Source organism: Kribbella sp. VKM Ac-2569 (assembly GCF_004216905.1).
In the GTDB taxonomy this organism is placed as follows: Bacteria; Actinomycetota; Actinomycetes; order Propionibacteriales; family Kribbellaceae; genus Kribbella.
Genome location: NZ_SGXJ01000001.1, coordinates 802,534 through 860,204 on the forward strand (window position 1 = coordinate 802,534; position 57,671 = coordinate 860,204).

Here is a 57,671-nt window from a genome sequence, read left to right on the forward strand (position 1 = left end):
AACGGGTCGGTCGGGCGATCGCGTCGTCCTTTGCAGAGGACGCCGAGGAAAGTCCGGACTCCACAGGGCAGCGTGGTGGGTAACGCCCACCCGGGGTAACCCGCGGGACAGTGCCACAGAGAACAGACCGCCAGCGGCTCCGATGAACCCCGTGGTTCGTCGGAGTGCGGGTGAGGGTGAAACGGTGGTGTAAGAGACCACCAGCTCCGCAGGTGACTGCGGAGGCTAGGTAAACCCCACGTGGAGCAAGGCCAAGAAGGGCGGTGGGCAACCACCACCCGCGCGAGCGTCCGAGGGCGGCCCGCCCGAGCTCGCGGGTAGGCCGCTAGAGGTGTCCGGCAACGGCCACCGTAGATGGATGATCGCCACCACAGAATCCGGCTTACAGACCGGCCCGTTCCCCCACCCGGCGATTCCTCCCCCGCGAGTTGAGTGGGGTCGAGGCCTGGCGACGGCCGGGGTTTGGTGCGAATGTGCTCCCAGGGGTCACAGGCAGGTCACGGGTAACGCTTGTGTGGGGTTCATGGGATGGGGGATCGGACAATGCTGTCTTGGATCAGGAAGCTCGGTGTCATCGGGATCGCGGGGGCGGTTGCGGTCGCGATGGTCGGGGTGGCGCCGGCCGCCGCCGACCCACCACCACAGCACAAGAAGGAACTTGGCTACGCCGCCAAGGCGCTGTTGCAGAAGGCAAGGTCGAAGGGCCAGACGTCGGTCACGCTGCTCGTCGCCGCCGACAAGGGACAGAGCGGCAATGTGGCGCAGCGGCTCGTCAAGCTCGGCGGCACCATCGAGAAGCGCACCGACTCGGTCGGGTACCTGCGCGTGAAGATCAACATCGACAAGGCCCAGGACGTCGCGAGCCTCGCAGGCGTGACCGCCGCGGACGTCGACGACGTGATCCCACTCGAGGATCCGCGCCCGCACGGCAGCACGGACCCGAGTCCACAGCCGGCGCCGAACGCGTCGACCCCTCGGGTCAACCCGTATATGCCGACGGGTGACACCGGTGCCGCACAGTTCGTCAACGCCAATCCGGCGTGGGACGGCCGCGGCGTCACGGTCGGCATCCTCGACACCGGTGTCGACCTCGGGCACCCGTCGCTGAACACGACCTCGACCGGCGAGCGGAAGATCACCGACTGGGTCACCTACACCGACCCGGCGTTCGTCGGCACTACCAACGCCGACAACGACCCGACGTGGATCCACATGACCGCGCAGGCCGCCGGCTACCCCGCGCAGTTCCGTCAGGGCACGTTCAACGAGCGCGACGCACGCCTCGGCGGCGAGGTCGGCAACGACGTCAACCGCGACGGCAACCCGGCGGGATCGTCAGGGCTGTTCGGTGTCCTCTGGGACACGGCCGCCAACACCGTCTGGGTGGACACCAACCAGAACGGCACGTTCGCCGACGACCAGCCGATGACCGACTACAAGGTCCACTACGACGTCAACCACTTCGGTACGGACAACCCGGCCACGCCGATCAGCGAGTCGATGCCGTTCGTCGTCCAGACCGACCCGGCGAACCAGGCCGTGAACATCGGCATCGTCTCCGGCGCGCACGGTTCGCACGTCGCCGGCATCGTGGCCGGTAACAAGCTCTTCGGTGGGAACATGAGCGGCGCGGCGCCGGGCGCGAAGCTGGTGTCGGTGCGGGTGTGCCTGTTCATCGCCGGATGCACGAACCACGCGCTGCTCGAGGGCATGATCTACGCGGTGACCGTCGCGCACGTCGACGTGGTCAACATGTCGATCGGCGGCCTGCCGGCACTGAACGACGGCAACAACGCCCGCGCGGTGGTCTACAACCGGCTGATCAACGAGAACGGCGTACAGCTGTTCATCTCGGCCGGTAACAGCGGCCCGGGGATGAACACCGTCGGCGACCCGTCGGTGGCGTCCCAGGTCGTCAGCGCCGGTTCGTACATCACCCGCGCCACCTGGCTGTCGAACTACGGCTCGACGACCGGCCCCGCCGAGAACTTGCACCCGTTCTCGTCGCGTGGTCCCGCCGAGGACGGCGCACTCAAACCGGAGATCGTCGCACCGGGCGCCGCGGTCTCGGCCGTGCCGACCTGGCAGGCGGGTCAGCCGGTCGCCGGCACGTACACCCTGCCGCCGGGCTACGGCATGTTCAACGGCACGTCGATGGCCTCGCCGCAGATGGCAGGGGCCGGCGCGTTGCTGCTCAGTGCCGCGAAGGCCAACGGGCAGGCGGTCACACCGGCGCAGCTGCGCAAGTCGCTGTTCTCGACGGCACGGTTCCTGACGAACTACAGCGCGTACCAGCAGGGCAACGGTCTCGCCAGCGTCGGCGACGCGTGGAACCTGCTGAAGAAGAACTCACGGACCGACACCGTTAGTGCCAAGGTTCCGGTCAGCACCGCGCTGTCCGGCTTCCTGGCGACGCCTGGCGTCGGTATCGGCATCAACGACCGCGAGGGCGTCGTCCTGGGTACGGAGTACACCCGCACGTACACGCTGCGTCGTACCTCCGGCCCGGCCGGCATCGTGAAGTACAAGCTGTCCTGGCTCGGCAGCGACGGCACCTTCGTCACCGCCGGCAACGTGATGCTGCCGCTGAACACGGACGTCCCGCTGCCGGTCCTGGTCAAGGCCAAGTCCGTCGGCGCGCATTCGGCGCTGCTGCAGTTCGACGACACCAGTACACCGGGGATCGAGTTCCAGACCCTGAACACGATCGTGGTGCCGTACACCCTGGCGCAGGCCACGCCGTCGCGGACGGTCAGCGGCTCCATCGGCCGCAACCAGACGACGAGCTACTTCTTCCGGGTTCCCGCGGGTGTCGCCGCGTTGAAGGTGGACCTGTCCGGCCCGAACGGCACGGCCGGTACCGGTCAGGCACGATTCCTTCGGTTCAGCCCGTACGGCTTGCCGAGCGAGTCCGCCGAGACCAACAGCCTGTACTGCTACAGCCCGCCGGTCGCCGGTGGGACCTGTGGGGGCGATCCGCTCAGCCGGACCGTCATCAACCCACTGCCCGGGGTCTGGGAGATCACCGTCGAGGCCCGGCGTACGTCGGACGTCTTGAACACTCCCTTCACCCTGACGGCATCGCTGCTCGGCGTATCGGTATCGCCGAACCCGGACATCATCCCCTCGGCAACTCTCGGGACGCCGCAGTCCCGCTCGTACACCCTGACGAACCAGCAGGGACCGTTCACGGGCAGGGCTGTAGGGACCGCACTGGGCAGCGCGAAGCTGTCGACGCCCTCGATCGCGGACGGCGCGGGGCAGCAGTTCCAGGTCAGCGTCACGCCAGGAACGACGCAGCTCCGGGCGTCGATCGGGGGCGCGAGTGACATCAACGCGGACCTCGACCTGTTCCTGTACAACTGCACTACCGGAAGCTGCGTCCTGGCGGCGCAGAGCGCGGGCAGTACCGCCGAGGAGGCGGTCACCGTGAACAACCCCGCGGTCGGCGTGTGGGTCGCGCTCGTCGACGGGTACGCCGTGCCTTCGGGAACGACGACGTACAACTACCGCGACGTACTCGTCAATCCCGTCTACGGCTCGATCGCGGTGGCAGACGCCAACGCGCTGAGAGCGACGGGCGCACAGTGGACCGTCTCGGCTGCGGTGACCGCCACCGCGGTACCCGCCGCAGGGCGGGTGCTCCTCGGCAACGTAGAGGCCCGGACCGACGCGAACGTCCTCATCGGCCAAGGAGACGTGATCATCCAATCCGTGAGCTAGTGGCAGTGGTCGTCAGGTGACTCCAGGCTGCGGCCTTCGGGCTTCTCCCAGGGCTCCTGGCGACCCAACGCGGTGAGGTCCAGGGCGGTGGCGGTGAACGTCATCGCGTCTGGGCCTCGGCCGTACGTCGAGTAGGTGTGGTAGACGTTCTCGTCGACGCGGAGGAAGCAGCTCAGGCCGTGGAGGTCGAAGGGCTGCTGCGTCTGGGTGTGCTCGTTGTTCAGCAGCACGTCCCACTCGGCCTTGGTGCGGTAGTTGTACTCGAACGGTACGACGGACTCGTCCAGCGTGACGTGGTAGTCGTAGTTGAAGTCGCTCCCGTACGACGAGAACCACGGGTACTCCCACCCACGCGTCTCCCGGTACGCGGCGAGCTTCTCGTACGGCGCCCGCGAGACCAGCGCGAACGTGGTGTTCGCTTCGTTGAGCAGCCGCGTCGACCCGATGTCGTCGACGAACCCGGTGCAGTTCGGGCACCCGGCATCCCACTCCGGCTGAAACATGAAGTGGTACACAACCAGCTGGTCCCGCCCCTCGAACAGCTCGATCAGCCCCACCGGACCGTCGACCCCGTTGAACGCATACCCCTTCTCAACCAACACCATCGGCAGTTCACGCCGACGCGTGTTCAACGCATCCCGCTCCTTGGTAAACGCCTTCTCCGCAGCCAACAGCTCCCGCCGAGCCCCCAACCACTCATCCCGCGACACCACATCCGGCAAGCTCATCCCAACTCCTTCCTCAACCAACAGAACACCCGAAACGTCGGAACCACCTCGCCCACTTCGACATCCTGCCGCCAACAATCGCCGTACGATCGAACCCGTGGCCGACAACTCGAACCACACGCCGTACCTGACTGTCCAGGAACGGCCGGCGCGCAACATGGCGGCGCGACTCGAAGGAACACTCATGGTCGACGAGCGCACGAACTGCGTGGTCGTCCGGAAGAGCGATTACCTCATCGAGGTGGCGTGGCCGCCAGGATGCTCGGTCGTCGCGCGTGGTGTCTCGTTCGCAGTACTCGACGCCGACGGCCGCACAATCGCCGCGCTCGGCGACACTGTGGTCCTGGGAGGCGGCTACGTGCTGCCCTCGGCCGCGCACACAACTTCCCGCACCGGCAGCACAAAGGTGTTCGCCGTCGGCGGAGGCTACGGGCTCCCGAACTGATCCTGCCGCCGAGTCGTGGGGATTGGTTGGCGGGGTGTTTCTCGAGTCGTGGATTGTGGTGGGTTTTCGGCGCCGATTCTCACGACTCGGCGGTGGTACGGCGGGGTGTTGGCCGCGCGGGGTGAGAAAGTGGGGGTATGCGGAGGCGAGTGCGGACTGGGGTCGTGTTTTTCCTCCTGGTTGTGCTTGTTGGTGGGGCTGGGTATGTGGGGTGGGTGTTGGTGCAGCGGTCGGAGCCGGTGGCGTTGCCGGAGACGACCGGGAGTTTTCAGGTCGGGCGGCGGACGTACGAGTGGACCGACACGCCCCGCCGCGACCCGTACTCGAACGGCCCGCGCCGCCTCGCCGTCTGGCTCTGGTATCCGGTCGCCAAGGAGACGACCGGCCGCCGCGTGCAGTACGCGCCAGGTGACTGGAGCGGGCTGCACCTGAAAGCCCCGATCTCCTTGTTCCAAGGACCGTTCGACACTCTCCAGGATCGCGCTCTCGACCGCGTCGCCGTCGCACCCGGGCGGTTCCCGGTCGTCGTCCTGATGCCCGGTATGGGCCTGTCGGCTCCGATGTACGCCGCGCTCGCGGAGGATCTCGCCAGTCACGGATACCTGGTCGCCGGCGTCACCCCGACGTACAGCGCGAACCTCACCGTCCTCGGCGGGCAGACCGTCGAGAGCAAACCGGACGCGAACCCGCCGAACCTCGGCGAGAGCACCGAGAGCGCGAAGCAGGTCGGCGATCACCTCGTCGGCGTCTGGGCCGCCGACGCAAGGTTCGCGGCCGGCATGGTCGCCAAGGAGCTCCCGAACTCGGTCGAGCCCACGATCGGACCGTCGTACGTCGGCCACTCGTTCGGCGGCGCGGCCTCACTCGAGGCCTGCCGTCTGGACGCACGTTGCGCGGCCGCGGTCGACCTCGACGGGATCCAGTTCGGTGACGTCGTGACGAAGGGAGTGACGGCGCCGATCATGCTGCTCGGCGCCGACGACTCCTGCATCACCAGCGTCTGCGGCCCGGACGCGAAGAACGACCACGACCGGGACCGCGCCCTCTCGTTGCTCAAGGCAAGCACCGGTACGTCGTGGTGCGCCACGGTCCCCGGCACGCGGCACTTCAACTTCACCGACTACGGCGCCTACTACCTGGCGTACCCGCTGCGCAGATTCCTGCCACTCGGCAAGGTCGGCCCGCGCCACGCGCTGACCCTCACGAACGGGTACGTCAACACGTTCCTCTCGCACGCGATCTACAAGACCGCCGCGCCCGGCGCACCGGCCTGTAAAAGCTAAAGGTCCAACTCGTACGTCTGCCCGACGAGGTTGTCGCCCCACATCTCGTGTACTTCGGAACCGGTGAGGCGGAACCCGCGCGCCAGGTAGATGTGCCGCGCCGCGACCAGCGGATCGTTGGTCCACAACACCATCCGCTTGTAACCGACAGACCGCGCGAACGCCAGACACGTGTCAACCAACTCGCCGCCGAGCCGGAGGCCTCGCGCCGCCGGAGTCACGAGCAGCAGCCGCAACTGCGCGGTCGTCTCGTCCGGCCCGCGCACGCAGAAGATGCTGCCGGCCCGTTCTCCGTCCACCTCGGCGATCCACGCGGCCTCGCGCTCGTCGTCGTGGTCGGACGCGTACGCCGACACGATCTGCGCGATCAGCGTCTCGTACGCCGGGCCCCAGCCGTACTCCGCCGCATAGACCTCCGCATGCGACTGCACGACCCAGCCGAGGTCTCCAGGCTGCCCCAGCTTCCTGATCAGTTTCGTCATCTACCTACCCGATCTACTGACACGACTGTTTCAGTAAGCAATACTAGCCCCGTGCCGACAACCAAGGAAGCCCCGTCCGCGCGCGAGCAAGAACTGCTCGAGCGCGCGTACGCCTACTCGCTCACCCACGGGCTCGGCGACCTGTCGCTGCGCCCGCTGGCGACCGCGATCGGCTCGAGCCCGCGCGTGCTGCTGTTCCTGTTCGGCAGCAAGGACGGCCTGATCCGCGCCCTGCTCGCCCGCGGCCGCGCCGACCAGCTCGAACTGCTCCGCCAGACCGAGCAGCGGTACGACGAGCCGCCCGGCCTGACCGTGATCGCGCGCGAACTGTGGACCTGGCTCGCGGCGCCGGAACGCCGGCCGCTGATGACGTTCTGGGTCGAGGCGTACGGGCGCTCGCTCGTCGCACCAGACGGGCCGTGGTCGGACTTCGCCCGCTCGACCGTCGACGACTGGCTCGAGCTGCTCAAGACGAGCGCGCCCGAGCAAACGGAGGCACGACGTACCGCCGTACTGGCAATGCTCCGCGGCGCCCTGCTCGACCTGCTCGCGACCGGCGACCTGCAGCGCACCACCGCCGCGGTCGAGGACTACCTGACGAGGCGCTGAGGCAGGTTCCAGCCTGTCGGTGGGTGAAGTAGGGACCTGGAGGTGGCTCGGCTGTTCCCATTACGCACGAAGCCCTATACGGTGACGCACAGTAGACGGTCTAGACCGTCTCGGTGTGCGGGGATGGGCCGGGTTCGAATCCTGGCGGCACCGCAATTCCGCCCGTTCGGGGTGGAAGCAAGGGGAATCATGTCCAACACGAAGAACCGCCTCGCGGCGGCAGGATCCGCATTCACGCTGGCTGTCACAGCTGTCGGCATCTCGGTGCTCGGTGGTGGCGCGGCCGACGCCGGCGTCACCGGCCAGACCGCGACGGCGATCACTTATCCGCTGGTCCGCAACTCGGTGGCCGAGAGCCAGGTTGTCAACTACAGCCTCGGCCAGAACGACCTGCAGAAGGCGTTCGTCGCCCAGTTGTTCGCGGTCCCGGCGAACGGGGTCGACACGTCGGCCAAGCTGAAGGACGGCGTGGTGGCAGAGGTCGACCTCGCCCCGGCCGTCCAGACCAAGCTGAACAAGACCGGGCCGACGTACCTGAAGCACTGGGGCACGGTGCACCGCAACGTGATCGGCGCGGCCGATGCCGAACTCGCCACGACCTCCACCCAGTCGCCGCTCGGTGACGGCGCCCTCAGCCTGCACACCGCGTCCGCGGCCGACAAGGTGGCTTTCGGCAACGAGGTGGACTTCGCCGGCCAGAACGTGAAGGACCTCGGTACCGTCGGCTTCTCGGTCTACACGACCGGCGAGAACAATGCCCTGGGCAACAACATGCCGAGCATCGCCTTCGAGATCGACCCGAATGTGGCCGCGGTGGCATCGAACTACTCGTCGCTGGTGTACGCACCGGCCAACGGCACCGCCAACCAGTGGACGGCCTTCAACGCCAGCACTGACGCGGACAAGCACTGGGGCCTGACCGGTACCGCCTTCAACGGAACGGCGTGCTCGATCAACGGCGCCCGGTGCACCTGGACCGAGATGCTCGCCTACCTGGGCGACGGCGGCGATGACGCCAAGCTCCTCACGGCGACGCTCAGCAAGGGCCGGGACTACGCGTTCTCCGGCGCGGTCGACGCACTGAAGTTCGGTGGCAAGACCTACGACTTCGAAGCCGCCGGAGTCTCCGTCAGCTAGCCGTCGGTTCGCCAAACGCCGGCGCCCACGAACCTGGTGTCGTCAGCCTTGAACCAGTTCGAAGGCGACTGTGCGTTTGGCGATGTCCGCTTCGACGAGCTTCACCCGGACCTGCTGACCGAGCGGGAGCGCCGCACCGGTGACCCGGCCCTCGATCGCGAACTTGGTCAGCGCGACGATGCCGCGGGTGTTCTCCTTGTCGTCCACGTCGGTGATCACGCCGTCGAACTCGGAACCGACCTGATCCGCGACCAGGCCCGCCTCGACCATGCTGACGATCGACCGCTCGTACGCGTGCGCCCGCCGGTCTGCTTCGTCCATGATCTTCGGGATCTCGTCCATCGACTCGCGCACCCAGGCCGGTACCTCGACGCCCGCCGACAGCGCGACGCAGATCTCCCCCGTCCACCGGTCCACCAACCGCCGCAGCGGCGCGGTGACATGTGCGTACTCCGCCTTCATCGCGGCATGCTGCGGCCGCTCCGGCACGCTGCCGTCGAACGCCGTGTACCCGGCGCCGCGGAACAGCACCGTGCACGCCGCGAGCATCGCCGCGTGTGCCGGCACCTTCGGGTCGAGCCCGTGGATGAATTCGGCGTACGTCGCCTCGGCCGCCCACACGATCCCGAGCGCCTTGGCGGTGTTGCCGAGCTTGCGCCGCAGGTCGTCGTGCGACTCGGGCAGCGTGCGCAGGATGCCGATCTTGCCCTTCGTCATCAGGTACGCGGCCGCCATGCCGGTGAGCAATGAGATCTGCGCGTTCCAGCCCTCGACCGGCAGCGGCGCGCGGAACTCTAGGCCCCAGCCGTGGTTCGAGGTGACGATCTCCTGGTCCGGGATCGGGAGGTTCACGCCGCCGCGTTCCAGTTCGCGCTGCTCGCGGAGCTTCCCGACCTCACGCAACAGCTGCAACGACTCCGACGCCGTACCCGCATCCAGATCCTTCTGTACGCCGGCATAGTTGAGCTTCGCGCGCGACTTCACCAGGGCTCGCTCGCACGTGACGCCCGTACTCTCACCAGTCGCATCAACCGTGATCGTCCACAGCAGCGCGGGACGAACCTGGTCGGGCAGCAGCGAGGCCGCGCCCTCGGACAGCTCCGGCGGATGCAGCGGGGTGCGCTTGTCCGGGGCGTACAGCGTCTCGCCGCGGCGCCGGGCCTCGGCGTCGATCGGATCACCGGCCTGCACGAACGCGGCCACGTCAGCGATCGCGTAGTACACGGTGTACCCGTCACCGGTCCGCTCGATGTGCAACGCCTGGTCCAGGTCCATCGAGTCCGGCGGATCGATCGTCACGAACTCGAGGTCGGTCCGATCGAGTTCCGGCAGGCGCGCGTTCTGGGCCGCCTCGAGAGCCGCAGCGGTCACCTCAGGCGGGAACTCCGCGGGCACCTCCTGCTCCCGGCGGATCTCCTGCAACGATGCCCGGAAGACCTCCGGAACGGCCTCGGCGAAACGAACCCTCTGCAACGGCATAGGGGTCAGACTAGGGCAGGCTGCACATTGAAGGAGCGTAGGGACGCGAGGCCGTCGGCGTACCAGTGGATCTCGGTCAGCGTTGCCGGGCGCAACTCCATCCGGAACAGCGCGGACATCGGGGCCTGCAGCACCGACCGGACCATCAGCTTGATCGGCGTTACGTGAGTGACCACGACGACCGTCTTACCCGGGTACCGCGCGAGTAGGCCGTCACGCGCCGAGCGGGCCCGCCGGGCGCACAGGTCGAACGATTCGCCACCGGGCGGCGCGACCGCGGTCGACTCCAGCCAGGCGTTCATCGCGTCCGGCCACTTCTGCTGGATCTCCGCGAACGTGTGCCCGTCCCAGTCCCCGAACGCGACCTCCCGCCAGTTCTCGTCGACGACCGGGTCGAGCCCTAGCTTGGCCGCGACCGCCGCCGCAGTCTCCTGGGTGCGGCGCATCGGCGACACGACCAGTGCGTCGACCCCACCGATCCGCGACAGGTAGTCGGCGGCCGCCAGCGCCTGCGCACGGCCGGTTTCACTCAGCCCGGGATTGTCACCACCGGATCCGGAGAAACGCCTCTCCACGGTGTGCGGTGTCTCGCCGTGCCGCAGGAAGATCAGCTGCGTCGGCGGCTCGGTCTGCGGACCCCAGCCCTGGATCGCCTTCGCGAGGTCCGACGGGTCCTTCGCCACCGCCGGTGACGATCCGGCGGGCGCCGGCGTCAGCGGGATGTCCACGCCGTCGAGCGCGTTGTTCGCGAGCGCGTCGGCGGCGGAGTTCTGCGCCCGCGGCACCCAGGTCCACTCGGTCCCGAACGGCGCCAGGCCCTGGGCCTTGATCGCCAGCGGCTGCAGGTCCGGGTGCTTGATCTTCCAGCGGCCGGCCATCTGCTCGATGACCAGCTTGGAGTCCATCCGCACCTCGATCGAGGCGTTCGGCGCGTACTCCGCGGCGAGCTCGAGCCCCGCGACCAGCCCGGAGTACTCCGCGACGTTGTTGGTCGCGATCCCGAGCGTCCGGCCCTGCTGCGCGATCACCTTCCGCGTCACCGGGTCGCGCACCAGAGCGCCGTACGCCGCCGGCCCAGGGTTCCCGCGCGATCCACCGTCAGCCTCGACGATGACGTGGTCGTAGGTCATGCGGCGCTCTCCGACGTCCGCACGAGGATCCGTCCGCACTCTTCACAGCGCAGTACGGCGTCCGGTGCGGCGGCCTTTATCGTGTTCAGGTCGGAGGGTGCGAGCTCCATCCGGCAGCCCATGCAGCGCTTGCCGACGAGCGGCGCGGCGCCGATCCCGCCGTTGTGCTCCCGCAGCCGCTGGTACTGCGCGAGCAACTGCTCCGGCAGCTCGGCCACGACCGTGGAGCGCTTGTCACCGAGCTCGGCGCGCTGCTCGTCGAGCTCCTTGAGCACGGCGTCGCGGGTGGTCTCCAGCTCGGCCTGCCGGCCGGCGAATGCCTCGGCCCGGGTGCGCAGGTCGGTCTGCACCGCCTCCGCGGCCTCGAGCTTCTCCATCACCTCGAGCTCGGCGTCCTCCAGGTCGGAGATCCGCCGGTCGAGCGAACCGATCTCGTGCTGCAGGTTCTCCAGGTCGCGCGGCGACGTGACCTGACCGGAGTCGATCCGCTGCTGGTTGCGCGCCTTGCGCTGCCGGACCTGCTCGACATCGCTGTCGGCCTTCTTCTGCTCACGCTGCAGGTCGCTGACCTCGGTGTCGGCGGTGACCAGTTCGCGGTCGACCACGGACTTCTCGGCGATCAGCTCCTTGAGCGCCTGATGCTCGGGCAACGACGCGCGCTTGTGCGCGACCTGATCCAGCTGCAGGTCGAGATCCTGCAGGTCCAGCAACCGGCGTTGGACGGCGGGCTCGGCGTTCAGAGTCGGCTCCTTCAAAATGGTGGCGGCGCGCTCAGATTCGCAGGGTCCATGCGTCTGTGCAGAGCGTTGAGATGTGAGTGTCCACGGTACTGCCTTGGGCCGCCAGTCCTTCGCGCAGGAGGCGGTCGGCGTCGACCAGCCACGGCCACTCGCTGGCCCAGTGCGCCACGTCGACCAGCGCGGGGTCGCCATACGCCCGGGCCTCGGTGGCGGGATGGTGCCGCAGGTCGGCGGTCAGATAGGCGTCGACGCCGGCCGCGCGGACCCGGTCGAACTCCGAATCCCCCGCTCCCCCGACCACCGCGACGGTCTCGATCGTCCGGTCCAGATCCCCGGACACGCGCACACCGTGCTCGGTCTGCGGCAGGCTCTCCGCGACGAGCCGCGCGAAATCGGCCAGCGGCAGCGGCTCCGCGAGTACGCCGACCCGCCCGCCGCCACGCTCACTCGGCAACGCGGCTACCTCATAGATGTCGTACGCCGGTTCCTCGTACGAATGCGCCGCGACCAGCGCCTCGACGACCGCGCGGCGCTTGCGGCGCGGCAGGAGCATCTCGATCCGGTTCTCGGGAACGACCTCGATGTCCCCGACGATCCCGATCGTGGGGTTCGCGCCAGCAAGCGGCCGGAAGGTTCCCTCGCCGGTGCCGCTCCACGCGGCCCGCTCGTAATCGCCAATCTGTCCCGCACCGGCCTTCGCCAGCGCGTCGAGCATCGCCTGCGTCTCCGTGACCGGGACGAACACGACGACCTTGTCCATCGGCTCGGCCGGCATCGCCTTCAACGGCCGGGTGTCGCGCAGCCCGATCGCGGCGGCGAGCGCGTCGCTGACGCCCGGGTTCGCGTTGTCGGCGTTGGTGTGACAGACGTGCAGTGCGACGCCGGCGCGGATCAGGTCGTGGATCACGCGGCCCTTCGGCGTCGTCGCGGCCACGCTGTTCACTCCGCGCAGCAGCAACGGGTGATGCGTGACGAGCAGATCGAACCCGCCGTCGATCGCCTCGTCGATCACGCCCCGCATCGGGTCGACGGCGAACAGGATCCGCCGTACCTCCTGCTCCGGATCGCCGGTCACGAGACCGACCGCGTCCCAGGATTCCGCCCAGGCCGGGTTGTAGAGCCGATCGAGAACCGCTATCGCGTCCGCAAGCGTCGTCACGCGCTTATCCTGACATTCCCGCAGTTGGGACGGATCGTGACGGGGGCAACCGCCCGGTGCCCCCGCCACGTCCATCAACGCCCCGGTCACAGGGGGAGGGCCGCCACACGGGACGGCTTGACCGGAGCGGATCTTGGGGTGCTAGATCAGCCAGGCGGTCGTGGCGCTGGGCAGCTTGTCGCCCTCGAGCGGTCCGCTGGACAGCACGACCGCCGCGTCGGGCAGCTCGACCGGGGCAGCGCCGAAGTTCGTGACGCTCTGCCAGCCGCCCGAGCGGACGAAGTGCAGGACGTCGTCCGAGCCGTCGATCCAGGTGAGCGAGCTGCCGGTGCGCAGCCCCCGCCGTACGGCGAGAGCCTTGCGGTACAGGCTCAGCGTCGACTCCGCGTCGTCCTGCTGCGCCTCGACGGAGTACGCGCCGAACCACTTCGGCTGCAGCAGGTGCGAACCGCCCGTGCCGAAGCCGAACGACAGGCCGCCGACGGTCCACGGCAGCGGCACGCGGCAGCCGTCACGGCCTTTCTCGGCACCCTTCGAGCGGAAGTACGCCGGGTCCTGCAGGTTCGCGGCCGGCAGCTCGCCGACCTCCTGCAGACCGAGCTCCTCACCCTGGTACAGGTACGCCGAACCCGGCAACGCCAGCATCAGCAGGGTCGCGGCACGAGCGCGGCGCAGACCGAGCGCGACGTCGACCGTCGGCTCGGTGCCGTTGCTCAGCAGCCAGTCCTTGCCGTCCTGCCAGCCGCCCTTCGGGTTCCGCGGCAGGCCGTACCGGGTGGCGTGCCGGACGACGTCGTGGTTCGAGAACACCCACGTCGACGACGAGCCGTTCTCCTCGGCGAGCGCGAGGTTCTCCTCGATCACCTTGCGGAACTTCTCGTACTCGAAGTCGGCCTGCAGCAGGTCGAAGTTGAACGCCTGCCCGAGGCCGTCGGCACTCGCGTACCGGGCCCGGCGAGCGGCCGGCACGAACGCCTCGGCGACCGCCGACCGCGGCGGGTCGTAGGTGTCCAGCAGCGTGCGCCAGTCCTTGTAGATCTCGTGAACGCCGTCCTGGTCCCAGAGCGGGTGCTGCCCGTTCGACTCGGACTGCCGCGGCAGCGTGGTCTTCGACGGGAACGGCTCGGACAGGTCCTTCACGAGCGCGTGCGCGACATCGACGCGGAAGCCGTCGACGCCACGGTCCGACCAGAACTTCAGGGTGTCCAGGAAGTCCGCGCGTACCTCTGGGTGCTGCCAGTTCAGGTCCGGCTGCTCGGCCGCGAACATGTGCAGGTACCACTGGCCGTCGTCGGTCTGCGCCCAGGCGGAGCCGCCGAACACCGAGTCCCAGTCCGACGGCGGCTGGTCGGGGGCGCCGTCCGGGCCGTCGCGGAAGATGTACCGGTCGCGAGCGGGGTGGCCCTTCGCGGCCTCGAGCGCCTCGACGAACCACTCGTGCTGGTTCGACGTGTGGTTCGGGACGATGTCGACGATCAGCTTGATGTTCTCCGCGTGCAGCGCCGCGACCAGCCCGTCGAAGTCCTCCAGGGTCCCGAGCCGCGGGTCGACGTTGCGGTAGTCGTCGACGTCGTACCCGCCGTCGGCCAGCGCGGACGGGTAGAAGGGGCTCAGCCAGACCGCGTCGATGCCCAGCGCCACCAGGTACGGGACTCGACTGATGATGCCGGGCAGGTCACCGACACCGTCGCCGTTCGCGTCAGCGAAGCTGCGGGGGTAGATCTGGTAGACGACAGCCTGCCGCCACCAGTCGGGATCGGTCGTCTGCGGACTCGTCACGATCGCCTCACTCGGAATCTGCTGGTAACCCAGCGTTTATATATAGGATCTAAATTTAGAATCTGCATGTATTCTGCGGTCGGTACGACGACGAGGTCAAGGGGCTTTCATGGCGAAACCACCGACAACGCCGCCCACGGCCACGCCGACGATGTTGCGCCGGGTGAACGCGGGCAAAGTACTCGGCGTGCTCACCCGCGCCCGGGTGATGACAGGAACCGGCCTGATCGAGGCCACCGGTCTCACCCGCGCGACCGTGCACGCCGTCTGCAACGACCTGATCTCGATGGGCTGGGTGGTCGAGCTCGACCCGGGCCGGACCTCGGTCGGGCGGCCGTCGCGGCGGTTCGAGTTCAACAGCCACGCGGGGTACGTGCTCGGCATCGACATCGGCGCGGCCAAGACGACGGTGCTGGTCTCCGACCTGCGCGGCGAGACGGTGGCCAAGGCCGGGCGGTCGGCCGCCGGTGTGAAGACGCCGAGCGAGCGGACCGAGATCGTGCACGAGACCGTCGTCGAGGCGCTCGCGTCCGCGGGGGTGTCGGACGCACAGGTCCTCGCCGCCGGCGCCGGGGTCGCGGCACCCGTCGACCGGGACGGGAACATCCTGGTCGACGACGAGTTCTGGCGGCGCTTCGACACCGGGCTGGCGCAGCGGTTGACCGAGCTGCACGGGTGGCCGGTCCTGCTGGAGAACGACGCCAACCTCGCGACGCTCGGGGAGCATTGGCGGGGCGAGGCGCGCAACGTCGACGACCTCGTCGTACTGCTCGCCGGTGAACGGTTCGGGTCGGGGCTGATGGACTCCGGCCGGTTGCTGCACGGCAGCCGCGGCGGCGCCGGCGAGATGGTGTTCCTCAAGCTGATCGAGGGGGTCGGCGACACCCACGGGATCGCCCGGATCGCGCGTGAGAACGGTACGGCGGCGGTCGCGGACGCGGGCGTGCACACGTCGTTGCGGGACCTCGCGATCGACGGCGAGGTGACCGCCGAGCAGGTGTTCCGCGCGGCCGCCGACGGCGACAAGGTTGCTCAAGGCATCCTTCAGGACATCGCCGGGCGCACTGCACGGGTGGTCGCGACGCTCGGCACTCTCTTCAACCCTGAACTGGTGGTCCTGGGCGGAGCGGTCGCCCAGGCGGCCGCCGCTCTGCTCCCCGACCTCGAAGCCCACTTGGCCCGCTACACCAGCACTCCCCCACGCGTCGCGGTCTCCTCCCTCGGCGACGCGATCGTCTCGGTCGGCGCCGTCCGCCACGCCCTCAACCACGTCGAACAGCACGCCCTCGACCTGGAACTAGGCTGCCGCCCGACCTGACGCGCGGACGGTTTGGGGCGGTTAAAGCTGGCGGGTTAGTTGGCGCGCGATGGTTTCCAGGACGATGACGTTGCGGCCGGAGGTTGTGGCGGACGGGGTGCCTGCCGGGACGAGGGACTGGTCCTCGGGGATGCCGGTGCAGAGCACGAAGACGTCGTCCGGGTGGCCCTGGACGAGGTAGTTCAGGGCCTCGCGCATCCACGGCGTACGGCCGGCGTCCTGGACGGCGATCACCAGCGGGCGGCCCTGCGCGGCCTTGGCCGCCCTGGCGATCGCGTCGTCCTGCGGCTCGCCGGTGTCGGTGAGGTGGTGCTCGCCGCGGAGTACGACGCCTTCGGCGCCGGGAGCGACCCGGGTGAAGATCTCGGGCAGGCCGGAGAAGTAGGGATTCCAGGCCGGGTGCAGGCCTTGCGTCAGATCGACGACGTACGGCGTCGCGCCGAACGCCGGGAACGTCTGCCCGGCCACCACGCGCGCGGCGACCTCGCGGATCGGTGCGCCGTCGAGGCCTGGCTGCCGGCTGCGCTGCCCGAGTGAGGCGGCAAGGGCCCGAACCCGGGCGGCGGCGTCGGCGACCCGCTCGGCGGGAAGCGTGCCGGTGCGGACGGCGTCGACCACGCGGGCGGTAAGGGCTTGCGGGTCCGCCGTACCGACCGCGATCATCGCGAGGTCTGCGCCGGCGCCGATCGACGCGACCGCGGCGTCCTCGATCGAGCGGTTCTTGGTGATCGCCTGCATCTCGAGCGCGTCGGTGGTGATGACGCCGGTGAAGCCCAGTTCCTCGCGCAGCAGTCCGGTCAGCACCCGGTGCGAGAGCGTGGCCGGCTGATCGTCGTACGCCGAGAAGATGATGTGCGCGCTCATCACGACGTCGGCGCCGGCGGCGATGGTCGCGCGGAACGGTGCGAGCTCGACGGCCGCGACCTCCTCGATCGAACGGTCGACGCGCGGAAGGTCGGTGTGAGAGTCGACCGAGACGTCGCCGTGGCCCGGGAAGTGCTTCGGGCAGGCGGCGATACCGGCGTCGTGGACGCCCTCGACGAACGCGACGCCGTGCCGCGAGACGACGTCCGCGGTGCGGCCGAACGAGCGCGTGGAGATGATCGGGTTCGCGGGGTTGCTGTTCACATCCACCGACGGCGCGAGCATCAGGTCGATGCCGAGGGAGGCCAGGGTCGCGGCCGCGTCCCGGGCCGCGGCGCGGGTCAGGTCGACGTCGTCCAGGTCGCCCAGCAGGCGCGGCGACGCGAGCGGCCACGGGTTCGCCGGCGCGAGGTGGCTGAACTCTCCGCCCTCGTGGTCGATCGCCACGATCAGGTCCGGCCGCTCGGCCCGCAGGGCGGCCGTCAGCGCCGCCACCTGCTCGGCGTCCGCCACGTTGCGGGTGAACAGGATGACGGCCCCCAGGCCACCCGCTACTGCCCGCCGGAGGTCGTCGGGAGCTGTGGTCCCGGTGAAACCGACGACCAGCGAGCCGGCCGCGTCACGATCCAGTTGATCACTCATGCCCCAACCCTCTCGCAGCCCCGCCTCCGGGCGCCAGCTATCACCGACAGCTAATAATTAGCCGCCTTGGAACGCCTGGAGGGGCATCGTTGTCAGGCGTTGTCATGGCAGTTACCTGCCTCCTTCCTGCGGGTTTTCCGTGATTACCACGAATCACCTCTGTCTGTTCGGGCCGACTACAGATAACGTTGTCTCTCGACCCTGACCGCCCTAACCGGGGGGACGATGAGCGACGACACAGCGAAGGCGCGGGAGACCGTGCTGGGAATCGACATCGGCGGCACGAAGATGGCCGCCGCTCTGGTGTCTGCGGACGGCACGATTCTCACCGGCGACCGGATCCGCACCCCGTCCGGCGACGCCGACCAGGTGTTCGCCGCGCTCGGAGAGCTGATCGAGCGCGTTCGCGGCGACGCCACCCCGCTGGCCGTCGGCATCGGCTCCGCCGGCCCGGTCGACCAGCGGCACGGCCTGGTCTCCCCGGTGAACATCGCCGGCTGGCGCAACTTCCCGATCGTCGACCGGGTCCGGGCGATGACGGGCGACATTCCCGTGGCACTCGGGCTCGACGGGCACTGCTTCGCGCTCGGTGAGTTCTGGAGCGGCGCGGGACGCGACGCGCACACCCTGCTCGGGATCGTCGTCTCGACCGGTGTCGGCGGCGGCCTCGTCGTCGACGGCAGACCGCTGATCGGCCAGTCCGGCAACGCGGCCCACATCGGCCACATGGTGATCGACCAGGACGGCGAGGCCTGCGTGTGCGGGTCGTTCGGCTGTGTCGAGGCGTACGCGAGCGGCCCGCGGATGGTCGCCCGCGCGCAGCGGAGCGGCTGGCGGACGGGCGAGGACGTGGATGCCGAAGTACTGGCCGCCGATGCCGCGGCCGGGGACGAGCTCGCGCTGGCCGCGTTCGACGACGGGGCGCAGGCGCTGGCCGCGGGGATCGTCGCGACGGCCGTGACCGTCGACCTGACCGCGGTCGTGATCGGCGGCGGGGTCGCGAAGGCGGGGCCGGTGCTGTTCGACCCGGTGCAGGCGTGGGTGAAGCGGCTGGCGCAACTGCCGTTCGTCACGGACCTCACCGTGGAGCCCGCTCAACTGGACAATGCGGGCCTGCTCGGCGCCGCGCATCAGGCCTGGGCTGCACTGGCCTGATCCGCATCGTCGGAATACGCAAACTTTTGCGCGTTGGGTAAGGCCTCTCCCGCGCAACTTTGCGCAATTTTTACGAATCTCCGGAATCCGTGTAACGACGGACCTATGTCACGCGATGCAACGGATGGATGGGGTGGGGGCACCGTCATCCACGACCGGTCGAGGGGGGCTCAGACCGGGCGTCAACCGGGAGATCGAGGGGGGCTTTGGTCGACCGGAACACGTGAGCGGCGGGCGAGGGCACTCTCCCGCCGCAACCGTGTGACCTGCGGGGTCGGGAACCAGTCTGCCACCGGCGGCGTCCGACTCTTTTGAACGCGATCGATCTCGTGGAGGGATGGGATCGAACGCGGGTTGTGCATCGTGTGCGGCGGACGGTGGCTGTTTGGGAGGGCTGCCACCGACTGGCCCACCGTTCTTGTTGCAGAGCGGATGCCCTGGCCCAGACCCCGCTAGGGCGTCAGCCACTCCGGCTCGGGCAGCCGGGAGCGATCCAGCCGGCCGTTGTCGTCCAGCGGCAACTCTTCGATCGGGATCAGGTCCGCCGGCACCAGATAGATCGGCAGCTCCTTCCCCAGGTCGAGCATCAACCGTGCCAGTACGGCGGGATCGCTGTCCTCGAGCACGACGTACCCGATCAGGCAGGTGTCACCGCCCGGGTCCGAGCAGGCCACCACGACCGCGTCGACGACGCCGGGCTGGTCCGCGAGCACGTGCTCCGTCTCGCCGGGCTCGACCCGGTGGCCGCGGATCTTCACCTGGTCGTCCGCGCGGCCGAGGTACTCCAGGGTTCCGTCGGCGCGCCAGCGGCCGAGGTCGCGGCTGCGGTACAGCCGCGCGCCCGGGTGTCCCGGATCCGCGACGAACGCGTGCTCGGTCTCCTCCGGCCGCCCGATGTAGCCCTGGGCAACGGCAGCGCCGCCGAGGTGGATCTCCCCGACCGCACCGACCGGCACGGGCCGCAGCGCGGCGTCCAGCAGGCGTACGGCGACACCGTCGATGGGCCGCCCGATCGACGGCCGGTCCTCGGCCGGGTCGACCGCGTGGATCGTGGTCACGATCGATGCCTCGGCCGGACCGTACTCGTTGAACAGCCGGCACTCCGGATGCGCGTCGAGGAAGTCACGCACCTTGTGCGTCAGCACCATCGCCTCGCCGCCCGCGACGATCTCCCGCAACTCGGGGAGCTCGGGCAGCCGGCGCATCGTCGCCAGCAACGCGGTCAGCGGACTGAACGCCATGAACAACCGCTGCACGCCGTGGTCACGCAGCGCCGCGACCACCGCGTCCGGGTCGTACCGGTCGTCCTCACCGATCAGCACGAGCGCCGCGCCCGACGCGAGCGTCGTGAACATCTCCTGCACGTGGACGTCGAAGCCGAACGACGTCCACTGCAGCGTCCGCAGCGACCGCCGCGTCCGCAGGTAGTGCCGGACCAGGTTCACCGGGCCGCGGTGCGGGACGATGACGCCCTTCGGGTTACCGCTCGAGCCGGACGTGTAGATGCAGTACGCGACGTCATCGGCAGCGGCCCGCACCGGCGGCGCCTGCCGCGCCCGTGTGTCGCCGTCGCCGCCCCCGACCGGCACCAGTCGCAGACCGAGACGGTCCGCCAGCGCCGCGTCGTCACCGACCAGCGCGACCGCTGCCGCGTCCTGGACCATGAAGGCCCAGCGGGACTCCGGTACGCCGGGATCCAGCGGCAGGTACGCCGCACCGGACTTCAGGACTGCGAGCACGGCGACAACCATCTCGGTGCCGCGAGCAACTCGTACTGCGACCAGCTGGCCCGGCTTCACGCCGAGGTCGACGAGCTGCCAGGCGACCGCGTTCGAGCGGCGGTCGAGTTCGGCGTACGTCAGCTCGCGGCCGTCCTGGATCAGCGCGATCGCGTCCGGCGTCCGCGCCACCTGCTGCTCGAACAGGGTGTGCAGTCCGCTGAGTTCACCGGCGACCACGGCGTCCCGGCGTACCCGGCCGATCGGCCCGCTCGCGTCGGCGTCGGACTCGAGTTCACGGAGCGCCTCGAGGTCGGACTCGATCGGGAGAACCAGCTCGGGCAGGCGGAGGTCCGGTTTGGTCGTTGCCCTGCGCAACACTTCGGCCAGGTAGTCGAGCAGGCGCTTGATCGTCGGCTGCTCGAACAGGCCGGAGCGGTAGTCCGCCGCACAGTTGATGCCTGTCTCGTGGTGGGTCAGGCGGAAGCGCAGGTCGAGGCTCGGCGGCAGGTCGTCATCGTCCCGGTCCGCGAACTCGTCGTCGAACTCGACGAGGATCTGGAACAGCGGGTCGCGTTCGAGGATCGCGAGATCGATGCCGGCGTGGTCGAAGGCGCCCGCGGTGATGTCGCGGATCCGCTCCGTCAGCTCACCGAGGTCTGGTTCGCCGGACAGGTCGATCCGCAGCGGAAGCGGGCGGCTCTCCTTCGGGCGGAGCAGCGCCGAGCCGATGGTCACTTCGTCCTGTGCGGCGAACCGGCCGAGCACAGTTGCGACGGCGGCCAGCATCGTCATCACGGGGCTGAGCTTGCGGTCGCGGCTGTACTTGAGGACGGCCTCGCCGAGATCCTTGTCCAGCTCGCGCTGGACCGACGCCACCGCGTCGTCGCCGGCTGCGCGGGCGCGATCCGCGGGGAGGACCAACGGTTCGGCGCCGGCGAGGACCTGCGTCCAGTAGGTGAAGTCGCGGCGTTGCACGTCGGCCGGCGATTCCGTCGTACGGCGGAACTCCGGGGCCGGCTCGTGCTCGTCGGTTGGGACGATCTGCTCTTCTTCTGTTGCCTGCTCTGCTGTCTGCTCCGTCGTTTGCGCGGCCGGTTCGCCGAGGAGGGCGAGCTGTTCGCGCATGAGTTTGGTGACACCGTCGACGAGCTGCCCGGCGATCCGGAGCTGCTGCGACATCAGCGCCGCCATACCGCTCCCGGGCAGATCTGCCTCGCTGGTCGCGGCCGCAGCCTCGTCGACCTTCGCCGCCAGTTCCGCGAGCCCCGATCCGAGAACAGCCAAGGCCGCCCGCGCATCCCGCGCCGGCTCCTCCTCCGACGCCACCTCCTCGGCTGGGGCCTCGTTCTGCGGCTCGACAGGTTCGACGGATTCGATCGGCTCGGCCGTCTGCATCGCGACCGCGGTCGCGAGCTTGTGCGGTGTGGTGTACGCCAGGAACAGGTCGTCCGGCGCCAACTCGGCCTCGAACCGGCTCTTCAGCTCGTCGATCACCGGCGCCATCGATGCCGGCGTCGCCCCGAGCTCGGCGAATGTGTGGTCAACCGTGAGGTCGTACGGGTCGAGGTTGTGCACCTCGCAGGTCAGGTCGAGCACGACGTCCAGCGACTCGCGGTACCGCTCCGCGGACATCTCATCCCCGGACAGCGACCCGGCCTGGGCCAGGTAGTCCGCGTCGATCTGATGCGTCTCGGCCGGCAGCGCGAACGGCGACCGCTCGGCCTCGTCCGCCTGCTCGACCGGCTCGCTCGCTACCGGCTCCGGCGGGTCCAGCGGGATCCGCTTCACCGCGGCGTTCGACGGCGGCTCGAAGACCACGGCCTGTGCGCGCGCGGCCCGTTCGAACGCGTTGAGCCGGGGCGCATTGTTGTCCCCGGCAACCGCGGTACCAGGACCCGCCAGCACCGTCACGGACGGGTCGACCGGGTGGTGCACCCGACGGAACGGGTACGTCGGCAACGGGACGCGGCCACCGTCCGCGTAGACCTTCGACCACGCGATCTCGGTGCCCTGCTCGTACAACTCGGCCAGGCCGTTCATCGTGGCGAGCACCGGGTCCTGGCCGAGGCGCTGCGCGGGAATCCATGTGCTGTTCGGCGCGATCCGGCGACCCGCGGGACTCAGTACGGCGTCCGGCCCGAGCTCCAGGAACCGGCGGCAGCCGGCCGCCGTCACCGCCTCGACCGCGTCGCCGAACAGCACCGGCTGCCGCAACTGGCCGACCAGATAGTCGCTGTCCAGCACGGTCCCGGACTCGAGCAGATCACCCGACCAGCTCGACACCATCGGCGTCCGCAACGGCTTCAGCGTGATCTCGCGGACGATCTCCGCGAAGTCAGCCAGTATTGGGTCCACCAACGAACTGTGGAACGCGCGGTCGACGTCCAGCCGTTGCCAGGCGACCTGCAGCTGATCGAGTTGCGCGGCGAGCTGCCCGACGATCACTTCGGATCCGGTCAGCACGAACGACTGCGGACCGTTGCCCGCGGCAACCTCCACGCCGGCGGTCCTTGCGATCTCGCGGACCCGGTCGGCGTCGGCGCGGACAGCGACCATCGCGCCGGGAACCGTGCCGCGCTGCATGAGCTCGCCACGCTTCGCGGTGAGGCGTACGCCGTCCGCCAGCGAGAGGGCGCCCGCGACGCACAGAGCGGCGTACTCGCCGACGCTGTGACCGACGACGAGTGCGGGCTGGACGCCGAACGACTGCCAGAGGCGGGCCAGTGCGAGCTCGAACGCGAACAGTGCGGGCTGCGCGGTCTCGGTCGGCCAGACGCCTTCCGTCGTACCCCTCGGGGTGAGGAGCAGTTCGAGCAGGCTGCCGCCGGTCTCCTCGTGGTAGACGCGGTCGCATTCGTCGAGGACCGAGCGGAACACCGGGAAGCGTGCGGCCAGGCCGGCGGCCATCCCGCGACGGGCGGCGCCCTGTCCGGTGAACGCGTAGCCGAGCGGGCCGGGTCCGCCGCGCGGCACCTCGGTCGGCTGGGCGGCGCCGAGAGCGGTGACGAGTTCGGCCTCCGTCCCGCCTGCCACCGCGATCCGGTGCCGGTGCGCCGGGCGGCCGAGCGCCGCCGTACCGGCGAGGTCGATCAGGCGGTGACCGGTGCCGTGGCCCAGGTCCGTGCGGTAGAGGTCGACGAGGTCGGCGAGGGCGTCCGGGTCGGGCGCGGACAGCGGGAGTACGACGGGGCCGTCGTCGCCGCGGCGGATCTGGCGCGGGGCCTCTTCGAGGATCACGTGCGCGTTCGTGCCGCCCGCGTCGAGGGCGCTGACGCCCGCGCGGAGCGTCGTACCGCCGGACAGCAGCGGCACCGTCCACTCGCGGACCTCGGTGCCGATCACGAACGGGCTGCCGTCGAGGGCGAGCTCCGCGTTCGGCTCGGTGACGTTGATGGTCGGGACCAGCATCCGGTGCTGCAGCATCAGAATGGTCTTGATCAGGCCGGCCATGCCCGCGGCGCTGTCCAGGTGGCCGATGTTCGGCTTCACCGATCCGAGCGTGCAGAAACCGACCTTGTCGGTGTGCCGGCGGAGCGCGGTCGTCAACGCCTTCACCTCGGCGGCGTCCGCGGCCGGGCTGCCGATCCCGTGCGCCTCGATGTAGCTGAGCGAGTCGGCGTCGAACCCGGCGCGGTCGAGTGCGCGCTCGATCAGCTCCGTCTGGTTTCCGGCCGGCGCGTCCTCGTTGCTGACCGCCGTACCGCGAATCACGGCGTACACCGTGTCACCATCGGTCAGGGCCTGGTCGAGACGCTTCAGGAGTACGGCGGCGACACCGTTCCCGCCGACCGTGCCGTCCGCGTCGGCGGCGAACGCCCGGATCTGACCGCTCGGCGACAGGATCGAGTCCGGCGTCGGATGGTAGGTCGTTGCCTGCGGCACCTGTACGGCGGCGGCACCGGCCAGAGCGAGGTCCGCGTCGCCGGATCTGAGCGCCTGGCAGGCGAGATGCACTGCGACGAGGGACGACGAGGAGGCCGACTGCACGCCGATCGCCGGGCCGGTCAGGCCGAGGCGGTACGCGACGCGGGTGGCGATGGAGTCGCGGGACTGGTGCTGGCGGTTGTACAGGTTCATGCCCGAGCCCGCGAACACACCGACGCGGCTCGTTGTACCGGCGTACCCGCCGTGCTCCAACGCCTGATGACAAACCTCGAGGAACAACCGCTGCGCCGGATCCATCAACTCGGCTTCACGATCGCTCAACCCGAAGAACTTCGCATCGAACGACTCGACGTGCTCCAGCACGCCACTGACCGCAACAACCCCGTCCCCCGACTCCCGCCGGACGCTCTCCACACCCCCGACGAGGTTCTCCCAGAACTGCTCCACCCCCTCAGCCCCCGGGAACCGCCCAGCCACACCCACAACCGCAACCGGCTCAACAACCCCAACCCGCCCAGCAGCAACCGCAATCCCGACCTCAGCCGGCTCCTCGGCAGCAACACCGTCCTGCTCAGGTACGACGGCAGCCACCACACCGTCCACGTCCACCACAACAAGCCCCGCAGCCCCCGCACCAGCCAGCTCGCCGACCTCAGCCGACTCATCCTCAGTGCGATCGCCCGCGTCCTGTTCTGCGTCGACGTCATCCGCGTCGACCTCGGACGAACCCGGCTCGGCGTCCAACGCCCCTTCGTGCGCAGCCACGCCAGACTCATCGCCCACGAGCTCGTCGCCACCCACATCACCGACGACATCGCCAGCCCCGACCTCGCTGACTACTCCGTCCGCAAAGACTTCATAGACACGTACTTCATCCGCACGTACATCATCAGGATGTGCTTCGTCCGCACGACTTTCGTCGGCATCTATCTCGGCATCTGCGTCGTCAGCGCGTGCCTCACCCGCACCTACCGCGTCCTCAACGTCCGCCTCTTCAACGTCCGCCTCTTCAACCTCCGCGTCGGATTCGGTGTGTGCGGTGTCGGTCGGCGCGGGCTTGATCGGCTCGGAGGCGGTGTCCTCGGTCTCCGCGATGTCGGTGGTGGGCTCGACTTCGGCCGCAGCGCTGGTGTCGACGGCGTCGTTCGTGTCCGCGTTGTTTGCGGGCTCGTCGGCCTCGTCGATGTCTGCGGAGGTTGAGTCGGCGGGCTCCGCTGTGTCTGCCTCGGAGTCGGTCGTCTCGTCGTGAGTGTCCGCAGCCTCGGAGCCGAGCGCCGGCGCGGACGATGCATCACCCTCGGCTTCCACCTCGGACACTGCACTGGATGCCGCCTCGTCGGACGCCGCCTCGCTGTCATCTTCGTCGGAGGCTCGGTCGGCATCCGTCTGGTTCTCTTCGAGGTCGGCGTTCTCGTCGGTTGTCTCTGCGTCCGATCCCGCCGGAGCGTCCTGCGGTCCCATCGATGCATCGTCCGCGGTATCTACGACGGCATTCGCGTCATCCGAGTACGCCGCAACCTCATCCGCCGCCAGCTCGTCAGACCCATCGTCCGACGTACCCGCAACAACCCCACCCTCGAACGCCGCATCCTCACCACTGTCGATGCCCTCAGCAACCACGTCCCCAGAACCCGAATCACCAGAAGCCGCAAGGCCAGCGGAATCCCCCGCCGACGCCTCCACAGCATCCGCCCCGTCAGCAGCATCGACCGAATCTGCATCATCGGCCGCATCCGTGGCATCCGTGGCATCCGTCGCGTCCGTCAGGTCGGTCGTGTCCGCGGAGTCCGTCGTGTCCAGTTCGTTCGCGGTGTCGTCGCGGTCCGCTGGCTTCTCGTCGGCGGACGGGGTCTGGTCTTCGACCGGTACCTCGGCGTCGACGGTCGCAGCGTCGTACGACTGCTCAGCCTCAGACCGACCGGCGGTGTCCTCCAGTTCGGCGGAATTCTCGTCGGCAGACGGTGCGTGTTGTTCGTCCGGTACGTCGACGCCCGCGGCCGCAGCGTCGTACGACTGCTCGGCCTCGGACTCACCGGCGGTGGGCTCCGATTCGGCCGAGTCCTCATCCGCGGACGAGGACTCTTCTTCGACCGGCACGTCGGCGTCAATGGTCGCAGCGTCGTACGACTGCTCACCCTCAGATCGCCCGCTCGTGTGCTCCTGCTCGGCCGAGTCCTCATCCGCGGACGAGGACTGTTCTTCGACAGGTACGTCGATGGTCGCAGCGTCGTACGGCTGCGCGGCCTCGGACTCGTCGGCGGTGGACTCCAGCTCGGCTGAGTTCTCGTCGGCGGACGGAGTCTGATCTTCGACCGGACCGTCGGTGCTGACCGTCGCAGCGTCGCGCGGTCGCTCGGCGGTGTCGGACTGCGCGTTGGCAGGCTTCTGCTCGGCGTTGGGTGCCACGGCGTTCGGCTGCGGGGCGGGGTCCGGAGCGATGCCGGGCTCGGCAGGAGCTGGCGAGTTGGTGGGTGCCGGGGCGGTCGCGTGCGGCGGGTAGGCCGCGGGGGCTGGCGGGGGCGGGGCCGTGGGACCAAGCGCAGGTGCCGTGGTGGAGGCGGTCGGCGTGGATGCCGTCGCGCCAGTGCCTTGCTCAGGTGTCGACGCGGTGCGGCTGGCCTCGGGTGCCGACGCGGCGGACGCGGGCGCGGGGGCAGGAGTTGACGCGGTGGTGGTGGGGTCGGGAGATGGGGCGGTGGGTGGTGGGGTGCCTAGGGTCGGGCGTTGGGGTGGGGTGGGGATGGATTGCTGGAGTTCGCGTTTCCACGCCAGGCGGACTACCGGCAGTTCGGTGGTGCGTTCTGCGGCGTCCTCGTCGGCGAACGGGGTGGACTCGGGGGTGCTCGAGGGGCCCTGGCCGGTGGGGCCGGAGGCAGGGGTGGCGCCGGCTGGTTCTACGTGGGTCCTGGCGGGTTCGAGCAGGGTGCCGTCGATCCACCGTTGTTTGAGCAGCGGGCGCAGGATCTTGCCACCGGGGGTCGTCGGGAAGTCTCGGCGCGGGACGCCGACGACCTGGGCCGGCAGGCCGAGGCGGGTCTGGATCAGACTGCGAATCGCCTGGTCCATACCGGGTACGGAGTCGGCGGTCAGTGCGTAGAAGACAACCAGCCGATCGGTGCCGGTTTCCTCGTCAGCGATGCCGCAGGCGGCGACCAACCCCTGTTCGGCGCCGACGACGGTCGCGGCGACGGACTCGATGTCGTGGGCGTAGTGAAGCTTGCCGGACATGATGATGCGTTCGCTGTCCCGGCCGGTGATGACGACCTGGCCACCGGTGATGAAGCCCTGGTCGCCGGTCGCGAGCCACTTGCGGGCCGGCCAGTTCCCGATCGGGAATGCGGTGCGGTCCGCCTCAAGATTCCCGAGGTACCCGGGCGTTACCCGGGCCGACGCGACCTGCAGCTGACCGATTCGGCCTTCCGGCAGTACGGCGCCGTTCGGGGCCACGATGCGCACCGTCGTACCGGGGGCCGGCGCTCCCACCGAGACCAGCGAAAGCACACCCGGCACCTCGGTCCGCGGCTTGCCCGGGCGCGCGACCGCGACCTTCCCGGACGACGGCCGCTGGTCGACCCACTCGACGACGCCGGTCGGTGGGATCCGCACACGGTGCACGTTCGGCGTCAGACCCGGGCGCGCGAACGTGATGCCGGTGACCGTCTCGGTCATCCCCCACGCCGCCACGAACGTCTCCGGAACCACCCCGAACCGGTTCGTCACCCGCAGGAACTCGGACATCACGGGCACAGTGATCTGCTCACCGCCGCTAACCAGGCTGCGCAGCGCGGAGAGATCCCAGTGCCGGTCCGCTTCGCCGGCCACGGCGGCCGTCGCGAGCCGGTACCCGAAGTTGGGCGACCACGAGTGGTTGACCCTGTGCTGCTCCATCAGGTCGAGCCAGCGCAGCGGGTTGGCCAGCACCCAGTCCGTGTTCACGTGGATGTTCGTGCAGCCGGTGAACACGGGCAGCAGGTGATAGAGCAGGAACGCGCCGCTGCGGTCCAGCGGCAGCCAGTTCAGCGTCGTCTGCCCGGGTCGTACCGGCAGCATCGCCGGCGTACCCGCGGCGAACTCGACCAGCCCGCGGTGCGTGAGCTGCACGATCTTCGGCGTACCGGTCGAGCCCGAGGACATCATCAGTACGGCGACGTCGTCCGCGGCCGGGCGGTGGAAGTCGGAGGTCGGCTCATGCCCGGCCATCGCGTCCGGGTCGAGGACCGGGAGGCCGAGGTCGTTCGGCAGGTCGGTCGGGCGGCCGATCAGGACGGTCCAGCCGAGCAGGTCGGTGATCCGGCGGAGCCGTTCGCGGCCCTCCTCGGTGCGGTCGCCGCCCGGGTTCGGCGCGACCAGCAGCGGGCGGATGCCGCCGAGGGTGCAGGCCCAGAACGCGGCGAAGAAGCCGACCGGCTCGGTGCAGTGCACGACCGCGGGGTCTCCGGCGCGTACGCCGTTCGCACGCAGGCCGGCCAGGATCCGGGCGGCCAGCTCGAGCAGCGTCGGGAAGTCGAGTTTGGTCTCGCGGCCGTCCGGCCCGATCTCGACGACACCGGCGCCGCCGAATTCGCGGGCGGCGCGGAGCAGTGCGCTCGGCAGGTCACGCGGGTACCCGGCGGGAATCATCAACGCCGGCCCGGTGGAGATCGCCGGCCGGTCCGCACCACTTCTCACGCCGATGCCACCACCAGCTGGGCCCCAGAGGACGGCTCGGGTACGACGGGGCGCTCGGCCGGTTGGCGACCCACGGACACGTGCCTCCCCAACTGGACGGGGCGGGTTCTGGGCAGACCCGCCTCACTTCACACCGACAGCAGCCCCGTTCTCCGCCTGCCGGAACGATGTCGTGACCGGGCACACCCGGTGCGTCATCGCGCCGACCGACAGCCGTGAACCCTACCAGCCGCGACCTGCCCTGGAGGAGTCCGTTCTCACCAGCCGATGGTTAAGAATTCCCGTGAGAAGCACTGACCACCGACATGGTTCCAACGAGTGACCGCGGGTTCCGATACGGCCCGTACGAAAGCCGGTCACCCGCACCGCGTCAGCGCCGTGGCGGTCCCATGTCAGCACTCCCCGTGATCGTGAGTGACGTCGAACAGAACATCACCAGAACGAGGAGTACGAAACATGTCGATCCAGTCCCCTTCCGTGGAAAGCACCGACCGCCCAGAGCTGCAGAAGGCCGCCCAGGAGTTCGTCGACGCCGGGTTCGGCGGTCTCGAACTGCGGGTCCACGACGAACACGGCGAGTGGGTCGGCACCGCCGGGATCCGCGAACTCGGCAGCACCGAAGAACCGCCGGTGGACGGCCAGTTCCGGGTCGGCAGCGTCACCAAGACGTTCGTCTCGACCGTGGTGCTGCAACTGGTGGCCGAGGGCAAGCTCGAGCTGGACGGCGCCGTTGCCGGCCAGCTGCCGCGGTTCGAACTGGACCCGCGGATCACGCTGCGGATGCTGCTCGACCACACCAGCGGCCTGTTCGCGCAGGCCACCGGCACCAAAACCCTCACCGCCGCCATCACCATGGGTGACGCCGACATAGACCTACTCCAGACCTTCCCGCCCGCACTCGAGCGCCTGGTGAACGCGGTGTTCGGCGAGACACGTCCTTCCCTGTAGTCAACGAAGCTCCGGGGAGGATGTCCGCCCGATCTGGGTAGGAAATCCTCCCCAAACCCTCGATCCGTCGCGTTGTCTTGCTGGCGGGCCGGTGGGGAAGCATGCTCGGGATGGCGCTACTTCGCGCGATCGTGGGAGGCGGCATGGACGAGGCACGCGCTCTTCAGCGCGCGGGATGGGCGGGTGCCGCTTCGATCGTGCTGCTCGTCCTCGCGGTGGCGCTCGGCTACCTGGTCGGTGTCGACGACGCAGGCATGTCGGACTCGGACATCCTCGAGAGGCTCAACGACGACGCGCGGCAGGCCGCGGCCGGCATCGGTATGCCGGTGCTCGCCGCGGGGGTCGCGCTGCTGCTCTGGTTCGCCACCGGTCTGCGGCGAGTGCTGGACCGGCTGTCCGGCGGCGACCCGCTCGCGCATGCGATCGTGCCGGCCGCGGCGCTGTTCGGCGGACTGATGATCACGGGTGTCTCACTCGATGTGGGAAGCGCGGTCGCGGCATGGTCGGACGAGTTCACCGCCGACCCGAACACCGTCCGCGCGCTCGGCATGGCGGGGCAGGTCGTCGCGCTCACCGGGCTGATCGGCTGCGGTGTGCTGGTCGCCGTCACGACGCGGATCGCCCAGCAGGCGCGCGCCCTGCCGACCTGGGCCGTCTGGGTGTCCTACGCGGTCGCCGTGCTGTGCCTGTCCGGCTTCTGGAGCGGGGGCATGGCGTCCGTGGCCTTCGCGCTGTGGCTCATCGGCGCCGTCGTCGGGGTGCTGCGCGCGGCGCGGCGGCACTCCGGGTGAGATGATAAGGTCGGTCCGCTTGCTCCGCAGGAGCGCAACTTTCCCGGCCCGTCGTTGGCCGGGCTTCGTTTGCCGTGGACATGGGCTGTTAGCTCAGTTGGTTAGAGCACCTCGTTTACACCGAGGGGGTCGGGGGTTCGAGTCCCTCACAGCCCACCACACAACGCGCTCCGCGCGTGCCCCTAGCCGCGCTCCGACGTGAGACTCGCCAGCGCCTCGGCGTAGTCGTCGGGGTTTCGGGCGGCTGGGATCGGGTTGAGGACGGACCAGCGGATTTGGCCGGTGCGGTCTATGACGAAGGTGCCTCGGAGGGCGCAGCCGCGGGTGGGGTCGAAGACGCCATACGCCGACGCGATCTCGCCGTGGGGCCAGAAGTCGGTCAGTAGGCTGAAGTTCAGGTTCTGGGCGTCGGCGTAGGCCCGGAGGGTGAACATCGGGTCGCAGGAGATCGCCAGGAACTCGGCGGCGGCAAGCAACGACGGGCGGTCCCGTAGCGCGGCCAGTTCGCTCGTGCAGACCTGGCTGAAGGCGTACGGGTAGAAGACCAGTACGACGTCCCGCCGGCCGGTGTAGTCGCTCAGCCGGACCGGTTCGCCGTACTGGTTCTGGGTCTCGAAGTCTGGGGCCCGGCTGCCGACAGCCGGGAGGCTCATCCCCGGCGGCCGGACTTGGGAACCACCAACTTGGTGGCGGACCAGTCGTCGGTCACGCTCAGGGTGCTGGTCGTCGCCAGGCCTGCGACCGGCGCGGCCTCGGTGATGTCGCTGGTCTCGACGTAGCCGTCGCGGCCGACCTTCGGGGTCAGCAGCCAGACCACTCCACCGGCCTTGAGGTCGGTCAGGATGTCGAAGAACGCGTCGACCAGGTCGCCGTCGTCCTCACGGAACCAGAGCAGGACCACGTCGACGACTTCGTCGGTGTCCTCGTCGACGAAGGCTTCGCCGGTGATCTCCCGGATCGCATCGCGGAACTCGTCGTCGCAGTCATCGTCGTACCCGATCTCCTGGACGACCCAGCCGGCCTCCAGGCCGAGCCGGGAGGCCATGTTCGGCACTCCGCTCTTGCCGTCCGCGTGGTCCGCGGTCGCGCTCACGTGTCCTCCTCCGTGGTCCCCGCTTACCCGGGGGTAGGTGTCAGTAGCCTGCTGTCAGCGATAGTCCATCGTGACGTACCGCGTCGCGCAAGTATGCACCAGGGTTCCGTGACGTGTCCGGTATGCGCGTGGCCGGTGCGAGGCGTGTCCGCTGAGATCTGGCCCGGCCAACCGGAATCGGGCCGGAAAGGAAGGCGAAGTAGAACGCATACCGAACAGGTGACAGGATTGCAGTGAAGACAACCAGAGAGAACGGCAGGACAACGTGGCTTCCGGACACGAACCACCAGCCATCATCACCGAGGGGATGCCCACCCAGCTCCCCGACATCGACCCCGACGAGACACGGGAGTGGGTCGAATCGCTCGACGCGGTCCTGGACGAACGGGGCAAGGCGCGAGCGCGCTACCTGATGCTCAAGCTGATCGAGCGCGCCCGGGAGCGACAGGTCGGCGTGCCCGCACTGCGGAGCACCGACTACATCAACTCGATCCCGCCCGAGCGTGAGCCCTGGTTCCCCGGCGACGAGCACATCGAGCGGCGGATCCGGGCCTTCATCCGGTGGAACGCCGCGGTGATGGTGAGCAAGGCCAACCGCAAGGGCCTGGAGGTCGGCGGTCACATCGCCACCTACCAGTCGGCCGCCAGCCTGTACGAGGTCGGCTTCAACCACTTCTTCCGTGGCAAGGACCACCCCGGCGGCGGCGACCAGATCTTCATCCAGGGCCACGCCTCCCCCGGCATGTATGCGCGTGCCTTCCTCGAGGGCCGGCTGACGACCGACGACCTGGACGGCTTCCGCCAGGAGGTCTCGCGCGGCCCGCACAAGGGCCTGTCGTCGTACCCGCACCCGCGGTTGATGCCGGAGTTCTGGGAGTTCCCGACCGTCTCGATGGGTCTGGCCGCGCTGAACTCGATCTATCAGGCGCGCTTCAACCGGTACCTGCACCACCGCGGCATCAAGGACACCAGCCAGCAGCACGTCTGGGCGTTCCTCGGTGACGGCGAGATGGGTGAGCCGGAGTCGCTCGGCGCGATCGGCCTGGCCGCGCGCGAGGAGCTCGACAACCTCACCTTCGTGATCAACTGCAACCTGCAGCAGCTGGACGGACCGGTCCGCGGCAACGGCAAGGTCATCCAGGAGCTGGAGGCGTTCTTCCGCGGCGCCGGCTGGAACGTCATCAAGGTGATCTGGGGCCGCGAGTGGGACAACCTGCTCGCCCAGGACCACGACGGCGCGCTGGTGAACAAGATGAACACCACGCCGGACGGTCAGTTCCAGACCTACTCCGTCGAGTCCGGTGAGTACATCCGGAACAACTTCTTCGGCGGCGACCAGCGGCTCCAGCAGATGGTCAGCAACCTGTCCGACGAGGACCTGCGCAAGCTTCCCCGCGGCGGTCACGACTACCGCAAGGTGTACGCCGCGTTCAAGAGCGCGACCGAGCACGTCGGGCAGCCGACCGTGATCCTGGCCCAGACGATCAAGGGCTGGACGATCGAGGCGCTGGAGGGCCGCAACGCGACCCACCAGATGAAGAAGCTGACCTCGGACGACCTGAAGGCGTTCCGGGACCGGCTGTACCTGCCGATCGACGACTCCGCACTCGAGGACGCCTACAACCCGCCGTACTTCCACCCCGGCACCGACTCGCCGGAGTACCAGTACATGATGGATCGGCGCAAGCAGCTCGGCGGTTCGCTGCCGCAGCGGCGGGTGGCGCCGAAGACCTCGCTGAAGCTGCCGGGTGACGACGTCTACAAGCCGTTGTCCAAGGGCAACAACCAGCCGGTCGCCACCACGATGGCGCTGGTCCGGTTGTTCCGCGACCTGATGAAGGACCCGGAGATCGGCTCCCGAATCGTCCCGATCGCCCCGGACGAGTACCGCACGTTCGGTATGGACTCGATGTTCCCGACGGCCAAGATCTACAACCCGCACGGGCAGACCTACGAGGCCGTCGACCGCAACCTGCTGCTGTCCTACAAGGAGTCCGAGCAGGGCCAGCTGCTGCACGAGGGCATCAGCGAGGCCGGCGCGATGGGCTCGATGATCGCGGCGGGTACGGCGTACGCGACGCACGGCGAGCCGATGATCCCGTTCTACATCTTCTACTCGATGTTCGGGTTCCAGCGGACCGGTGACTCGCTCTGGGCAATGGGCGACCAGCTCGGCCGGGGCTTCCTGGTCGGCGCGACGGCCGGCCGTACGACGCTGACCGGTGAAGGACTGCAGCACGCGGACGGTCACTCGCCGCTGCTCGCCTCCACCAACCCGGCGGCGGTGCACTACGACCCGGGCTTCGCCTACGAGGTCGCGTACATCGTCAAGGACGGTCTGCGCCGGATGTACGGCTACGGTCTGGACAAGGACAAGCCGTTCGGCGAGGACGTCTTCTACTACCTCACGGTCTACAACGAGCCGGTGGCGCAGCCCGCCGAGCCGGAGAACCTCGATGTCGCGGGGCTGCTCAAGGGTATGTACCGCTTCGACGAGTACCAGACCGCCGAGGGTGACGACGTACCGCGGGTGCAGCTGCTCGGGTCCGGTGTCGCGCTGCCGTGGGTGCGGAAGGCCCAGCAGATCCTCGCCGAGGAGTACTCCGTGGCCGCGGACATCTGGTCCGTGACCTCGTGGAACGAACTGCGCCGGGACGCCGTCGCCGCCGAGCAGCACAACCTGCTGCACCCGGAGGAGCCGGAGCAGGTGCCGTTCGTGACCGAGCAGTTGAAGGACACGAAGGGTCCGGTCGTTGCTGTCAGCGACTTCATGCGCGCGGTGCAGGACCAGATCTCCCGCTGGGTGCCGAACGACTACACGTCGCTCGGGACCGACGGCTGGGGCCTGGCCGACACCCGGGCCGCGGCCCGGCGGCACTTCCACGTGGACGCCGAGTCGATCGTCGTCGCCACGCTGGAGATCCTCGCCAAGCGCGGTGACGTGAAGCCGGAGGTCGCCGCTGAGGCAGCCCGCAAGTACCGCATCGACGACCCGACCGCGGTCGCCGGCGTAAAGCAGGAGGGCGCCGGCGCCTGACGCCGGTCCCCACGGGCCGCTCACCCCATCCGGGGTGGGCGGCCCGTTGCCTTGTCCCCGGTTTACTACGGTCGGCGCTGAGTAATTGGCGACGACGGGGAGTAGTCGAGCGTGTCCGGACTGCAACAGGCTGCGGTGGAGGAGAAGACCTTCTTCGGTCATCCTCGCGGGTTGATGACGCTGTTCACCACGGAGCTGTGGGAGCGGTTCAGCTACTACGGGATGCGCGCGATCCTGTTGCTGTACCTGACCGACCAGGCGCACGGGCTCGGGCTGGGTGAGTCGCTCGGGCAGGCCGTGGTGTCGATCTACGGCGCCTCGGTCTACCTGCTGTCGGTGCTCGGCGGCTGGTTCGCGGACCGCGTGTTCGGCGCCCGTCGCACCGTCCTGTACGGCGGTACGGTGATCGTCGCCGGCCACCTGTGCCTCGCGCTCCCCTCGACTGCACCGGCGTACGCCGGCATCGCGCTGGTTGCCCTTGGCACCGGACTGCTGAAGCCGAACGTGTCGACGATGGTCGGCGAGCTCTACGAGCAAGGTGACACGCGGCGGGACTCGGCGTTCTCGATCTTCTACATGGGAATCAACATCGGGTCGTTCTCGGCGCCGTTCGTGGTCGGGTTCCTGCGCCGCGAGTTCGGGTTCCACGTCGCGTTCGCGGCGGCCGCGGTCGGTATGACGCTGGCGCTGGTCGCGTACCTGCTCGGCCGGCGGACCCTGCACGGCCGCGGCGACACCCCGCCGAACCCACTGACCGCCGCCGACCGGCCGACGATGATCAAGGTCTCGGCCGCTGTCCTCGCGCTGCTCGCGGTGGTGTTCGCGTGGTCGGCCTGGCGGTCCGGCGGCGTCGGCCCGAGGCCGGTCGTGGACGCGATCTCGTACGTGTGCTTCCTGGCGCCGATCGCGTACTTCGTGATGCTGCTGCGGAGCCCGCTGGTCACACCGGTCGAACGGCAACGGGTCCGTGCCTACATCCCGTTGTTCGTCGCCGCGATGCTGTTCTTCATGCTGTTCGAGCAGGCCGCGACCACATTGACGACGTTCGCCGCCAGCCGGACGCAGCTCGACCTGTTCGGGATCGAGATCTCGCCGGAGTTCTTCCAGTCCGTCAACCCGTTCTCGATCGTGGTGCTGGCGCCGGTGTTCGCGGTGATCTGGATCCGGCTCGGCGACCGCGGGCCGTCGATCGGGCAGAAGTTCGCGACCGGGCTGCTGCTGGCCGGCATCTCGTTCGCGGTGATGGCGCTCGCCTCGTCGGTTGCCGGGGACAACCTTGCGTCACCGCTGTGGCTGGTCGGCGTGTACGTGATCCAGACGCTCGGCGAGCTGTTCCTCTCCCCCGTCGGCCTGGCCGCGACGACGGTCCTCGCGCCGCGCGCGTTCCTCAGCCAGATGATGGCGCTGTGGTTCCTCGCGCCGGCCGCGGGTCAGGCGATCACCGCCCAGCTCGTGCAGGCGACCGAGGACGCGTCGGACACGGCGTACTTCGGCGGCCTCGCGGTCGTCACGATCGTAGTCGCGTTCGTCGTCTTCGCGCTGGCGCCGTGGATCCGGCGGCACACCGACGTCCAAGAAAACACCGACGTACGAGAAACCTCGTAGTCGCGCCGTTCGCGAGTTGCGCATTCCGTCCGACGCGACCGGCGGGCCGGGAGACCTAGCGTCAGTGACATGACTGGCGCAAGCGTTGCTCTTCTCGCGGGGACGATGTCCACCATCCTCTTCGCGTCGAGCGCGCTGCCGATGGTGCTCCGCGCGATCCGGACCCGCGACCTCGCGTCGTACAGCCCGGCCAACCTGGTGCTGGCCAACGTCGGCAACGCCGTCCACTGCATCTACGTGGTGCACCTGCCGCCGGGACCGATCTGGTTCCTGCACGGCTTCTACGTCGTGACGTCCGCGCTGATGTTGCTGTGGTGGCTCCGCTTCCACAGTCACCAGCGCGAGGTCAGGGAGGTTCTGACATGAACACCATCATCATCGGCGCCGGCCAGGCCGGCCTCGCCACCGGCCACCACCTGCAACGGCTCGGGGAGCCGTTCACGATCCTCGACGGCAACGCCCGGGTCGGCGACCAGTGGCGGGCGCAGTGGGACAGCCTGCGGCTCTACTCCCCCGCCAAGTACGACGGCCTGCCCGGGCTGCCGTTCCCGGGCGATCCGTGGAACTACCCGGCCAAGGACGAGGTCGCCGACTACCTCGCCTCGTACGCGGCCCGTTTCGACCTGCCGATCCGGCACAACACGCGGGTCGAGCGACTCGAGCGCCTCGACGGCCGATGGACCGTGGTCACGGGCACCGAGCGGATCGAGACCGACAACGTCGTCGTCGCGACCGGCACCTTCGGGCGTACGCCGTACCTCCCGGACTACGCGGTCGACCTGGACCCCGCGATCCGGCAACTGCACTCGTCGGAGTACCGGCGGCCGGGTCAGCTCAAGGACGGGCCGGTGCTCGTGGTCGGCGCGTCACACTCCGGCACCGATGTCGCGTACGAGGTCGCGCAGACCCACGACACGATCCTGTGCGGTCGCGATCCCGGGCAGATGCCGTTCCGTCCCGGCGCCCGCGGTCAGGCGATCTTCTGGCCGGTGTTCCTGTTCGTCGGACGGCATCTGGTCACGCGCCGGTCGCCGATCGGCAAGTCGGCGATGGAGGAGATCCGGTTCCACGGCGGCCCGATGATCCGGGTGAAGCGCGCGGACCTGCTCGAGCGCGGCGTCGAGCGCGTGCACGACCGGGTGACCGGCGTCCGGGACGGGCGGCCCATCCTCGCGGACGGCCGCGTACTCGACGTGACCAACGTTGTCTGGGCGACCGGCTTCCAGCAGGTCTTCGACTGGATCAAGGCCCCGGTGATCGGGCCCGACGGCTGGCCACGCGAGTTCCGCGGCGTGGTCGCGGACGCACCAGGCCTGTTCTTCTGCGGTCTGTCCTTCCAGTACTCCTTCAGCTCGATGGTGCTGCCCGGCGTCGGGCGGGACGCGGGGTACGTCGCCAAACACATCGCGGCCCGGTCCCGGGCGGACCGGAGTCTTGCCGCCGCGTGACCGACAGGCGCATGCTCGCGAGTGGGGGCATGTGATGGGGATTGTCGACGATCTGCAGCGGGCCCGGACGGCGTTCGAGCGCCGCGACTGGGCGGCCGCGTACGGCCGGCTCACCACGGCGGACGGTGAGCCGGGGTCCGCCCTCGGCCCGGAAGACCTGATGACGCTGGCCACGGCGGCGTTCTTACTCGGTGACACGGACGGCTGCATCCGCGCACTGCAGCGCGGCTACCGGCTGCGGATCGACGCCGGCGAGGTGCTCGGCGCGGTGCGCTTCGCCTTCTGGCTGGCCCTCGTCCTCAACATCCGCGGCGAGGTGGCGGTCGGCAGCGGCTGGGCCGCACGCGCTCACCGCCTGCTCGCGGACCAGCCGGACGACGTACTGGAACGCGGCTACCTGCGCGTCCACGACTTCTTCCGGTGCCTGGACAGCGGCGACTTCCCGGGCGCGCTGGCGGTGAGTGAGGACATGATCGGCATCGCCCGCCGGCATGCCGATCCCGACCTGCTCGCCCAGAGCCTGGTGTGCAAAGGCCGGCTGCTGATGTACTCCGGCCGGGTGCCGGAGGGCCTGGCCCTGCTGGACGAGGCGATGGTCGCCGTCGCGGCCGGTGAGCTCTCGCCGATCTTCGCGGGCAACGTGTACTGCGCGATGATCGAGGCCTGCCAGGAGGTTCTGGACTTCGCTCGTGCATCCGCCTGGACGACGGCGCTGACGCGCTGGTGCGACAGTCAGCCGGACCTGGTGCCGTTCACCGGGCAGTGCGCGGTCCATCGCGGTCAGATCCTGCGCCTGCACGCGGCGTACCCCGAGGCGCTGGCGGAGTTCGACGCCGCGTGCCGGCGGTACGCGGCCGCGGGATCCCAGGTCGCGGCCGGCCTCGCGTTGACCGAGCGGGGCGACGTACTGCGGATCCGCGGCGAGCTGCCGGCGGCGGAAGCGGCGTACGACGAAGCGGCCGGGTACGGGCACGAACCGCAGCCGGGCCGGGCGTTGCTCCTGCTGGGCCGTGGCCGGACCGCGGCCGCGGTTGCCGCCGTACGGCGTCTGCTCGCGGAGACCGGCGACCCGGTGCATCGATCGCGGCTGCTCGCGGGCGCGGTCGAGGTCCTGCTCGCCGGCGACGCTGTGGACGAGGCCTCGTCGGCGGCTGAGGAGTTGTCGGCAATCGCCGACAGCTTCGGCTGCGCGGGGCTACGGGCGTCGGCGGCGTACTGTCTGGCGCTGGTCGCGCTGCAGGACCGCGACCCGGACCGTTCGTTGCGCCAGGCAAGGGTCGCCGGTCAGTTGTGGAACGAGCTGCAGGCCCCGTACGAGGTGGCGCGGGCGAAGGTGCTGGTCGGCCGCTCGTTCCGGTTGCTCGGGGACGAGGACTCGGCGACCACCGAGCTGAAGGCCGCCTGCCACACCTTCACCGAACTCGGGGTTGTGCCCGCGCGGCAGGAAGTCGAGAGGCTGTTGCACACCGAGAGCACCGGCGGTCTCACCGGGCGCGAAGTGGAGGTTCTGCGTTTGGTTGCTGCTGGCAACAGCAACGCCGAGATCGCGGAGCGGCTGGTGCTGAGCGACAAGACCGTCGCCCGGCACCTCACCAACATCTTCGCGAAGCTCGACGTACCGTCCCGGACCGCGGCCGTGGCGTACGCCCGCGATCACGACCTGCTCTGAGAGACCCAGGTCGACAAGGCTTCATCCAGTCCTGTCACAATGCCGTTCGCGGCGGCCCAGGCGACGTACCCGTCCGGCCGGATCAGTACGCCGGTGAGGTCGCCGTCGTACTTCGTGGTGAGCACGCGCACCCGCCCGGACGCGAGCTCGCGCAGTTGCGCCGAGTCGGACAGGTCCAGCAGCAGCGGCTTGCCGTCGAACAGGTGCTCCCCCAGCCGCGTGCCGTCCGCGAACTTGAAGTCGGGCGCACCCGAGCCGACCAGCTCGTGCGTTCCCTCGATCGGGTACCGATGCAGAACTCCGGACAACTTCTTCGCGAGGTACGTCGTACCACCCGCCGTCTCGAGCAGGTCCTTGACCACACTGCGCAACGCCGCTGTCCGGAAATCCGTGCGCATCAAGGCGATCTGGGCACGCGTCCAGTCCAGTACCCACTCGCCGACCGGATGCCGCTCGGTCGTGTAGGTGTCGAGGAGGCCCGCGGGCGCAGTGCCGTGGATTGTCGCCGCCAGCTTCCAGCCAAGGTTGACCGCGTCGCCGATCCCGAGGTTCAGGCCCTGACCGCCGAAGGGTGAGTGCACGTGCGCCGCGTCCCCTGCGAGCAGCACATGGCCATTGCGGTACGACGTTGCCTGGCGGGCATTGTCCGTGAATCTGGTCGCCGACAGCAGGCGGGTGACCGTGACGTCGACGCCGGTGACCCGGCGCAGGCTGCCCTGGATCTCCTCGGCGGTGATCGGTGCGTCGCGATCCTCTGGCGGACCGTCGAACTCGACGGTCAGCACCCGGCCCGGAACCGGCCCCCGCGCGTAGAGCCCAGTCTCGGTGTAGTTCCAGCTGCGGCGCAGACCCTCGGCGCCCTCGAGCTCCACGATCGCCTGCCGACCCGTGATCGCGGGCTCGGTACCGGGGAAGTCGAACCCGGCCAGCTTGCGCACCAGGCTGCGGCCGCCGTCGGAGCCGACCAACCAGCCCGCCCGCACCGCGCCGTCGCTCAACTGGACAGTCACGCCCTCGTCGTCGGTGTCGAAGCCGGTGACCTCGACCCCACGCCGGATCTCGACGCCGAGCTCGGCGGCCCGCGCTCCCAGCACGGACTCGATCGCCTGTTGCCCGACCGCGACCACCGACACCGCGGGACCGGCGTCACGGAAGTCCGGATCCGCGAAGTCCACCCCGGCGGAGCTGACCATGATCCCGGCGAAGTGCCCGGCCGGCGGCAGGCCGCTCGGCCCCTTCCCGCCCCGGAACGCCTTCATCTGCTCATATGCGAGCCGCTGGTGCTCCTGCAACGCCGGCAGCATCCCGCGCCGGTACAGCGCCTCGGCGGTCGGCACGTTGATCGAGCCGGCCTTGATCGTCGGGTCGATCTCGAGCAGCCGCTCGACGACCAGTACGTCGACTCCGGCCAGCGCGAGTTCGCAGGCCAGCATCAGTCCGACCGGCCCGCCGCCGGCGATCACCACGTCCTTGTTGTCCATGCCGAGAATCTTAGACCGGGTATAAAATTTGGTCCAGTACAATCCCATCATGGCCGAGCAAGGACTGCGCGAACGCAAGAAGCAGGCGACCCGGCGGATGATCGCGGACGTGGCCACCGGCCTGTTCGTGACCCGTGGGTTCGACGCGGTGACGGTCGCCGAGATCGCCGAGGCGGCCGGCGTGTCCAAGATGACGGTCTTCAACTACTTCCCGCGCAAAGAGGACCTGTACCTGGACCGGCACCTCGACCGGCTCCGTGAACTCGAGGCCGTCGTCCGCGACCGGCCGGCCGGCGAGCCGGTGACCACCGCGATGCGCCGCTACCACCACGAGTTGCTCGCCACAGGGCACCCTCTGTCCGGCGCGATCGCCGGTGTGCACGGGTTCTGGAGCGTGCTGCAGTCCAGCCCCGCTCTGATGTCCCGCATGGTCGAGCAGGAACACGAGATCGGCGACATGCTGGCCGGCGTACTGGCCGAAGAGACCGATGACGAGTTCTCCGCGCGCCTGGTCGCGAACCTGCTGACCGCGACCATCACCACGATCTTCCGCACCCCGGTCGGCCGGATCGTGGCCGGCGACGACGTCGAGCAGGTCCGCCGCGATCAGGTGACCGTCATCGACCGTGCGTTCGACGTACTGGAACAAGGAATCGGTCCCCGGAGGGAGCAGCTTCACTCCGACGGGTGAGGCGCCGCCGGGAGCTAGGCCAGATGCTCGGAATGTGAGCACAACAGAGCGTCCCGTCCCCCGCTGGGCCTACGTCCTCGCCCACGCGATCCCGTTCCTGACCCTGCCGTCCGGCCTCTGGCGGCTGGGCCTGGCGTTCGGTTCGTCGATGGGCATGCTGGACGACACCGGCAACCCCGCCCAGCTCGGCGGCATCGGCGGCAAGGTGTATGTCGTCTCGCTGTCGATCGTCTCCGAACTGGTCGCCCTGACCGCCCTGGGCCTGGTCAGCCGGTGGGGCGAGGTCGCGCCGCGCTGGATCCCGTTCATCGGCGGCCGGCGGGTGCATCCGTACGCCGCGATCGTGCCCGCGGTCCTGGGATCTCTGTCCCTGATCGCGATCTGGACATACGGGTTCCGCGACGCGTACACCGACCACTTCATCCCGTTCTCCGGCACGGGCTGGAAGGTGCTGATGCTCGCCTGCTACTCGCCGCTCAACCTCTGGGGTCCCGCACTGCTGGTCGTCACCTGGGCGTACTACCGGCGCCGGGTCAGCGCGCCCGCGGTCGCGGTTTGAGAGTCGTCCCGGGCAGCGGCGGCGCCGGCAGCGGATCACCGTCGTACCCGGGAACCATGGGGAACCGGTCGTTGCCCGCGGCATCGATCGCGGCCTGCCAGGCGTCCCGTGCGGCGACGATGTCCTCGTGCGAGCGGCCGATGAAGTTCCACCACATCACCAGCTCCTCCTCGAACGGTTCGCCGCCGAGCAGCAGGAACCGCACGCCATTGCCCGAGGCAACGAGCTCGATCGCGTCGCGGCCGGCGCCGAGGTAGGTCATCTCGCCGAACCCGGGATTCAGCTCCCCGACCGTCAGCGATCCGTCGACCACGAGGACGGCGTACTCGTTCGACGGGGTCAGCGGGAGCGAGACGGTGCGGCCCGGCTCGATCGTGACGTCGGCGCCGACGAGCGGGGTGTACGCCGGGGCGGGTGAGGTGACACCGGCGACGGTCCCGATCATGACGGTCACCTGCGCGCCGTCGAGTTCGAGCTGCGGCAGGTCGGCGTACGCGTTGAAGGCGGGCGTGGTCGACGTACGGACGTCATCGGGCAGGGCGACCCACAACTGGGCGCCGTGCAGCCTCGGCGGGGCGTCCGGGGTGGAGACCTCGGAGTGGGCGATGCCATTGCCGGCGGTCATGATGTTCAACTCACCCGGACGGACGAACGCGTGCGATCCGACGCTGTCGCGGTGCTCGATCTCGCCCTCGAACAACCAGCTCACCGTCTGCAGACTCGTGTGCGGGTGCGGCGGGACCTGCATGCCGCGCTCCCCCGGTACGTCGTACGAGTCGACCCGCTGCGCCAGGTCCTCCGGTCCGTAGTGGTCCACGAAGCACCACGCGCCGACCATCCGGCGGTTCTTGTTCGGCAGCAGCCGCCGTACCTTCGTGGTTCGCCCCAGCACGACGTCGCGCGCCTCGAGCATCTCCAGCGCGGGACCCTCACAGTCCCCGGTCCCGACGACCTCGGCCGGGTCCTTCTCCAGATCACTCATGACGCAGTCCATTCCACGAGTTTCTGCTGATCCCAGGTGTTGATGACGCGGTCCGGCGTCACACCGCAGTCCTCGGCACGTTCGCAGCCGTAGACCTGCCAGTCGAGCTGGCCGGGCGCGTGCGCGTCGGTGTCGATCGAGAACACACAGTCCATCTCGACCGCCATCGAGAGCAGCCGCTTCGGCGGGTCGAGGCGTTCGGGACGGGAGTTGATCTCGACCGCCGTACCGAACTGACGGCACGCCTCGAACACCACCTCGGCGTCGAACTCCGACTCGGGACGCGTCCCACGGCCGCCCGTGATCAGCCGGCCGGTGCAGTGACCGAGCACGTCCACGTGCGGGTTGGCGATCGCGCGGACCATCCGCTCCGTCATCGGCTCGGACGCCATCCGCAGCTTCGAGTGCACGCTGGCCACCACCACGTCCAGTCGGGCGAGGATCTCGGAGTCGCAGTCGAGGGAGCCGTCCTCGTTGATGTCGACCTCGATACCGTTCAGGATCGTGAAGCCGTCCAGCTCGTCCTGGAGCTTCTTGTTGAGCTCGGCAACGACCTCGAGCTGCTGCAGCCGCCGTTCCCGCGACAGTCCGTTGGCGACGGTCAGGCGCGGCGAGTGATCGGTGAGCGCGATGTACGAGTGGCCCAGGCGATGCGCCGTACGGGCCATCTCCTCGATCGGGCTGCCGCCGTCGGACCACTCCGAGTGCAGATGCAGGTCCGCCTTCAGCTCGGCGCGTAGCCCCTTGCCCGCGCCGGTCAGCTCTCCCGCGTCACCCTCCAGCTTGACCAGGTACGCCGGGGTCTCGCCGTCCATCGCCTCGATGATCACGGCCTCGGTCTTCGGCCCGATCCCCGGTAGCTCGGTCAGCGTCCCGGCCCGGCGGCGCGCCCGCACCTCGGCGGCCGGCAACGCGGCGATCGTGTCGGCCGCCCGCCGGTACGCCTTCACCCGATGCGTCGGTTGCCGGTCGCGCTCGAGGTAGTACCCGATCGCCCGCAGCGCGGCCACAGCGTCCGCGACGCCCGCGTTGTCCGTCATGCGACCATCATGGCAGCCGGGGTCTATGGTCGGTCCGTGGCGAAGGGTGCGCATCTTGCGCGGGCGGAGCGGTTGCAGGCAGCGACCGGCGCGCTCGCCACCGCCGCGATGGCGGCGATGGAAGAGAAGCTTCCGTGGTTCGGGAAGTTGTCCGCGCAGGATCGGTCATGGATCGGCCTCGTCGCGCAGTCCGGGATCTCGGCGTTCGTCGAGTGGTTCCGCGACCCCGAGGCGCACTCGTCGATGCCGACCCGGATCTTCGGCTCCGCGCCGCGCGAGTTCACCCGGGTGATCTCGCTGCACCAGACCGTCGACCTGGTGCGGACCACGATCGAGACCATCGAGAACACCATCGGCACCCTGCTGCCGCCCGACGACGTGCCGATCGTCCACGAGGCCATTCAGCGGTACGCCCGCGAGGTCGCGTTCGCCGCCGCCACCGTCTACGCGCAGGCCGCCGAGATGCGCGGCGCCTGGGACGCCCGCCTGGAGGCCCTCCTCGTCGACTCCGTCATCCGCGGCGAGGCCGACGAGTCGGTCCGCTCCCGCGCCTCAGCCCTCGGCTGGACCGGTGCCGCCGGTACGACGGGAGCCGCCGAGGTCGCCGTGGTGGTCGGCCGGGCTCCCGCCGCCGAACCTGCCGAAGCACACAACGCCGGCTCGAACGTCGCGGACCTGGTCCGGCACGCGGCTCGCGAGGCGGGTGCTGACGCTCTGTGCGCGATCCAGGGCGACCGTCTGGTGGTCGTACTCGGCGGTACGAGCAAACCTGTGGAGATCGTACAAAAACTCGCGCCCTGGTTTGGACCCGGTCCGATCGTGGTGGGACCGGTCGTGAAGGACCTGATGTCGGCCGTGACCTCGGCACGAGCCGCCGTCGCCGGGCTCCGCGCCGCCGTGGCCTGGCCGGGCGCCCCACGGCCGGTGCCGGCCGACGAACTGCTCCCGGAACGGTCACTCTCCGGAGACGGCCACGCCCGCCGGCAACTCGCGAACGAGGTCTACGGCCCGCTCACCGTGGGCGATGGCGTGCTCCTCGACACGGTCTCGGCGTACCTGGACTCCGGCGGATCGATCGAGGCGACGGCCCGGGCGATGTTCATCCACGCCAATACCGTCCGGTACCGGCTGAAGCGTGTGGCGGACATCACCGGGTACAACCCACTGAATCCCCGCGACAGTTTCACGTTGCGTGTCGCACTGACCTTGGGTCGCCTGCTCAATCCCGAGCCTGGAAGCACCGTTTTGTAGGATCTCCACAAACCGGCCCGGGAGAATTCGTGCTCGCCTTTCCGCTCACGACCGGCCCGACTGAGGGAGAGTGGACACGTGCTCGTCATCGTCGCACCCGGTCAGGGTGCCCAGACCCCAGGATTCCTCGAGCCGTGGCTGACGGATCCCGTGTTCGAGAGCCGGCTGAACTGGCTCTCCGCGGTCGCCGGTCTCGACCTCGCCCACTACGGCACCGAAGCCGACGCCGACACGATCCGGGACACCGCGATCGCGCAGCCGCTGCTGGTCGCCTCCAGCATGCTGGCCGCGCTGGCGGTCTTCCCGCACCCGGCCGACGCCTTCGCGAAGGTCGGCGCGGTCGCCGGTCACAGCGTCGGTGAGCTCGCTGCCGCGGCCGGGACCGGTGTCCTGACCGCCGAGCAGGCGATGGTCCTGGTCCGCGAGCGCGGCAAGGCGATGGCCGCCGCCGCCGCGCTGACGCCGACCTCGATGACCGCGATCCTGGGCGGCGACCGCGAGGAGATCCTCGCCAAGCTCGCCGAGCACGGCCTGACGCCGGCCAACGACAACGGCCCCGGTCAGATCGTTGCCGCAGGCACCGTTGAGGAACTGGCCGCGCTGGCCGCCGATCCGCCCGCCAAGGCCCGGCTGATCCCGCTGTCGGTCGCCGGTGCGTTCCACACCCGGCACATGGAGCCGGCCGTCCAGACGCTGGCGAAGTACGCGACCGCGATCAGTACCCACGACCCGCGCAGCCGACTGATCTCGAACCGCGACGGCCACGTCGTCCACGACGGCCGGGACGTCCTGCGGCGGCTCGTCAACCAGGTGAACGCACCGGTCCGCTGGGACCTGTGCATGCAGACCATGGCCGACCTCGAGGTGACCGGCATCCTGGAACTGCCGCCCGCGGGCACCCTGACCGGGATCGCGCGGCGCGCCCTCAAGGGTGTCGAGACGTTCGCGCTGAAGACCCCGGACCAGCTCGACGACGCCCGCGCGTTCGTCGACAAGCACGGAAGTCCGTCCGAGATCGACGCCTCCCCCACCTGGCGCCTGCTGGTGGCCCCGATCAAGGGCACCTTCACCCGCAAGGTCGACGTACTCCGGGAGTCCGGTGCGACCGTCGAGGCCGGTGAGGTCGTCGCGAAGGTGGCGAGCCTGCGGGACGAGGTCGACGTGACCGCGCCGCACGGCGGCATCGTCGTCGAGTGGCTCGTCGAGGAAGGCGACCCGGTCGCCCCCGGCCAGCCCCTGGTCCGCCTCCACCCCGCTGGGAGTAACGCATGATCACCGCATCGACAGGCTCGCAGTACGCCGGGATTCTCGGGATCGGGTCGTACCGTCCGCGCCGCGCGGTGCCGAACGCCGAGATCCTCGAGCAGATCGACTCCAGCGACGAATGGATCCAGACCCGCTCCGGGATCAAGGAACGGCGCTGGGCCAGCGAGGACGAGACCGTCCTGATGATGTCGGTGAACGCGGCCAAGGAAGCGCTCGCCGACTCCGGTATCGACCCGTCCGAGATCGGCTGCGTGATCGTCGCGACCGTCACGCACCTGTACCAGACGCCGGCAATCGCGACCCGGATCGCGGTCGAGGTGGGCGCCCCGACGGCTGCCGCGTTCGACATCTCCGCGGCTTGCGCGGGCTTCTGCTACGGCGTCGCGATGGCCAACGACCTGGTCCGCGGCGGCAGCGCGAAGTACGTGCTGGCGATCGGGGTCGAGCGACTCAGCGACATCACCGACCGGACCGACCGCGGGACGGCGTTCATCTTCGCCGACGGCGCCGGCGCCGCGATCGTAGGACCGACCGACGAACCGGGCATCGGCCCAGTGGTGTGGGGCTCCGACGGCACACAGCACCAGGTGATCAGCCAGAAGGAATCCTGGGTGGAGGTGCACGGCAACCACAACTGGCCGCACCTGACGATGGACGGCAACCCGGTGTTCCGCTGGGCGTCGTTCGAGATGGCCAAGGCCGCGCAGCGGGCGCTGGACGTGGCCGGTGTGAAGGCGGAGCAGCTCGACCTGTTCGTCCCGCACCAGGCGAACATGCGGATCACCGACGCGATGCGCCGCACGCTGAAGCTGCCCGAGCACGTGAAGGTCGCCCGGGACATCGAGCGCCAGGGCAACACCTCGGCCGCGTCGATCCCGCTCGCGATCACCGCGATGCGCGAGGCCGGCGAAGCCAAGAGCGGCGACCTCGCCCTCATCATCGGCTTCGGGGCCGGGCTCGTGTACGCCGCCCAGGTCATCCGCCTGCCGTAGTCCATAGTTGTCCGGGGCGGCTCAGGTGGCCGCACCCGGCTGTGACAAGCCAGAAGAAATCCGAAAGGGAACCAGAGAACATGGCCAGCACCGAAGAGATCCGTTCCAGCCTCGCCGAGATCGTGAACGAGATCGCCGGCATCCCGGTCGAGGACGTCCAGCTGGACAAGTCCTTCACCGACGACCTCGACGTCGACTCGCTCTCCATGGTGGAGGTCGTGGTGGCCGCCGAGGAGAAGTTCGACGTGAAGATCCCCGACGACGAGGTCAAGAACCTGAAGACCGTCGGCGACGCGGTCGCGTTCATCGAGCGCGCCCAGAACGGCTGACGTACGCCGTCACCGTGCTGGCCCGGATGCTCATCGGGCCGTGATCGCGGTCCGATGAGCATCACGCAGTACACACCCCTCGCTCCCAACCGCAGAACGCTCATGTGAAGGATGAGGTAACCATGTCGAAGACCCGAGTCGTCATCACCGGACTCGGAGCCACGACTCCGCTCGGCGGCGATGTGACCAGCACCTGGGAAGGGTTGCTGGCCGGTCGCTCCGGCGCACGGCGGCTGACCGACGAGTGGGTGCAGAACCTGGCGGTGCAGATCGCCGCACCGGTCGCGGTCGAGCCGACCGAGGTCATCGAGCGCGTCAAGGCCCGCCGTCTCGACCGTACGGCGCAACTCGCCGTCGTCGCCGCCCGCGAGGCCTGGGCCGACTCCGGCCTGGAGGACTCCGGGCTCGACAAGGAGCGGCTTGGCGTAGCGGTCGCCTCCGGGATCGGCGGCCTGCACACCACCCTGTCGAACTACGACGCCCTGCAGCAGAACCCTCGCAGGGTGTCGCCGCTGGCGATCCCGATGCTGATGCCGAACTCGTCGGCGGCCTACGTCAGCCTGGAGCTCGGCGCGAAGGCCGGCGTCCACACCCCGGTCTCGGCGTGTGCGTCCGGCAACGAGGCGATCTGGCTGGGACTCGACCAGATCCGGCTCGGCCGCGCGGACGTGGTGGTCGCCGGCGGCGCCGAGGGCGCGATCATGGCGCTGCCGCTGGCCGCGTTCGGGATGATGCAGGCGCTCAGCAAGCGCAACGACGACCCGGAGCGGGCCTCGCGTCCGTGGGACGTGGACCGCGACGGCTTCCTGCTCGGTGAGGGCGCCGGGATCCTGATCCTGGAGTCGTACGAGCACGCGAAGGCGCGCGGCGCGAAGATCTACGCCGAGCTGGCCGGTGCGGGGATCTCCGCCGACGGCCACGACATCGCGCAGCCCGACCCGACCGGTTCCGGTGCGCGGCGGGCGATGGAGCGGGCGCTGTCCGAGGGCGACCTGACCCCGGCCGACATCTTCCACATCAACGCGCACGCCACCTCGACGCCGCAGGGTGACATCGCCGAGTCGCTCGCGATCCGGCAGGCGCTCGGCAAGGAGGCCGACCACGCGGTCGCCACCGCGCCGAAGTCGATGATCGGTCACCTGCTCGGCGGCGCCGGCGCGGTCGAGTCGGTCGCCACCGTGCTCGCCCTGAAGAACCGGGTCTCGCCGCCGACCATCAACGTGGACAAGCTCGACGACGAGATCGACCTGGACGTCGCGACCGAGCAGCGCAAACTGCCCGACGGGGACATCGCGGCACTGAACAACTCCTTCGGCTTCGGCGGCCACAACGCCGCCATCGCCTTCAAAACGCTGTAGTCCCTGGAGGCACCATGACCGTCGCCCCGGCAAAACCCGCCAAGCTGCCCCGTGAGCTGGACCCGCGTAATCCGGTCAGCCGGCTCACGGATCTGCTCGACCCGGGCAGTCTGGAGCTGATCACCCCCGACGATCTGTCGGGGATGATCGCGGCCCGCGGGCGGATTGCCGGGGCGAAGGTCGTGGCGTTCTGCTCCGACGCCACCGTGATGGGCGGCGCGATGGGCGACATCGGCTGCGAGGTGGTGGTCAAGGCGTACGAGGTCGCCCGCGAGGAGCAGGTGCCGATCATCGGCCTGTGGCACTCCGGCGGCGCGCGGCTGGCCGAGGGCGTGCTCAGCCTGCACGCCGTCGGCAAGATCTTCTACGCGATGACGCAGGCCTCCGGGAAGATCCCGCAGATCTCCGTCGTCCTCGGCCCGGCGGCGGGCGGAGCGGCGTACGGTCCGGCGCTGACCGATGTCGTCATCCTCGGTCCGGAGGGCCGGATCTTCGTGACCGGCCCGGACGTGGTCCGCTCGGTCACCGGTGAGGACGTCGACATGCTTCGCCTCGGCGGCCCCGAGCCGCACGGGCGGCGCTCCGGCGTCGTCCACATCACCACCGACAGCGAGGCGGCAGCGCTGGAGCACGCGCGCCGGCTGACCGATCTGCTCGCCAACCAGGGCACGATGTCGACCGCGATCCCGGACACCGATCTGTCCGGGTTCCTGCCCGAGTCGGCGAAGCGCGCGTACGACGTCCACCCGCTGGTCGGCGGGGTGCTCGACGAGGACTCCTCGGTCGAACTGCACCAGCGGTGGGCGCCGAACATCGTCACCACGCTCGGTCGCCTCGGCGGCCGGACGATCGGCGTGATCGCGAACAACCCGCTTCGGCTCGGTGGTTGCCTGGACGCGCTGTCCGCGGAGAAGGCGTCCCGGTTCGTCCGGATGTGCGACGCGTTCGGCGTACCGCTCGTCGTCCTGGTCGACGTACCGGGGTATCTGCCCGGTGTCGGTCAGGAGTGGGACGGTGTCGTACGACGGGGCGCGAAGCTGCTGCATGCGTTCGCGGAGGCCGTCGTACCGCGGGTGACGCTCGTGACGCGGAAGACGTACGGCGGGGCGTACATCGCGATGAACGCGCGCTCGCTGGGCGCCACCCGCGTCTTCGCGTGGCCGCGCGCCGAGGTCGCCGTGATGGGCGCGGTGGCGGCCATCCGGGTTCTGCATCGCCGCAAGCTCGCCGACGTGGATCCGGAGCTCCGGCCCCAGGTCGAGGCCGAACTGGCCGCGGAGCACGAGAAGATTGCCGGCGGCATCGACCGGGCCATCGAGATCGGCGTTGTCGACGAGGTCGTCGAACCGACCCGCACGCGCACCGCCCTCGCGACCGCCCTCGCCAAGGCCGAGGCCGGCGGCCCGATCCGCGGCAACCACGGCAACATCCCGCTGTAGAAACCCCTGAATCGGCTTGAAGGGCACGGATCCGAAGATCCGTGCCCTTCACGTGGTGCGGCCGCTGTGGTTAACAACCACCGGGGGTGTCCCGACACCCGGTGGCCCAGCGGCCACGGCCCCTCCCACCCTTGTAGAACGTCTGATGCCCAGTCTCACCGAAAAGTTCGGCGAAATCCCCTGGTTCACAGGTTTCTTCTGAAGTTCTCAGCAAGTCCTTAGACGACCTGGTGGAGCCAGCGCACCGGGGCGCCGTCACCGGCGTACCGGAAGGGCTCGAGCTCGTCGTCCCACGGGCGGCCGAGCAACCGCTCGACCTCCTCGGTCAGGTCGGCCTCACCGCTCGCCGCCTTCAGCATGGCCGCCTTCAACCGCTCCTCGGGCACCATGATGTCGCCGTGGACGCCGGTGGTCGCGTGGAAGACCCCGAGCGCCGGGGTGAAGGAGTACCGCTCGCCTTCGACGCCGTTGCTCGGCTCCTCGGTCACCTCGAACCGGAGCTTTTGCCATCCGCGCAAGGCAGACGCCAGCTTCGCCGCGGTCCCGGCCTCAGCCTGCCACGACAGTTCGGCCCGGTACTGGCCCTGGGCCGCCGGCTGCGGTGTCCAGTCCAGTTTCACGGGCACGCCTAGGATGCCGCCCGCGGCCCACTCGACATGAGGGCACAACGCTGACGGCACCGTGTGGACGTACAGAACGCCACGAGTCGTCGCCACCGGGACCTCCTGTGCTCGAGGGGCGCCTTCCCCAGCGTTCTCGATCACTTGTCTGTCGGTCCTGGCGGTACTGATCCCTCAAGGCATCACAAGACGCCCCTCGGAACTCTGGTACATCTTGCACCACAGACCCCTACGACACCAGCAACCTCGCCGTGTCAACTACATCACCGTCGTGTCGCGATCTCAGCTGGACCCGCGGCGAACCAGCCGGGTCGGGAGAATAAGTGGTGTCGGCGTCTCCCCGGAGATCAGTGCCAGCAGCATCCGCGCCATCTCCCGGCCGAGGGACTGGATCGGCTGAGCCACGGTCGTCAGCGGCGGATCGATGTGGCGAGCGCCGGCGATGTCGTTGAAACCCACGATCGCCACGTCGCCCGGAATCGAGCGCCCAGCCTCCTTCACCACCTGCAGCGCGCCGACGGCCATCTGGTCGGACGCGACGAACACGGCGTCCAGGTCGGCGTGCTTGCTGAGCAGCTCGCGCATCGCCGTACAGCCGCCGTCCTCGGAGAAGTCGGCGTGGGCGACTCGGGCGGCGTCGAGTCCGGCGACGGCCAGAGCCTCCTGGAAGCCCTTGTACCGCGCGCTGCCGGCGCCCTCGTCCATCCGGCCGGTGATCGTGGCGATCCGGGTCCGTCCGTTCGCGATCAGGTGTTCGGTCGCAAGCCGTGCGCCGCCGCGGTTGTCCGCGTCGACGTAGTACCGCGGTTCGAAGCCGATCGGGCACCCGCCGAACACCACCGGTACGTCGGACTTCTCGGCGAGCCTCGCAAGCGGGTCGTCGCCGTGCATCGACATCAGCATCACGCCGGCGGCCTGCCGCGTCCGGAGCAGCTGCTCGAGCCGGGTCTGTCCCCGCGACGACGTTGCCAGCAGCAACATCAGCTCCAGCTCGGTCTCCTCGAGCACCGCCGAGATGCCGACCACGACCTCGGCGAAGAACGGGTCCGCGAAGACCTGCGGGCTGTCACTGGAGATCGCGAGGACCACCGCGCCGGCCTGCTGCGTCGCGAGCGCCCGCGCCGTCGCGTTGGGCACGTAGCCCAGGTCGGCGACTGCCCGCAGTACGGCGGCCCGCTTCGCTTTGCTGACGTGCGGGGCGTTGTTGATGACGCGCGACGCCGCCGACCGGGATACACCGGCACGCTCGGCGACTTCGTCGAGCGTCACCTGGCGTCTAGAGCGATCGGCCACCTGCGCTTCCTACGGGAAGCGCGTGGCGAGGGCGATGCAGGCGCCGGCGGCGGCGAGGGTGAAGAGCATCGCGATCCCGGCGTACCGGGCGGTGATCTCCTTGTCGACCTCGTCGTACCCGACGGAGGAACCGATGTCCTTGTAGACGTCCTCGAGCTCACCGGCCGACTCCGCGGTGTACGCCTTGCCGCCGCTGATCTCGGCGACCGACCGCAGCTCGGCGCGGTCCGGTGGGACCCGCTGCCGGATGCCGTCCATCTCGATGAAGCCGGAGTCGGTGCCGAAGCAGATCGTGTACACCGGGGTGCTCTTCGCCTTCGCCGCCTGCGCGCCCTCCTGGGCGGTCCGGCCGACGGTGCGCTTCCCGTCGGACAGCAGCACGATCCGCGCCGGGGCCGGCTCGGTCGGGTGCTCGGGGTCCGGCGGGACCTGGGTGAGCGCCTGCAGCGAGGTGAAGATGCCTTCACCGGTCGCGGTCGACTCGGCCAGCTCGAGCCCGTCGATCGAGCGCAGCACGGTCGCCCGATCGGTGGTCGGCGGCACGATGATCGACGCCGTACCGGCGAAGTTCACCAGCGCCACGTTGAACTTGCTGGGCAGCTGGTTGACGAAGTTCTTCGCCGACTTCTTCGCGGCCTCGAGCCGGTTCGGGTCGATGTCGGTGGCCATCATCGACAGCGAGACGTCGACCGCCACCACGATCGTGGCCCGCTCGCGCGGCACCTTCACCTTGTCCTTCGGCTGCGCGAACGCCACCACGCAGGTCATCGCGGCCAGCAGCGCCAGCCCGACGGCCAGGTGCCGCCGCCACTGCGGCCGCCGCGGCGCGACCCGGTCCAGCAGCGCGATGTTGGTGAAGCGCAGCGCGTACTGCGAGCGACGGTGCTGGAGAAAGATGTATCCCGCGATGATCAGCGGGATGAGCAGCAGGAACCACAATCTGGCCGGAGACAGGAACTCCATCAGCGAGCCACTCCCTTCGGCGGTTGGTGCAGGCGGGACGCGACATGCCGGTAGGCGAGCACGAACCGCACGGTGTCGGCGACCCAGTCGCGGTCGGTCCGCAGCACCAGGTGCCCCGCACCTACCCTACGCAGGGCGGCCCGCGTTCGTTCCCGCTGCGCGAGCGCCGCCGTGCCGAAAGCCTCCCGGACCTTGCGCCGCCGGGTGTCGATCTCGCGCACCTCGCCGGTCTCCGGGTCACCGATCGTGACGACACCGATGTTCGGCAGCTCCAGCTCGCGCGGGTCGACGATCTCCACCGCCAGCACCTGGTGCTGCGCGGTCAGCTTGCGCATCGCGCGCTCCCAGGACGGCTCGACCTGGCTGGCCACTTCGCCGTCGTGCGGGGTGAGGAAGTCGGAGACGACCACGCGCAGTCCACGCTTACGCTGCGTCCGTGCCATCGACTCGAGCGCCGCGGCCAGGTCGCTGCGGTGCGCCTCCTCGTCGCCGTTGAACTGCTCGGCCAGCAGCGCGCGCAGCAGGCCGTAGAGCGCGAGGCGCCCGGACCGCGCCGGCCAGCGGCGCAGCGCCGAGTCGCGCAGCATCAGCCCGCCGAAGCGGTCGCCGAGCCGGTGGGTCAGGAACCCGACCGTGGCCACGGCCGCGACCGCGAGCTCCCGCTTCTCGAGTGTCGACGTACCGAAGTCCATCGAGCCGGACAGGTCGACCAGCGCCCAGGTCTCCAACTCACGGTCCGCGATCAGGTCGCGGACGTGCGGAACCGTGGTGCGCGCGGTGACCGCCCAGTCCATCCGCCGTACGTCGTCGCCGACCTGGTACTCCCGCGCCTCGGCGAGCTCGGTGCCGGGCCCCGGGAGCAGGCCGAGGTGCTCCCCGTGCAGGTACCCCTCGAGCCGCCGTACGACGGTCAGCTCCAGCCGCCGCAACGCACGCTCGGGAGCGAGCTGCGAGATCGTCATCGCAACCCGCGGGTCTGGTCGGTTGGGCACTACACGAACTCCGGGCGGCCGCTGCTGTCGGTGCCGTCGCGCCAGACCGGCTGCGGCGGCGGGACGGTGGCCAGGATCCGCTCGATCACGGCGCGCGGGTCGATGTTGTCCGCGACCGCGTCGAAGGTCAGGCCGAGCCGGTGCCCCATCACGTCCAGTGCGACGGTCTGGACGTCGCTCGGCAGCAGGTAGTCCCGGCCGTGGATCAGCGCCAGCGCCCGGCCGGCCGCGATCAGGCCGAGGGTCGCGCGCGGGCTGACGCCGAGCTCGATGATCGGCTCCAGGTCGGGCAGGTGGAAGTCGGTCGGGGTCCGGGTCGCCATCACCAGGCGGACGGCGTACTCCGCGACCAGGTTGTGGACGAAGACCTGCTCCGCGGTCCGCTGCAGCTCGAGGATCGTCTCCGGCTTCAGCACCGGCCGCGGCTCCGGCGGGTCGACGCTCATCCGGCGGAGGATCTCGAACTCCTCGTGACCGCGCGGATGCGGTACGTCGATCTTCACCAGGAACCGGTCCCGCTGCGCCTCGGGCAGCGGGTACACACCCTCGGACTCGATCGGGTTCTGGGTCGCGATCACGATGAACGGCTTCGGCATCGGGAACGTCTGGCCGCCGATCGACACCTGCCGCTCGGCCATCAGCTCCAGCATCGCGGACTGCACCTTGGCCGGCGCACGGTTCACCTCGTCGGCCAGCACGAAGTTCACGAACGTCGGGCCGAGCTCGATGTCGAAGGTCTCCCGGGTCTGCCGGTAGATCCGGGTGCCGACGATGTCGGACGGGACCAGGTCAGGGGTGAACTGGATGCGGGCGAACGTGCCGCCGACCACACTGGCGAAGGTCCGGACGGCGAGCGTCTTGGCAACGCCCGGAACACCCTCGAGCAGACAGTGACCCTTGGCCAGCAACGACACCATCAGGGTCTCGACCATGTGCTCCTGGCCGACGATCACCCGCTTGACCTCGCCAAGGGCCTCGCCGATCAGCCGGGACTGCTGGGTCACCGTTCCTGCCGGCACCGTGGTTTCGGTCATGCCTGTCCTTCCGGGGCCCGCACGCGGACCATGTCATTCCCCACTGTCTCCACCGCTCGCAACGCCAGCCCATTCCATCAGATCACCGGGGCCAGCGCCGCTACGCCCCGTCCCATCCTCCCCCGCCGGCCCAAATCCGCACTTCGTGCACGACATCCGTACGTCGGCCGCGCCGCCGTACGGATCTGGTGCCCGAAGTCGGCTCGGGAGGAGCGGCGGCGACAGTGCTACCGGGGATGTGGTGGGATTGGGGTGATGACTGCGACCGAATCCCAGCCGAAGGTGCAGCCGGAGGACCGGCCTGCGCTGGAGATTCCGGACGCCCTCCCGTTGCAGCCGGAGGACCCGCCGCGGGTCGGCGAGTTCTGGCTCCGCGGCCGCCTCGGCGCCAACGCGGCCGGTTACCTGTACACGGCCAGCTCCGAGGACGGCCGGGACGCGATCGTCGCGATGATGACCGAGGGTTCGGCCGACGACGCCGCCGCCCGCGAGCGGTTCGTGAACGCCGTCGACGAGCTGCCCGAGGACGCCGTACTCGCGCACAACGACTCCGACGACGACGATCTCGCGCTCTGGGTCGCGGTCGGGCCGATCCGGACCGACGACGGGTCCAGCGCGGCGTCCGACGAACGGCTGATCGCGGAGCGCCGGGGCGAAGAGATCCTGTCCGCGGTGTTGATGGACCGGATCCCGCAGGCCGGAAAGCTCCTCGGGCCGGACTTCCGGCACTACTGGGAGAACCGTCGGCGCCCCGGCCTGTTCCGGATCTGGCCGCTGCCGTGGCCGAACGCGCTGCGCCCGGCGTCGCGGTGGGCGCTGGCGTTCGCGCTGCTGACGATGGCCGTGATCATGGCGCTCGCGGTGTTCCTCGCGTGGCTGCTCTTCCGGCACGCCGCGCCGCTGGAGCCGGAGCCCGTCATCCCGACGCCGAGCGGAACCACGACGGTCACGGTCACGCCGACCACACCGCCGCCCGGGACCGGTAGTGGGTCCGCCTCGCCGACGACCGGCAGCCCGACGACGGCCACGCCGAGCAGCGGCATCCCGACGGTGGCGCCGACGGGTTCGCCCGGTACGGCGACGAACCCGGGCGACAAGTTCTAGTTCGCGTCCTCGCGCCTCACCAGATTCAGCAGGCCGAGCAGGCTGATGACGGCCCAGCTGCCCTCCAGCAGCAGGAAGCCCCAGGACAGCTGCACGGCCGCGATCGTTGCCAGCACCCCCGATCCGAGCAGGTTCAGGAGCTGGTACGTGATCGTGCGCTGCTGCAGCCTGCCGGCCTGGGCAGCCGCGAACGCCACCAGAATGGTGAGCGCGCCAACGATTTCGACGACATCGATCGCATGCATGGGACGACCCCCTCCCCGAGGGGCAAGGCGTCGTCTTCTCAGACCGGGTACGGCGCCGCTCGTCCGGGGAGCCCGCAGGAACACGAACTCCTGCCCTCAGGATAGCAAGCGCAGCAACTCCGGATCCTTCCAGAGCCGCTCCGGCACCGGCTGCCGGACGAGCGCTGCGTCGGCCCGGATCTCCGCGGGTGACGACGCCGCGATCAGCACCGACGTGACCGCGGAATGCCTGCTGGGGAAGGCGAGTGCGGCCTGCGGCAGCGAGACGCCATACCGCTCGCAGACCGCCGACAGCCTGCGTGCCTGGACGGTCTCCATGTGCAGCACCTGTGGGGTGAGTACGCCGGACACGACCGCGGACACTCCGCGCGCGAGGCAACGATCCAGCAGCGGCCTGGCCGACTGGTCGAGCAGCTCGTACTGCGCGGTGAGCAGCACGCAGTCCAGGTCGACGTCCCGCACCAGCCGATCGAGCTCGCGCCAATCGTCCGACA

The 57,671-nt window shown here is 69.6% G+C and carries 44 protein-coding genes, 1 tRNA gene, 1 other RNA gene and 1 riboswitch (1 of these 47 running past the window's edge); of the genes, 25 read left to right on the forward strand and 21 right to left on the reverse strand.

The annotated features are described in order from the left end of the window. Positions 1-2 precede the first annotated feature (2 nt). Both rnpB and EV649_RS03685 read left to right on the forward strand, forming a co-directional pair. An RNA gene (gene rnpB / locus EV649_RS03680) (RNase P RNA component class A) lies at positions 3-401 on the forward strand. Positions 402-543: 142 nt separating this feature from the next. Continuing rightward, positions 544-3,723 carry a S8 family serine peptidase gene (locus tag EV649_RS03685; protein ID WP_130380489.1) on the forward strand — a complete coding sequence of 1,060 codons (3,180 nt, stop codon included), beginning with the start codon at positions 544-546 and terminating at the stop codon, positions 3,721-3,723. Here the strand turns inward: EV649_RS03685 and EV649_RS03690 are convergent. Continuing rightward, a complete protein-coding gene (locus EV649_RS03690) occupies positions 3,720-4,451 on the reverse strand; it encodes a DUF899 domain-containing protein (RefSeq protein ID WP_130380491.1) in 732 nt (243 codons plus the stop codon). The genes EV649_RS03685 and EV649_RS03690 overlap by 4 nt on opposite strands. Before the next feature lie 97 nt (positions 4,452-4,548). Between EV649_RS03690 and EV649_RS03695 the strand changes: the two genes are divergently transcribed. Beyond that, complete coding sequence (locus EV649_RS03695; protein ID WP_130380493.1) at positions 4,549-4,896, forward strand: hypothetical protein; 348 nt, start codon at positions 4,549-4,551, stop codon at positions 4,894-4,896. Positions 4,897-5,117: 221 nt separating this feature from the next. Continuing rightward, positions 5,118-6,179: an alpha/beta hydrolase gene (locus EV649_RS03700; protein WP_157996162.1), complete on the forward strand. Its 1,062-nt coding sequence runs from the start codon at positions 5,118-5,120 to the stop codon at positions 6,177-6,179. On the opposite strand, the gene EV649_RS03705 is transcribed toward EV649_RS03700, so the two are convergent. Next, positions 6,176-6,661 (reverse strand): GNAT family N-acetyltransferase, encoded by a 486-nt coding sequence (locus tag EV649_RS03705; protein ID WP_130380497.1) that lies wholly within the window; start codon positions 6,659-6,661, stop codon positions 6,176-6,178. The genes EV649_RS03700 and EV649_RS03705 overlap by 4 nt on opposite strands. A 51-nt stretch (positions 6,662-6,712) precedes the next feature. Between EV649_RS03705 and EV649_RS03710 the strand changes: the two genes are divergently transcribed. Together EV649_RS03710 and EV649_RS03715 are read left to right on the forward strand one after the other, a co-directional pair. After that, entirely contained in the window at positions 6,713-7,270 is a 558-nt protein-coding gene (locus EV649_RS03710; protein WP_130380499.1) for a TetR/AcrR family transcriptional regulator, read from the forward strand. 189 nt (positions 7,271-7,459) lie between these two features. Then, positions 7,460-8,407: a hypothetical protein gene (locus tag EV649_RS03715; RefSeq protein ID WP_130380501.1), complete on the forward strand. Its 948-nt coding sequence runs from the start codon at positions 7,460-7,462 to the stop codon at positions 8,405-8,407. Positions 8,408-8,449: 42 nt separating this feature from the next. Here the strand turns inward: EV649_RS03715 and EV649_RS03720 are convergent, their stop codons facing one another. The 5 genes from EV649_RS03720 to EV649_RS03740 all read right to left on the reverse strand — a co-directional run bounded on the left by EV649_RS03720 (position 8,450) and on the right by EV649_RS03740 (position 14,694). After that, positions 8,450-9,886, reverse strand: a complete 1,437-nt coding sequence (locus tag EV649_RS03720; RefSeq protein ID WP_130380503.1) for an RNB domain-containing ribonuclease — start codon at positions 9,884-9,886, stop codon at positions 8,450-8,452. 5 nt (positions 9,887-9,891) lie between these two features. Continuing rightward, entirely contained in the window at positions 9,892-11,016 is a 1,125-nt protein-coding gene (locus EV649_RS03725; RefSeq protein WP_130380505.1) for a bifunctional RNase H/acid phosphatase, read from the reverse strand. Further along, positions 11,013-11,771, reverse strand: coding sequence for a C4-type zinc ribbon domain-containing protein (locus EV649_RS03730; RefSeq protein ID WP_130380507.1), 759 nt, complete (start codon positions 11,769-11,771; stop codon positions 11,013-11,015). The genes EV649_RS03725 and EV649_RS03730 overlap by 4 nt, the downstream gene beginning before the upstream one ends. 16 nt (positions 11,772-11,787) lie before the next feature. Further along, positions 11,788-12,915 (reverse strand): Nif3-like dinuclear metal center hexameric protein, encoded by a 1,128-nt coding sequence (locus EV649_RS03735; RefSeq protein ID WP_241997691.1) that lies wholly within the window; start codon positions 12,913-12,915, stop codon positions 11,788-11,790. 141 nt (positions 12,916-13,056) lie between these two features. Continuing rightward, positions 13,057-14,694 carry a glycoside hydrolase family 13 protein gene (locus tag EV649_RS03740; protein ID WP_198682286.1) on the reverse strand — a complete coding sequence of 546 codons (1,638 nt, stop codon included), beginning with the start codon at positions 14,692-14,694 and terminating at the stop codon, positions 13,057-13,059. Positions 14,695-14,803: 109 nt separating this feature from the next. On the opposite strand from EV649_RS03740, the gene EV649_RS03745 reads away from it, so the two are divergent. Next, positions 14,804-16,012 (forward strand): ROK family transcriptional regulator, encoded by a 1,209-nt coding sequence (locus tag EV649_RS03745; RefSeq protein ID WP_130380511.1) that lies wholly within the window; start codon positions 14,804-14,806, stop codon positions 16,010-16,012. 21 nt (positions 16,013-16,033) lie between these two features. On the opposite strand, the gene nagZ is transcribed toward EV649_RS03745, so the two are convergent. Further along, positions 16,034-17,518: a beta-N-acetylhexosaminidase gene (gene nagZ, locus EV649_RS03750; RefSeq protein WP_130380513.1), complete on the reverse strand. Its 1,485-nt coding sequence runs from the start codon at positions 17,516-17,518 to the stop codon at positions 16,034-16,036. Positions 17,519-17,743: 225 nt separating this feature from the next. On the opposite strand from nagZ, the gene EV649_RS03755 reads away from it, so the two are divergent. Further along, positions 17,744-18,673: an ROK family protein gene (locus tag EV649_RS03755; protein ID WP_130380515.1), complete on the forward strand. Its 930-nt coding sequence runs from the start codon at positions 17,744-17,746 to the stop codon at positions 18,671-18,673. Positions 18,674-19,125: 452 nt separating this feature from the next. Here the strand turns inward: EV649_RS03755 and EV649_RS03760 are convergent, their stop codons facing one another. Next, on the reverse strand, positions 19,126-28,947 hold the full coding sequence (locus EV649_RS03760) for a non-ribosomal peptide synthetase/type I polyketide synthase (protein ID WP_130380517.1): 9,822 nt from the start codon (positions 28,945-28,947) through the stop codon (positions 19,126-19,128). Between the two features lie 456 nt (positions 28,948-29,403). Here EV649_RS03760 and EV649_RS03765 point away from each other — a divergent pair, with 456 nt between their 5' ends. From EV649_RS03765 to EV649_RS03775, 3 genes are all read left to right on the forward strand, one after another. Beyond that, positions 29,404-29,895, forward strand: a complete 492-nt coding sequence (locus EV649_RS03765; protein WP_130380519.1) for a serine hydrolase — start codon at positions 29,404-29,406, stop codon at positions 29,893-29,895. A 110-nt stretch (positions 29,896-30,005) separates the two neighbouring features. Then, a complete protein-coding gene (locus tag EV649_RS03770; protein WP_130380521.1) occupies positions 30,006-30,686 on the forward strand; it encodes a hypothetical protein in 681 nt (226 codons plus the stop codon). An 82-nt stretch (positions 30,687-30,768) separates the two neighbouring features. Next, positions 30,769-30,845 (forward strand) — tRNA-Val (locus EV649_RS03775). A 23-nt stretch (positions 30,846-30,868) separates the two neighbouring features. Here the strand turns inward: EV649_RS03775 and EV649_RS03780 are convergent. Next, positions 30,869-31,339 carry a peroxiredoxin gene (locus tag EV649_RS03780; RefSeq protein ID WP_130380523.1) on the reverse strand — a complete coding sequence of 157 codons (471 nt, stop codon included), beginning with the start codon at positions 31,337-31,339 and terminating at the stop codon, positions 30,869-30,871. Beyond that, a complete protein-coding gene (locus tag EV649_RS03785; protein WP_130380525.1) occupies positions 31,336-31,779 on the reverse strand; it encodes a DUF3052 domain-containing protein in 444 nt (147 codons plus the stop codon). The genes EV649_RS03780 and EV649_RS03785 overlap by 4 nt, the downstream gene beginning before the upstream one ends. A 307-nt stretch (positions 31,780-32,086) precedes the next feature. Here EV649_RS03785 and aceE point away from each other — a divergent pair, with 307 nt between their 5' ends. The 5 genes from aceE to EV649_RS03810 all read left to right on the forward strand — a co-directional run bounded on the left by aceE (position 32,087) and on the right by EV649_RS03810 (position 39,538). Then, the gene (gene aceE, locus EV649_RS03790) at positions 32,087-34,816 is read left to right on the forward strand and encodes a pyruvate dehydrogenase (acetyl-transferring), homodimeric type (protein ID WP_241998086.1); all 2,730 of its coding nucleotides are present in this window, start codon (positions 32,087-32,089) and stop codon (positions 34,814-34,816) included. A 111-nt stretch (positions 34,817-34,927) separates the two neighbouring features. Next, positions 34,928-36,421: an oligopeptide:H+ symporter gene (locus EV649_RS03795; protein WP_241997692.1), complete on the forward strand. Its 1,494-nt coding sequence runs from the start codon at positions 34,928-34,930 to the stop codon at positions 36,419-36,421. Positions 36,422-36,490: 69 nt separating this feature from the next. Beyond that, entirely contained in the window at positions 36,491-36,787 is a 297-nt protein-coding gene (locus tag EV649_RS03800) for a hypothetical protein (protein WP_130380529.1), read from the forward strand. After that, positions 36,784-37,869: an NAD(P)/FAD-dependent oxidoreductase gene (locus EV649_RS03805; RefSeq protein WP_130380531.1), complete on the forward strand. Its 1,086-nt coding sequence runs from the start codon at positions 36,784-36,786 to the stop codon at positions 37,867-37,869. Before EV649_RS03800 ends, EV649_RS03805 begins: the two co-directional genes overlap by 4 nt. 34 nt (positions 37,870-37,903) lie before the next feature. After that, positions 37,904-39,538 carry a helix-turn-helix transcriptional regulator gene (locus tag EV649_RS03810; protein ID WP_130380533.1) on the forward strand — a complete coding sequence of 545 codons (1,635 nt, stop codon included), beginning with the start codon at positions 37,904-37,906 and terminating at the stop codon, positions 39,536-39,538. Here EV649_RS03810 and EV649_RS03815 read toward each other — a convergent pair. After that, positions 39,523-41,019 carry an FAD-dependent monooxygenase gene (locus EV649_RS03815; protein ID WP_130380535.1) on the reverse strand — a complete coding sequence of 499 codons (1,497 nt, stop codon included), beginning with the start codon at positions 41,017-41,019 and terminating at the stop codon, positions 39,523-39,525. The genes EV649_RS03810 and EV649_RS03815 overlap by 16 nt on opposite strands. A gap of 49 nt (positions 41,020-41,068) precedes the next feature. On the opposite strand from EV649_RS03815, the gene EV649_RS41940 reads away from it, so the two are divergent. Further along, positions 41,069-41,710, forward strand: a complete 642-nt coding sequence (locus EV649_RS41940; protein WP_130380537.1) for a TetR/AcrR family transcriptional regulator — start codon at positions 41,069-41,071, stop codon at positions 41,708-41,710. Positions 41,711-41,744: 34 nt separating this feature from the next. After that, positions 41,745-42,269 (forward strand): hypothetical protein, encoded by a 525-nt coding sequence (locus EV649_RS03825; protein WP_130380539.1) that lies wholly within the window; start codon positions 41,745-41,747, stop codon positions 42,267-42,269. On the opposite strand, the gene EV649_RS03830 is transcribed toward EV649_RS03825, so the two are convergent. Beyond that, positions 42,244-43,251 (reverse strand): pirin family protein, encoded by a 1,008-nt coding sequence (locus tag EV649_RS03830; RefSeq protein WP_130380541.1) that lies wholly within the window; start codon positions 43,249-43,251, stop codon positions 42,244-42,246. The genes EV649_RS03825 and EV649_RS03830 overlap by 26 nt on opposite strands. Continuing rightward, positions 43,248-44,291, reverse strand: coding sequence for a PHP domain-containing protein (locus EV649_RS03835; RefSeq protein ID WP_130380543.1), 1,044 nt, complete (start codon positions 44,289-44,291; stop codon positions 43,248-43,250). Before EV649_RS03835 ends, EV649_RS03830 begins: the two co-directional genes overlap by 4 nt. A 36-nt stretch (positions 44,292-44,327) precedes the next feature. On the opposite strand from EV649_RS03835, the gene EV649_RS03840 reads away from it, so the two are divergent. From EV649_RS03840 to EV649_RS03865, 6 genes are all read left to right on the forward strand, one after another. Beyond that, positions 44,328-45,542, forward strand: a complete 1,215-nt coding sequence (locus tag EV649_RS03840) for a helix-turn-helix domain-containing protein (protein ID WP_241997693.1) — start codon at positions 44,328-44,330, stop codon at positions 45,540-45,542. A gap of 78 nt (positions 45,543-45,620) precedes the next feature. Further along, positions 45,621-46,814 carry an acyltransferase domain-containing protein gene (locus EV649_RS03845; protein ID WP_130380547.1) on the forward strand — a complete coding sequence of 398 codons (1,194 nt, stop codon included), beginning with the start codon at positions 45,621-45,623 and terminating at the stop codon, positions 46,812-46,814. Continuing rightward, entirely contained in the window at positions 46,811-47,800 is a 990-nt protein-coding gene (locus EV649_RS03850; protein WP_130380549.1) for a beta-ketoacyl-ACP synthase III, read from the forward strand. Before EV649_RS03845 ends, EV649_RS03850 begins: the two co-directional genes overlap by 4 nt. 80 nt (positions 47,801-47,880) lie before the next feature. Next, positions 47,881-48,129: an acyl carrier protein gene (locus EV649_RS03855; RefSeq protein WP_130380551.1), complete on the forward strand. Its 249-nt coding sequence runs from the start codon at positions 47,881-47,883 to the stop codon at positions 48,127-48,129. 122 nt (positions 48,130-48,251) lie between these two features. Then, a complete protein-coding gene (fabF, locus tag EV649_RS03860) occupies positions 48,252-49,487 on the forward strand; it encodes a beta-ketoacyl-ACP synthase II (protein WP_130380553.1) in 1,236 nt (411 codons plus the stop codon). A gap of 14 nt (positions 49,488-49,501) precedes the next feature. After that, entirely contained in the window at positions 49,502-50,926 is a 1,425-nt protein-coding gene (locus EV649_RS03865) for a carboxyl transferase domain-containing protein (RefSeq protein ID WP_130380555.1), read from the forward strand. 218 nt (positions 50,927-51,144) lie between these two features. On the opposite strand, the gene EV649_RS03870 is transcribed toward EV649_RS03865, so the two are convergent. The 5 genes from EV649_RS03870 to EV649_RS03890 all read right to left on the reverse strand — a co-directional run bounded on the left by EV649_RS03870 (position 51,145) and on the right by EV649_RS03890 (position 55,828). Beyond that, positions 51,145-51,642, reverse strand: a complete 498-nt coding sequence (locus EV649_RS03870; protein ID WP_130380557.1) for a DUF3145 domain-containing protein — start codon at positions 51,640-51,642, stop codon at positions 51,145-51,147. A gap of 186 nt (positions 51,643-51,828) precedes the next feature. Next, complete coding sequence (locus EV649_RS03875) at positions 51,829-52,839, reverse strand: LacI family DNA-binding transcriptional regulator (RefSeq protein WP_130380559.1); 1,011 nt, start codon at positions 52,837-52,839, stop codon at positions 51,829-51,831. A gap of 9 nt (positions 52,840-52,848) precedes the next feature. Then, positions 52,849-53,802: a VWA domain-containing protein gene (locus EV649_RS03880; RefSeq protein WP_130380561.1), complete on the reverse strand. Its 954-nt coding sequence runs from the start codon at positions 53,800-53,802 to the stop codon at positions 52,849-52,851. After that, a complete protein-coding gene (locus tag EV649_RS03885; protein WP_130380563.1) occupies positions 53,802-54,764 on the reverse strand; it encodes a DUF58 domain-containing protein in 963 nt (320 codons plus the stop codon). The genes EV649_RS03880 and EV649_RS03885 overlap by 1 nt, the downstream gene beginning before the upstream one ends. A gap of 29 nt (positions 54,765-54,793) precedes the next feature. Continuing rightward, complete coding sequence (locus EV649_RS03890) at positions 54,794-55,828, reverse strand: MoxR family ATPase (RefSeq protein ID WP_130380565.1); 1,035 nt, start codon at positions 55,826-55,828, stop codon at positions 54,794-54,796. Between the two features lie 255 nt (positions 55,829-56,083). Between EV649_RS03890 and EV649_RS03895 the strand changes: the two genes are divergently transcribed. Next, on the forward strand, positions 56,084-56,932 hold the full coding sequence (locus tag EV649_RS03895) for a hypothetical protein (RefSeq protein WP_130380567.1): 849 nt from the start codon (positions 56,084-56,086) through the stop codon (positions 56,930-56,932). On the opposite strand, the gene EV649_RS03900 is transcribed toward EV649_RS03895, so the two are convergent. Both EV649_RS03900 and EV649_RS03905 read right to left on the reverse strand, forming a co-directional pair. Further along, complete coding sequence (locus EV649_RS03900; RefSeq protein WP_130380569.1) at positions 56,929-57,177, reverse strand: hypothetical protein; 249 nt, start codon at positions 57,175-57,177, stop codon at positions 56,929-56,931. The two genes, EV649_RS03895 and EV649_RS03900, sit on opposite strands and share 4 nt — an antisense overlap. Before the next feature lie 24 nt (positions 57,178-57,201). Continuing rightward, positions 57,202-57,270, reverse strand: a riboswitch (guanidine-III (ykkC-III) riboswitch). A 3-nt stretch (positions 57,271-57,273) separates the two neighbouring features. Next, positions 57,274-57,671 carry the 3' end of an aldo/keto reductase gene (locus EV649_RS03905; RefSeq protein WP_157996163.1) on the reverse strand. Its footprint extends 409 nt past the window's final position, so 398 of the gene's 807 nt are visible here — the last part of the coding sequence; its start codon lies off the right edge, out of view — the gene reads right to left on this strand; the stop codon is at positions 57,274-57,276.

Bases quoted from the DNA above. Each gene is read 5' to 3' on its own strand.
- EV649_RS03685 (WP_130380489.1), top strand. From the start codon at position 544: ATGCTGTCTTGGATCAGGAAGCTCGGTGTCATCGGGATCGCGGGGGCG.
- EV649_RS03690 (WP_130380491.1), bottom strand. From the start codon at position 4,451: ATGAGCTTGCCGGATGTGGTGTCGCGGGATGAGTGGTTGGGGGCTCGG.
- EV649_RS03705 (WP_130380497.1), bottom strand. From the start codon at position 6,661: ATGACGAAACTGATCAGGAAGCTGGGGCAGCCTGGAGACCTCGGCTGG.
- EV649_RS03715 (WP_130380501.1), top strand. From the start codon at position 7,460: ATGTCCAACACGAAGAACCGCCTCGCGGCGGCAGGATCCGCATTCACG.
- EV649_RS03720 (WP_130380503.1), bottom strand. From the start codon at position 9,886: ATGCCGTTGCAGAGGGTTCGTTTCGCCGAGGCCGTTCCGGAGGTCTTC.
- EV649_RS03725 (WP_130380505.1), bottom strand. From the start codon at position 11,016: ATGACCTACGACCACGTCATCGTCGAGGCTGACGGTGGATCGCGCGGG.
- EV649_RS03745 (WP_130380511.1), top strand. From the start codon at position 14,804: ATGGCGAAACCACCGACAACGCCGCCCACGGCCACGCCGACGATGTTG.
- nagZ (WP_130380513.1), bottom strand. From the start codon at position 17,518: ATGAGTGATCAACTGGATCGTGACGCGGCCGGCTCGCTGGTCGTCGGT.
- EV649_RS03755 (WP_130380515.1), top strand. From the start codon at position 17,744: ATGAGCGACGACACAGCGAAGGCGCGGGAGACCGTGCTGGGAATCGAC.
- EV649_RS03765 (WP_130380519.1), top strand. From the start codon at position 29,404: ATGTCGATCCAGTCCCCTTCCGTGGAAAGCACCGACCGCCCAGAGCTG.
- EV649_RS03770 (WP_130380521.1), top strand. From the start codon at position 30,006: ATGGCGCTACTTCGCGCGATCGTGGGAGGCGGCATGGACGAGGCACGC.
- EV649_RS03780 (WP_130380523.1), bottom strand. From the start codon at position 31,339: ATGAGCCTCCCGGCTGTCGGCAGCCGGGCCCCAGACTTCGAGACCCAG.
- aceE (WP_241998086.1), top strand. From the start codon at position 32,087: ATGCCCACCCAGCTCCCCGACATCGACCCCGACGAGACACGGGAGTGG.
- EV649_RS03800 (WP_130380529.1), top strand. From the start codon at position 36,491: ATGACTGGCGCAAGCGTTGCTCTTCTCGCGGGGACGATGTCCACCATC.
- EV649_RS03805 (WP_130380531.1), top strand. From the start codon at position 36,784: ATGAACACCATCATCATCGGCGCCGGCCAGGCCGGCCTCGCCACCGGC.
- EV649_RS03810 (WP_130380533.1), top strand. From the start codon at position 37,904: ATGGGGATTGTCGACGATCTGCAGCGGGCCCGGACGGCGTTCGAGCGC.
- EV649_RS03815 (WP_130380535.1), bottom strand. From the start codon at position 41,019: ATGGACAACAAGGACGTGGTGATCGCCGGCGGCGGGCCGGTCGGACTG.
- EV649_RS41940 (WP_130380537.1), top strand. From the start codon at position 41,069: ATGGCCGAGCAAGGACTGCGCGAACGCAAGAAGCAGGCGACCCGGCGG.
- EV649_RS03830 (WP_130380541.1), bottom strand. From the start codon at position 43,251: ATGAGTGATCTGGAGAAGGACCCGGCCGAGGTCGTCGGGACCGGGGAC.
- EV649_RS03835 (WP_130380543.1), bottom strand. From the start codon at position 44,291: ATGACGGACAACGCGGGCGTCGCGGACGCTGTGGCCGCGCTGCGGGCG.
- EV649_RS03850 (WP_130380549.1), top strand. From the start codon at position 46,811: ATGATCACCGCATCGACAGGCTCGCAGTACGCCGGGATTCTCGGGATC.
- EV649_RS03855 (WP_130380551.1), top strand. From the start codon at position 47,881: ATGGCCAGCACCGAAGAGATCCGTTCCAGCCTCGCCGAGATCGTGAAC.
- fabF (WP_130380553.1), top strand. From the start codon at position 48,252: ATGTCGAAGACCCGAGTCGTCATCACCGGACTCGGAGCCACGACTCCG.
- EV649_RS03865 (WP_130380555.1), top strand. From the start codon at position 49,502: ATGACCGTCGCCCCGGCAAAACCCGCCAAGCTGCCCCGTGAGCTGGAC.
- EV649_RS03880 (WP_130380561.1), bottom strand. From the start codon at position 53,802: ATGGAGTTCCTGTCTCCGGCCAGATTGTGGTTCCTGCTGCTCATCCCG.
- EV649_RS03885 (WP_130380563.1), bottom strand. From the start codon at position 54,764: ATGACGATCTCGCAGCTCGCTCCCGAGCGTGCGTTGCGGCGGCTGGAG.
- EV649_RS03890 (WP_130380565.1), bottom strand. From the start codon at position 55,828: ATGACCGAAACCACGGTGCCGGCAGGAACGGTGACCCAGCAGTCCCGG.
- EV649_RS03895 (WP_130380567.1), top strand. From the start codon at position 56,084: ATGACTGCGACCGAATCCCAGCCGAAGGTGCAGCCGGAGGACCGGCCT.
- EV649_RS03900 (WP_130380569.1), bottom strand. From the start codon at position 57,177: ATGCATGCGATCGATGTCGTCGAAATCGTTGGCGCGCTCACCATTCTG.